Annotated in this window: 48 protein-coding genes and 7 tRNA genes (2 of these 55 cut by a window edge); 19 read left to right on the top strand and 36 right to left on the bottom strand. The window is 29.4% G+C overall.

Going from position 1 to position 57671, the window contains the following annotated elements:
• Positions 1–602 carry the 3' portion of a GTPase gene (locus HN587_00575; protein ID MBT7902327.1) on the top strand. The gene continues 133 nt to the left of window position 1, outside the view, so the window shows 602 of its 735 coding nt (coding positions 134–735); its start codon lies off the left edge, out of view; its stop codon occupies positions 600–602.
• A 3-nt stretch (positions 603–605) separates the two neighbouring features.
• Here HN587_00575 and HN587_00570 read toward each other — a convergent pair whose 3' ends face one another.
• On the bottom strand, positions 606–803 hold the full coding sequence (locus HN587_00570; protein MBT7902326.1) for a hypothetical protein: 198 nt from the start codon (positions 801–803) through the stop codon (positions 606–608).
• A gap of 113 nt (positions 804–916) precedes the next feature.
• On the opposite strand from HN587_00570, the gene HN587_00565 reads away from it, so the two are divergent.
• Entirely contained in the window at positions 917–1450 is a 534-nt protein-coding gene (locus HN587_00565; GenBank protein ID MBT7902325.1) for a hypothetical protein, read from the top strand.
• Between the two features lies 1 nt (position 1451).
• Here the strand turns inward: HN587_00565 and HN587_00560 are convergent, their stop codons facing one another.
• From HN587_00560 to HN587_00550, 3 genes are all read right to left on the bottom strand, one after another.
• The gene (locus HN587_00560) at positions 1452–2156 is read right to left on the bottom strand and encodes a hypothetical protein (GenBank protein ID MBT7902324.1); all 705 of its coding nucleotides are present in this window, start codon (positions 2154–2156) and stop codon (positions 1452–1454) included.
• Positions 2157–2214: 58 nt separating this feature from the next.
• Positions 2215–3222: a hypothetical protein gene (locus tag HN587_00555; GenBank protein MBT7902323.1), complete on the bottom strand. Its 1008-nt coding sequence runs from the start codon at positions 3220–3222 to the stop codon at positions 2215–2217.
• Positions 3223–3341: 119 nt separating this feature from the next.
• Positions 3342–3481: transfer RNA gene (locus HN587_00550), tRNA-Ser, on the bottom strand.
• A 352-nt stretch (positions 3482–3833) separates the two neighbouring features.
• Between HN587_00550 and HN587_00545 the strand changes: the two genes are divergently transcribed.
• Positions 3834–4763, top strand: a complete 930-nt coding sequence (locus HN587_00545) for a transcription initiation factor IIB (GenBank protein ID MBT7902322.1) — start codon at positions 3834–3836, stop codon at positions 4761–4763.
• Positions 4764–4818: 55 nt separating this feature from the next.
• Here HN587_00545 and HN587_00540 read toward each other — a convergent pair whose 3' ends face one another.
• Positions 4819–5751, bottom strand: coding sequence for an Lrp/AsnC family transcriptional regulator (locus tag HN587_00540; protein ID MBT7902321.1), 933 nt, complete (start codon positions 5749–5751; stop codon positions 4819–4821).
• A 147-nt stretch (positions 5752–5898) separates the two neighbouring features.
• On the opposite strand from HN587_00540, the gene HN587_00535 reads away from it, so the two are divergent.
• The gene (locus HN587_00535) at positions 5899–6363 is read left to right on the top strand and encodes a hypothetical protein (protein ID MBT7902320.1); all 465 of its coding nucleotides are present in this window, start codon (positions 5899–5901) and stop codon (positions 6361–6363) included.
• Positions 6364–6384: 21 nt separating this feature from the next.
• Positions 6385–7053, top strand: a complete 669-nt coding sequence (locus HN587_00530) for an HD domain-containing protein (GenBank protein ID MBT7902319.1) — start codon at positions 6385–6387, stop codon at positions 7051–7053.
• Positions 7054–7081: 28 nt separating this feature from the next.
• On the opposite strand, the gene HN587_00525 is transcribed toward HN587_00530, so the two are convergent.
• The 4 genes from HN587_00525 to HN587_00510 form a co-directional block, all read right to left on the bottom strand.
• On the bottom strand, positions 7082–8317 hold the full coding sequence (locus HN587_00525) for a methyltransferase domain-containing protein (protein ID MBT7902318.1): 1236 nt from the start codon (positions 8315–8317) through the stop codon (positions 7082–7084).
• 45 nt (positions 8318–8362) lie between these two features.
• Positions 8363–8821: an HD domain-containing protein gene (locus tag HN587_00520; GenBank protein MBT7902317.1), complete on the bottom strand. Its 459-nt coding sequence runs from the start codon at positions 8819–8821 to the stop codon at positions 8363–8365.
• A 91-nt stretch (positions 8822–8912) separates the two neighbouring features.
• Positions 8913–9374 (bottom strand): hypothetical protein, encoded by a 462-nt coding sequence (locus tag HN587_00515; GenBank protein ID MBT7902316.1) that lies wholly within the window; start codon positions 9372–9374, stop codon positions 8913–8915.
• Between the two features lie 280 nt (positions 9375–9654).
• Positions 9655–10179: a metal-dependent hydrolase gene (locus HN587_00510; GenBank protein MBT7902315.1), complete on the bottom strand. Its 525-nt coding sequence runs from the start codon at positions 10177–10179 to the stop codon at positions 9655–9657.
• A 159-nt stretch (positions 10180–10338) separates the two neighbouring features.
• On the opposite strand from HN587_00510, the gene HN587_00505 reads away from it, so the two are divergent.
• Positions 10339–10989 (top strand): hypothetical protein, encoded by a 651-nt coding sequence (locus HN587_00505; GenBank protein ID MBT7902314.1) that lies wholly within the window; start codon positions 10339–10341, stop codon positions 10987–10989.
• A gap of 74 nt (positions 10990–11063) precedes the next feature.
• Here the strand turns inward: HN587_00505 and HN587_00500 are convergent, their stop codons facing one another.
• The 10 genes from HN587_00500 to HN587_00455 form a co-directional block, all read right to left on the bottom strand.
• Positions 11064–12563: an AMP phosphorylase gene (locus tag HN587_00500; protein MBT7902313.1), complete on the bottom strand. Its 1500-nt coding sequence runs from the start codon at positions 12561–12563 to the stop codon at positions 11064–11066.
• 88 nt (positions 12564–12651) lie between these two features.
• On the bottom strand, positions 12652–13302 hold the full coding sequence (locus tag HN587_00495; GenBank protein ID MBT7902312.1) for a hypothetical protein: 651 nt from the start codon (positions 13300–13302) through the stop codon (positions 12652–12654).
• Between the two features lie 36 nt (positions 13303–13338).
• Positions 13339–13411 (bottom strand) — tRNA-Val (locus HN587_00490).
• A gap of 337 nt (positions 13412–13748) precedes the next feature.
• Positions 13749–15518 carry a hypothetical protein gene (locus HN587_00485; GenBank protein MBT7902311.1) on the bottom strand — a complete coding sequence of 590 codons (1770 nt, stop codon included), beginning with the start codon at positions 15516–15518 and terminating at the stop codon, positions 13749–13751.
• Positions 15519–23591 (bottom strand): PKD domain-containing protein, encoded by an 8073-nt coding sequence (locus tag HN587_00480; protein MBT7902310.1) that lies wholly within the window; start codon positions 23589–23591, stop codon positions 15519–15521.
• Positions 23592–23666: 75 nt separating this feature from the next.
• A complete protein-coding gene (locus HN587_00475; protein MBT7902309.1) occupies positions 23667–25997 on the bottom strand; it encodes a hypothetical protein in 2331 nt (776 codons plus the stop codon).
• A gap of 341 nt (positions 25998–26338) precedes the next feature.
• The gene (locus tag HN587_00470) at positions 26339–28060 is read right to left on the bottom strand and encodes a hypothetical protein (protein MBT7902308.1); all 1722 of its coding nucleotides are present in this window, start codon (positions 28058–28060) and stop codon (positions 26339–26341) included.
• Between the two features lie 273 nt (positions 28061–28333).
• Positions 28334–28406: transfer RNA gene (locus HN587_00465), tRNA-Thr, on the bottom strand.
• Between the two features lie 231 nt (positions 28407–28637).
• Positions 28638–28709: transfer RNA gene (locus HN587_00460), tRNA-Thr, on the bottom strand.
• Between the two features lie 103 nt (positions 28710–28812).
• Positions 28813–29553, bottom strand: coding sequence for a hypothetical protein (locus tag HN587_00455; protein MBT7902307.1), 741 nt, complete (start codon positions 29551–29553; stop codon positions 28813–28815).
• 56 nt (positions 29554–29609) lie between these two features.
• Between HN587_00455 and HN587_00450 the strand changes: the two genes are divergently transcribed.
• On the top strand, positions 29610–30329 hold the full coding sequence (locus tag HN587_00450) for a queuosine precursor transporter (protein ID MBT7902306.1): 720 nt from the start codon (positions 29610–29612) through the stop codon (positions 30327–30329).
• Between the two features lie 12 nt (positions 30330–30341).
• Here HN587_00450 and HN587_00445 read toward each other — a convergent pair whose 3' ends face one another.
• Positions 30342–31877 carry a HAMP domain-containing histidine kinase gene (locus tag HN587_00445; protein ID MBT7902305.1) on the bottom strand — a complete coding sequence of 512 codons (1536 nt, stop codon included), beginning with the start codon at positions 31875–31877 and terminating at the stop codon, positions 30342–30344.
• Positions 31878–32049: 172 nt separating this feature from the next.
• Positions 32050–32240, bottom strand: a tRNA-Leu gene (locus tag HN587_00440).
• Between the two features lie 240 nt (positions 32241–32480).
• Here HN587_00440 and HN587_00435 point away from each other — a divergent pair.
• Positions 32481–32852 carry a response regulator gene (locus HN587_00435; GenBank protein ID MBT7902304.1) on the top strand — a complete coding sequence of 124 codons (372 nt, stop codon included), beginning with the start codon at positions 32481–32483 and terminating at the stop codon, positions 32850–32852.
• A gap of 57 nt (positions 32853–32909) precedes the next feature.
• On the opposite strand, the gene HN587_00430 is transcribed toward HN587_00435, so the two are convergent.
• The 10 genes from HN587_00430 to HN587_00385 form a co-directional block, all read right to left on the bottom strand.
• Positions 32910–33422, bottom strand: a complete 513-nt coding sequence (locus HN587_00430; protein MBT7902303.1) for a hypothetical protein — start codon at positions 33420–33422, stop codon at positions 32910–32912.
• 118 nt (positions 33423–33540) lie between these two features.
• The gene (locus HN587_00425; protein ID MBT7902302.1) at positions 33541–34062 is read right to left on the bottom strand and encodes a hypothetical protein; all 522 of its coding nucleotides are present in this window, start codon (positions 34060–34062) and stop codon (positions 33541–33543) included.
• 163 nt (positions 34063–34225) lie between these two features.
• A complete protein-coding gene (locus HN587_00420) occupies positions 34226–34483 on the bottom strand; it encodes a 50S ribosomal protein L35ae (protein MBT7902301.1) in 258 nt (85 codons plus the stop codon).
• A 164-nt stretch (positions 34484–34647) separates the two neighbouring features.
• Entirely contained in the window at positions 34648–34809 is a 162-nt protein-coding gene (locus tag HN587_00415; GenBank protein ID MBT7902300.1) for a hypothetical protein, read from the bottom strand.
• A gap of 76 nt (positions 34810–34885) precedes the next feature.
• A complete protein-coding gene (locus HN587_00410) occupies positions 34886–36094 on the bottom strand; it encodes a hypothetical protein (GenBank protein ID MBT7902299.1) in 1209 nt (402 codons plus the stop codon).
• A gap of 105 nt (positions 36095–36199) precedes the next feature.
• Complete coding sequence (locus tag HN587_00405) at positions 36200–37174, bottom strand: Ldh family oxidoreductase (protein ID MBT7902298.1); 975 nt, start codon at positions 37172–37174, stop codon at positions 36200–36202.
• Positions 37175–37261: 87 nt separating this feature from the next.
• Positions 37262–37600, bottom strand: coding sequence for a cupin domain-containing protein (locus HN587_00400; protein ID MBT7902297.1), 339 nt, complete (start codon positions 37598–37600; stop codon positions 37262–37264).
• 182 nt (positions 37601–37782) lie between these two features.
• Positions 37783–39057: an ABC transporter permease gene (locus HN587_00395; GenBank protein ID MBT7902296.1), complete on the bottom strand. Its 1275-nt coding sequence runs from the start codon at positions 39055–39057 to the stop codon at positions 37783–37785.
• The gene (locus tag HN587_00390; GenBank protein ID MBT7902295.1) at positions 39054–40064 is read right to left on the bottom strand and encodes an ABC transporter ATP-binding protein; all 1011 of its coding nucleotides are present in this window, start codon (positions 40062–40064) and stop codon (positions 39054–39056) included. Before HN587_00390 ends, HN587_00395 begins: the two co-directional genes overlap by 4 nt.
• An 83-nt stretch (positions 40065–40147) precedes the next feature.
• A complete protein-coding gene (locus HN587_00385) occupies positions 40148–41143 on the bottom strand; it encodes an adenosine kinase (GenBank protein ID MBT7902294.1) in 996 nt (331 codons plus the stop codon).
• A 448-nt stretch (positions 41144–41591) separates the two neighbouring features.
• On the opposite strand from HN587_00385, the gene HN587_00380 reads away from it, so the two are divergent.
• The gene (locus HN587_00380; GenBank protein ID MBT7902293.1) at positions 41592–43040 is read left to right on the top strand and encodes a proline--tRNA ligase; all 1449 of its coding nucleotides are present in this window, start codon (positions 41592–41594) and stop codon (positions 43038–43040) included.
• A 33-nt stretch (positions 43041–43073) separates the two neighbouring features.
• Here HN587_00380 and HN587_00375 read toward each other — a convergent pair whose 3' ends face one another.
• Positions 43074–43796 carry a hypothetical protein gene (locus HN587_00375; protein MBT7902292.1) on the bottom strand — a complete coding sequence of 241 codons (723 nt, stop codon included), beginning with the start codon at positions 43794–43796 and terminating at the stop codon, positions 43074–43076.
• A 95-nt stretch (positions 43797–43891) separates the two neighbouring features.
• Here HN587_00375 and HN587_00370 point away from each other — a divergent pair, with 95 nt between their 5' ends.
• The 5 genes from HN587_00370 to HN587_00350 all read left to right on the top strand — a co-directional run bounded on the left by HN587_00370 (position 43892) and on the right by HN587_00350 (position 49062).
• Positions 43892–44197 carry a hypothetical protein gene (locus HN587_00370; GenBank protein ID MBT7902291.1) on the top strand — a complete coding sequence of 102 codons (306 nt, stop codon included), beginning with the start codon at positions 43892–43894 and terminating at the stop codon, positions 44195–44197.
• 162 nt (positions 44198–44359) lie between these two features.
• Complete coding sequence (locus tag HN587_00365) at positions 44360–45487, top strand: hypothetical protein (GenBank protein ID MBT7902290.1); 1128 nt, start codon at positions 44360–44362, stop codon at positions 45485–45487.
• Between the two features lie 330 nt (positions 45488–45817).
• Entirely contained in the window at positions 45818–46453 is a 636-nt protein-coding gene (locus HN587_00360; GenBank protein MBT7902289.1) for a proteasome subunit beta, read from the top strand.
• A 332-nt stretch (positions 46454–46785) separates the two neighbouring features.
• Positions 46786–48681, top strand: coding sequence for a beta-CASP ribonuclease aCPSF1 (locus HN587_00355; protein MBT7902288.1), 1896 nt, complete (start codon positions 46786–46788; stop codon positions 48679–48681).
• Between the two features lie 114 nt (positions 48682–48795).
• Positions 48796–49062, top strand: a complete 267-nt coding sequence (locus HN587_00350) for a hypothetical protein (protein MBT7902287.1) — start codon at positions 48796–48798, stop codon at positions 49060–49062.
• Positions 49063–49258: 196 nt separating this feature from the next.
• Here the strand turns inward: HN587_00350 and HN587_00345 are convergent, their stop codons facing one another.
• Together HN587_00345 and HN587_00340 are read right to left on the bottom strand one after the other, a co-directional pair.
• The gene (locus HN587_00345) at positions 49259–49462 is read right to left on the bottom strand and encodes a hypothetical protein (GenBank protein ID MBT7902286.1); all 204 of its coding nucleotides are present in this window, start codon (positions 49460–49462) and stop codon (positions 49259–49261) included.
• Between the two features lie 71 nt (positions 49463–49533).
• On the bottom strand, positions 49534–51708 hold the full coding sequence (locus HN587_00340; protein MBT7902285.1) for an ATP-binding protein: 2175 nt from the start codon (positions 51706–51708) through the stop codon (positions 49534–49536).
• Between the two features lie 111 nt (positions 51709–51819).
• On the opposite strand from HN587_00340, the gene HN587_00335 reads away from it, so the two are divergent.
• Complete coding sequence (locus HN587_00335) at positions 51820–52959, top strand: HAD-IA family hydrolase (protein ID MBT7902284.1); 1140 nt, start codon at positions 51820–51822, stop codon at positions 52957–52959.
• 32 nt (positions 52960–52991) lie between these two features.
• Here HN587_00335 and HN587_00330 read toward each other — a convergent pair whose 3' ends face one another.
• A complete protein-coding gene (locus tag HN587_00330; protein MBT7902283.1) occupies positions 52992–53960 on the bottom strand; it encodes an Lrp/AsnC family transcriptional regulator in 969 nt (322 codons plus the stop codon).
• 96 nt (positions 53961–54056) lie between these two features.
• Here HN587_00330 and HN587_00325 point away from each other — a divergent pair, with 96 nt between their 5' ends.
• Positions 54057–55136, top strand: coding sequence for a hypothetical protein (locus HN587_00325; protein MBT7902282.1), 1080 nt, complete (start codon positions 54057–54059; stop codon positions 55134–55136).
• Between the two features lie 107 nt (positions 55137–55243).
• Here the strand turns inward: HN587_00325 and HN587_00320 are convergent.
• Positions 55244–55431: transfer RNA gene (locus HN587_00320), tRNA-Ser, on the bottom strand.
• A 176-nt stretch (positions 55432–55607) separates the two neighbouring features.
• On the opposite strand from HN587_00320, the gene HN587_00315 reads away from it, so the two are divergent.
• From HN587_00315 to HN587_00305, 3 genes are all read left to right on the top strand, one after another.
• A tRNA-Met gene (locus tag HN587_00315) sits at positions 55608–55744 on the top strand.
• A gap of 128 nt (positions 55745–55872) precedes the next feature.
• The gene (locus tag HN587_00310; GenBank protein MBT7902281.1) at positions 55873–56517 is read left to right on the top strand and encodes a ribonuclease HII; all 645 of its coding nucleotides are present in this window, start codon (positions 55873–55875) and stop codon (positions 56515–56517) included.
• A 165-nt stretch (positions 56518–56682) separates the two neighbouring features.
• Positions 56683–57671, top strand: partial view of a PGF-pre-PGF domain-containing protein gene (locus HN587_00305; GenBank protein MBT7902280.1) — the 5' portion only. It continues 226 nt past the right edge of the window; only the first 989 of its 1215 coding nucleotides appear in the window; the start codon lies at positions 56683–56685; its stop codon lies beyond the right edge, outside the window.

The raw sequence follows: 57671 nt of genomic DNA, 5'->3' as shown, positions 1-57671 counted from the left end.
CATTAATTTATGTGATAAATAAATGTGACTTAGTTGATAAAGTAAAACTCGAAAAAGAAAAGAAAAAATTAAGACATAGTGTTTTTATTAGTTCTGTTCATCATTTAGGAACTGGAATGCTTCGAGAAAAAATAATGAGCATAAGTAAAGGTGAACAAGTAAAAGTGGGAGTTTTAGGATATCCTAATACTGGAAAAAGTAGTTTAATTAATGCATTAAAGGGAAGTGGTGCTGCAAAAACAAGTTCTGAAAGTGGTTATACAAAAGGACTTCAAAGAGTAAGGGCTAGTGGAAAAATTGTTTTTTTAGATACTCCCGGAGTAATTCCTTACAAAGAAGATACAGATAGAAAACATGTAAAAATTTCTGCAATTGATTATTCAAAAATTAAAGAACCAGATCTCGCCGCAATGCAATTAATAGATGAAACCGAAGGATTAATTCAAAAATTTTATGGAGTTTTAGGAAAAGACTCTGAAGAAATTTTAGAAAATATTGCAATCAAATATAAAAAGTTAAAAAAAGGTGGCACGCCAAATATGGAAGTTACTGGTAGAATGATTCTTCGCGATTGGCAAATTGGAAAAATTAAACATATCTAAAATTTAAATATATTTAATTCTCATAAAATCATATGGTGGTTCAAAAGGTTTATTGCAAGAATGAGATCCATCTTGATTTAATTGGCAATAATCACAAGAACTTACTTGTCTCGTACATTGATCTTCTTGGGCAAATAATGTAAATGGTACTGGAAGATTTTCACAAGCAGTTGTTAATATTACTTCAAGTTGAATTATCATGTTTTGAATTATTTTGATTTTCTTTTATTTTTAAATTTTTATAATTGCTAAAGGGGGAATAATTTTGAAAGCTTTAGAAACTCATATAAACGTAAACTAATTTGTAAATTGATATGAAATACAAAATTATAATTTTAGGAATTTTACTGCTGTTTTTAGTTGGTTGTGTTACTCAAAAAAACCTACCAACTGTTTCCTCAAAACCAATTGCGGGTGACTTAGAAGATAATTCAGATCAAAAAACGTTTTCAGAACTTATTTTTTTTAAATCTTCAGATTCGATGAATGCGCGAAATTTTACATTTCATAATTGTGATTATTTAGATAAACAAACCAGTTTTACTGGAATTGTTAAATTTGAAGAATGTGGGAAAAATGGACTTGGAGGATATCCTAGTTCAGGATCATATCATTGTTATTATGGAATTGAATTAAATGATGGTTGCGTTGTTTATTACAAAAGTCAATTAATTTCAACATTTAATATGTCTGATGTTAAAACTCATGTAAAATTTTCTAAAGATCAACAAGTGACAATTCAAGGAGAACCTCAACCACATTATTCTCATTATTGTGGAGATTACTCAATTGAAGAAGAACCAGAATGTTTGTATGTTGTGGTGGGACCTAAATGGTTACAAAAATAATTTAATTATTTTTTAATATTTTTTTAATTGCATCATATGCAGTTGTTGCAGCTGCAAGATCATTTTTGATTCCTGCTTCTCGAGCTTTAATTGCTAACTCATCAATTTTTTGAACTTTTTTTGGATTTGATGCAGCCATCGTAATTGAAGTTGGATCATAAAATTCTGAATATGTTTTAAACGAATCTTCCCTGCACATTGCAGTAAATGTTTGCCAGCCAACCCTTGTTGTTGGATTGAGTCCGAACGCATTTAAGTAATCTGGATTTGTTCCTGTGTTATGAGTAGATTCATATTCTACACAATCAAAATCTCCAAGTTTATCATTTGCATAAATAACATAATTCGCAACAGAACTTGTTATTGTTTCATCACAGTGATTTTTAAAAAATCCTTTGCTGAATTCTTTGTTTGCAAAACCAGGTAATTTTTGAAGAAGGGTAAAATAGGTATCAAGAAGATTAACTCCTTTTTCTATATCTTGTAAATCTGATAAAATTTCAGATTCAGAATCATTTTCAAGATCTATAACTTCTAAGATTAAAAATATGGTGCAAATATTATTGTTTACGTGTGTGTATTGTGAAATCATATCAATATCTTCAAAATCTACTCCTTTAGAACTGGGAAAATTTGTTCTTAAATGTTCTAATTGAGCAGTCTCAGTTTTTAATTCTTCAAGACGTTGTTCTAGGTCAGATCTCATAAGTTAGATTTTGGGATGTTGTTTTAAAAAGATTTGGGTTGTTGAGTTTTTAGAATTTTTAAATTTGAGAAAGTTTAGTTAAAACTTCTGGAATGTGGTGTTCAGGAACTACTGATAGTAAATACGAAATTTTTAATGTTCTATTTTCAAGAGAATCAGTTTGTTCATAAGCAGCCTTAGTTCTTGCCCATAGATCATTTAGTTTATCTATTTTAGCTTTTTTTTCTTCTTTTTCTTCACTCGCATCAGAAAAAAATATTTTAGCGTGTGATTCAATTCTTTTAACTTCTCTTTCTAAATCTCTTTTAAATCCGTTTTTTGGAGTTCTATCTGCGAACAAATCTGCAGCGGTTTCAGTAAATTGACTTCTGTGATAAAGCAAAAGATCAATAACATGTCGCATTTCATGTCTTTGAATTGATAAATATTGATCTTGTAAGTAGGTATCTTCAATCATTGGTGCTCCAAATAATGCTGCGAGAAGTTTGTCTTTTTCATGAGGTTCTTGTATTTTTAAAAATTTTTCATAAGTTGGCATGACATAACTCATAGCCATAAAATTAGTTTTTAAATCTCGTTCAATTCTTCTTGCAGTTCTTGTAAGATCGAATTGTAATGGATCAATAACTATTCCTCTGGCAATACCTAAAGTTCCTTTTTCATCGTTTCTACGTTGATAATCTGGAACTCTTATTCCTACTAACACATTATGAGTTATTATTTCTAAACCTTCTTGAGGAATATATCTTCTTAGTTCTTTGTATAGTCCTTCAGGTTTTGCGATTAAAGTTTCAGCACCTAGTGGCGATGACTCATTTGATTGTTTGATTCCGTATTTATTTTCTAGAAGTTTAATGAGTGCTCTTGCTCTTACAACTCTTCCAACTAAGTTATGTAAATATTCTTTTGAGTCTGAGCTTAGTTTGGCTGCGCTTATTTGTCTTAGTGTTCTGTCTCTATATTCGAATGGGTTTGAAATATTTAGTGAATCATCAACTAATTGAACTACAAATGAACTAACTCTATCTATTTCAGTTCCTGATTTCAAAACTAATTTTTTATACATCACTATTGAGTAGTTGATACTTGATACTTAAATATTGTGTATATATTTTCACTCAAAATAAGAAATGAATAGAACTTGGTCTTTTGTGGTGTGGGGGTTGTTTATGTGAAAAAAATGAACGCCACGGCCCGGATTCGAACCGGGATATCCCGAAGGAAACTGGCTTACTCGCAAAATGAATTTTGTACGCAAGTAGCAGTTTTTTAAAACCTTGCGCGGGTCTCAAGGCCAGCGCAGTACCAGGTTGTGCCACCGTGGCAGGTGTATTCGTTTGAGAATTTAATTCGTTTATAAAATTTTGTAATTTTTTTATTTGTTTGTTATAAATTGAAATTATTAACTATTGATCAGGATAATAACATTTAAAAAGCTTCTTTGGCATGATTTAAAAAGCTTTCTAAAAAAAGGGGTTAAAACCGTAAGCTTTATATAGTGGTACTCCTTTTTAGTATATAAATCTGTTGTAATGACTATCTTATTAAAACTTTTATTTTAAAAACTTATCGGTGTTAAAAAGGGTTGTGGTGAGTAAAAAAAACAACTTAGACGTGTCTAGGTCTTAAAAATTGACGATGATTATTATTAACTAACCTATTGTAGGGTGATATATTATGTCTGATATGGTAAAAAAATGTCCAGAATGTGGGGGGATCAACCTCTTCTTAAATAAAGATAAGGGTGAAGTCATCTGTAAAGATTGCGGTTTAGTAGTCGAAGATAAAATGGTAGATTTTACTCAAGAATGGCGCGAATTTGATGACGATAATGCTGAAAAAAGAAGAAGAACTGGCGCACCTATGACTTATACTCAATACGATCAAGGATTGGGAACTGAAGTTGGACAAAAAACTGATTTGTACAAACTTGGTGGAAAAGTAAAAAACAAATTTTTCCGATTAAGAAAATGGCAATACAGGATATCCACTGCAATTGAAAGAAATTTAAAACTGGCACTCGCAGAATTAAAAAGAGTAAGTTCTTACTTAAAACTTCCAAAAAGTGTTGAAGAAGAAGCTGCAAGAATTTATACTCAAGCAGTACAACGTGGACTTGTTCGTGGAAGAAGTATGGAAAGTGTTGTAGCTGGAAGTTTATATGCGGCATGTAGAAGACATGAAGTACCAAGAACATTAGATGAACTTAGTGAAGCTAGTGGAATTGAGAAAAAAGAAGTCGGAAGAACATACAGATTCGTAACTCGTGAACTGGGAATTACAATTTTACCAAGTAATCCTGCAGATTATATTGCAAGATTTGCAAGTAGTCTAAAATTAAGTGCAGAAACTCAATCAAAAGCAGTAGAAATACTTGAGAGTGCACAAAAAGCAGAATTGACTAGTGGTAGAGGCCCAACAGGAATTGCAGCAGCAGCTCTTTATGTCAGTGCTTTGATTCATGGTGAAAAAAGAACACAAAGAGAAGTTGCGGATGTTGCGGGAGTGACAGAAGTTACTATTAGAAATCGTTATAAAGAATTACTTGACAAACTTGATTTAGAAAAAGATATCAAAAAAGTTAAGAAAAAGAAAAGACGAGACTAAATTTTTTAAAATTTTTTATTTTATTACTTTCTATTTTTTTGTTTAGTTATTTTTGTTAGATGTCTTTTGCGATTAGTGTGCTTACTTTTTCTATAAACTCAAATTTATTTCTTATGTCCTCTATAATTTTGTAAAATTCATTGACGTTAATGACATCAAATGTTACATCAACATCATATTTTCCAATTTGGTGAACTAAATAATGGATTCCTGGAGTTAATTGACAGTATGTAATAAATTTTGATAAATCTTGTTTCGTGTGGGGTCCTAGAGTAAGTAATGCAATGCATGGTTGATAATTTAATTTTGCAACATTAATTTTTGTTTTAAAACCAGTTATTATTTTTTGCTTTTGGAGTTTTTTAATTTTGGTAATTATGCTTGCGCTACTCATTTTTAGTTTTTTTGCAATATCTATAATTTGTGTTCGAGAGTTTTCTTTTAAACAGTTAATTAATTTTAATTCTTGTTCTGATATTATTTCAGGGGTTACTTCACAATCATATGTTTGAAATATTTTGCTTTTCTTTTTTTCTGTGAATGGTTTACTAAGTTCAAAAGCACTTAGGACTAGAGATACATCTTTTTCTAGTATGTGTTTTGAAATTTTGTTAAGGGTTTGGTTCATATCTTTTTTTTGATATTCATCAGATATTTTAAAACTGAGTAAGAGATCATATTCGCCTTCACAAAAACGGTACCAGACGTTTGTTTTTGAGGATTTAAGAATTGATTTTATTTCTTGAATTGTTTTTTTAGTGACTTTCTTAAGTTTTAGGTGAATTGGATATAATTTAAATCCTATTTTAGAATAATTTATTTTATTACTGAACTTGATAATTATTTTATTAGTTTGTAATCTATTAATTATTTTTATAACTCCTTCGGGGGACAGTCTTGATTGTTTAGCAATTTGATTTGAAGATAATCTACAATTTTGTTCGAGTAGTTCTAAAACTTTTTTTTCTGATTGTGTTAAGTTTCTCATAATGGTTAGTGGGGGTTGTTTATATATAAAAGTTATGTTTTTTATTAAATTTTTAATAATTATTTTTATTATTTCAACTTTTTATTGAATAAAGTTGATATATTTGAAGGTTGTTTTAATATTCATTGATTTTGAAGGGGGATTTTAATGGTGGTTGAGATAAGTAAATTGGAACGAACGGTTAATGCTACTGTATCAAATAAACAAGAACAAATTGCAGCTGAGTGCGAAAGAGAAAAAGGAATAAAACAGTTTATTGATTGTGGTAGGCAATACGAGATAGAATTTGATACTTATTATGATATGGTTGAAAATTTGGAAATTGCAAAAACTAATTTGTTAGATTGGTTGGTTGGAAAAGAAATAAATGATTCTGAAGGGTACATAAATACTGGACCGAGGTTTTATGATTGGTTAGTTTTTGGAGCTAAGGAAACATATGTGAGTTTAAGAAGAAAAAGTATTGGCACTTTTGAAGCATTGGATAAATCAACTGAAAGATTGTGTTGGTGGTTTGAGAAGAGTGTTTCGGGGAATTTTGAAAATGGGGTTGTTTATGTTAATTATCCTACTTCAACATTGCGCAGGTTAAGAAAATTGGCAGAGTATTAATATTTTGGAGTGTTTGTTAAAATGAATGAAAAACTAAAAGAAAAATTAATTTTAGAAGCCAGACAAAGAATTAGTTGTGATGATCCATCTCATGATTTTTTTCATGCTCTGCGTGTTTTGAAAAATGTTGAATTAATTAGTGAAGTTGAAGGAGGAGACATGGAAGTTTTATTGCCTGCAGCATTATTTCATGATGTCATTAATTATCCTAAAGATGATGCTCGTTCAAAATTGTCTGCAGAACATAGCGCAAATGTTTCCAAAATTATTCTTGAAGAATTATCTATGTATCCAAAAGAAAAAATTAAGTTGGTTGTTAGGGCAATAAGTGAACATAGTTTTTCAAAAGGAATTAAATCAGATTTAAAAGAATCACAAATTTTACAAGATGCAGATAGACTAGAATGTGCGGGTGCAATTGCTATAATGAGAACATTTTGTTCAGGAGGGCAAATGAAAAAGAAGTTTTATGATTGTATTGATCCATTTTGTGCTGGAAGAGAACCAGATCCAATGCGATATGCGATTGATTTGTTTTATGCTAGACTGTTGAAAACAATAAATATATTGAATACAAAAACTGCAGTTGACCTTGCAGAAAAAAGAGTGATGTTTTTACATACATTTTTGTTTCAGTTAGAAGATGAATTGAGGGAAAGTGGTTTTATTGGTTTGGATTCTGTTGTTTAGATTTGTGAATTGTTTTGAATACTTTTTTTTATTTTATTTCTTTTAGTATTTTTTCAAATGTTTTTCTTGAATAAGTTGGTTTGTATTCTTTAGCAAGTTCTCTTATTTTTTCTGTGTTGACTTTTATGTTTTTTCTTTCAAAAAGTTTGAGAAGAATTCCTGCAGATACAAATTGGCAAAATTGAGTTACATTTTGAGGTGTAGGATTTGGTTTACAACGTTCAAAATCAATGAGTATTGCTTTTGGTTCTTTAAGTGGTGCGTTTTGCTCTTTGAGTTGTATTTTTTGTTTGGAGTTATTAGTTGTTGTAATTAACATATTTTTTACTGGGTGGTGCATTTCTTCTTTATTGAGTTTAAGTGTATCAAGTGTGAACATTTGTTCAAATAAGTCAAAAATTATTTTTTTAATTGTTGATTTATTTGATTTTTCAAAAAAATCAAGAGGAAAAATTCCTTCAATGTATTCATAAACAAAATAATTATTATCAGAAAATAAAATTGTTGGACCAAGATTGTATTTATTAAGTTTTTTTAGAACTGATGATTCATTGTTAACTGTTCCTTTAGCATCAATATCAGTTCTTTGAATTTTGATTGTGACTTTTTTCTTTTTGTAGTCTCCAGTAAAAATCCACCCTCTGTGGCCTTGAGTAAGTTTTTTGATGTTAGAAATATTTTTATGTTCTAAAATTTGAAGAAATTTATTTTTTGTAATTAAATATACGAATAAGTTCTCAAAACAAATCTTTTTTTCAGCAATAATAACATGTTTTAAAAAATTGTGATTTAAAAATTCATTAACTCTAATTTGTTTTGTTAATGATGAAAATAAAAGAAGAATTTTACCATTAGGTTTTAGATAAAAATTTACTTGATTGAGAAATTTTTGAATAAGTTCATAACCTTTTTTTCCACCACACGTTGCTAATGCGCAATTTTTAGGTTCATTAGGGTCATGAGGAAGATAAGGTGGATTAAAAATAATTAAATCAAATGAATGTTTGGTTGATTTTGGTAGTTTGGAGAATAAGTTTGATTCTATAAATTTAATATTATTAATTTTATTTTTTAATTTTTCTTTTTTACAATATTTAATAGCTTCAGGATTTATATCAATTGCCGTGACTGATTTTGCTTTTTTTGAAGCAACAAATGAGAGAATTCCTGAACCAGTACCCATTTCTAAAACATTAAATTCTTTTTTGCAATACTTTTTAATTGGGTCGAGTATTAAATAAGAATCATCTTCTGGTTCGTAAATCATATTATAAATAAAAAATAAATGAATTATTTAAATCTTTGGTGCTTATTTTACTTGTTTAATTAATATTAATGTTTCGGGTAAGTAAAATCTGAGTTTATATTTTTCAAATCCTTCTTTTGATAAAGCACAACGAAATTTATCAGAATCATAAATTATTTTACCTTCAATAAAATCTGCGTCTCCAAATTTTCTTCTATGAGGGCCTGAATGCGAAAAAATTGTTTTTATAACTTTGTCTATTTTGTTATCGGGATATTTTAATTTTTTTAATAGTTTTTTTGCAAAGTCTGCTGAATTATCCACATGAGTTTTATATTTTGTATAAATTACATCATGTAGCATTATTGATATTTTAAGAATTTCTAAATCTGTTTTAGGATAATATTTTGCAAGAGTGAGGCCAGTATTCATAACTTCAGTTACATGATTCCACTGATGATTTGAATCATGTTTTTCGTATTCTTGTTTTGCTATAATTTCAATTTGTTCTATTATGTGCATATCAATTGTTTGGGTTGAATGTATATATAAATTATTCTTTAATATGATTAGGGGTGTAATTTATTCTTTTTAGGATATTGTGTTTTTTTTTTTAAAAATGTTCATCTACTTTTTTGTAATAATCTTTTACTCGAGTCACGACTGATTGAAGAAGATATTGTTCAATTTTTTGATCGAAAATAACTGAAACATCATCAAATTCAGTGATTCTATAATTATTTTTCATTTTTTCAACCAAATAAATATCTCTTAGGCGTTTTATCTGTCGTCTTATATTTGATGAAGCAATACCCACCATTGGAAGATTTGCCGCTTTTCTTATGTTGATTACGTTATCTTTAATAAGTTCTGAACTTAGTTCTAGATGGTCTTTTTTGGCTATTAAAAGAACTTGAAGAACATCTACAATGACATCTCTGGAATCGCCTGGTTGAAGAAGACCACAACTTAAACAGAGTTTTTTTACTAAATCTCTTTTTTCTAATTTATATGGTTTTTCATATCGTCTCAGAGTAAGTTCTGAGATTGGAATATCTTTTGAAACTTTAGGCATTTTTTTCACCTCGATTATTTTAAAATCAAATTTTTTTAATTTGCATTTTTTTTTTGAGTATATTACATTAATTGGGTTTAACTTGTTTAAATAGCTCATTTCAAGAAGTCTAGTGTCCAATGGATAGGAGAATTAGCTTGAATTTGATGTTTTTGGCTTGTTTACTAGTAGTTTGAGCTTGTATTTGTGTTGTCCAATGGTGCTGATAATATCTAGTCAGAATTAATTAGTTTTAGTTTGTGATTACAGGTTTTAGTTAACTGTGTTAGTAATAATTTTGTTAAATAAAATCAGTAATCTTATGTTTAATTTCTTCATGATATAGCCAAGCTAAAAGAATTATGGCATCTAGTGCTGCAGGAATATCTGCAAGATTAAAATAACTAATTAAGTGAATGCTCCATGCTTGCGTGGAAATTGGATACAGCCACATGATTCCTTCAGCAGCACCGCCACCAATTAAAAAATCAAGAAAAATATGTAAAAATATTCCGAATGCTAATACAAAAGAATATGCTGCAAACTTTTGTTTTTTTTCAACCCATAAAATTAATCCAGGAATTAAAAAAAGAATTGCAAAAAAAGGTGTGTGAGTAATTCCTCCATGTTGTAAAAATTGAGGAATCGTCCAGTTAAATAAATTAAATATGAGTTTTATTGGAATATCAATATCAGGAAGTAATCCTCCAATACCTGCTATGAAAATAGTGTGAAGTGTGAAGAATTTTTTATGGTTAGTAATATAATCTCTATATAGGTCTGTAAGAATTATGCTTGATAAAATATGAGTTACTGCTAAAGGCATTTTTACAATAGAGTTATTGGTTATAAATGTTTTGTGAAAAATTTAATAAAAAAAGTAGGAGATTAAAATTTTAGTTTTTAGTTTGTTTGATTTTTTATTGACTAATTTGGTTGATATAAACAGTAAACTTTAATAGTTAAAAGTTTATTTTATTTGATAATGGCTTTTTATAATTCAATGTGGAGTGCTTTTTTAGAAATTATTAAAGCACCATTTAATGATTTGAGTGCGTTATGGGTACTTGCACCAATAGTTTTATTGTGGATTGTTTTAATAATGTATTTTGATACTCACAAAAAAGAAGAACTTGGATGGAATACTGCACTTGGAAATGGAATTAGTTTATTTTGGATAAATATAGATTTAATGAGATATATGTTCTCAAATCATTTTGAAAAATTTGCTTGGTCAAAATTTGGAGTTGTATTATTTGTGCTTGCATATGCAGGATTTATTACTTACATTTCATTTGCACATAAGTTTTCACCAAAAATAACTTACGCACTAGCGTATCCTACTCCAATTTATTATTTAGCGTTTATAGCTATACTTTGGACGTATGGGGGACTTAGTTTTGGGATGTGGGTAATTATTGACTTGATATTAATTTATGGAGTTTTAGAATTAGTTGGCCTTTTGTTGAAAAAATTACTTCCAGAAAGTCCTAAAGATGATGCTGAGTCTGAATCAAGTAGTTCGAGCGGAAGTGATTTTGGAGATTTAGGTAGTTCAAGTTCATCTAGTTCTGATTCATCAAAATCAGACTTTGGAGACTCGGGTGGAAGTGATTTTGGAGATTTAAAGTTATAATTTATTTTTTTTTAGATTTATTTTTGAATTATATTTTTATTCATTCTTTATTTTATTTTTTAAATTTGTTTTAATTAATGTATAATAAAACTAGTAAGATTTTTGTTAAAATGTTTAGCATAATCCATTTTAGTTTTACTTTCAGCATAAATCGTGTACAAATTATCGCCTGTTAATACATGATCTCCAACATGCTTATGTAACAGCATTCCCGCTGCATTATCATTTGGGGCTCCTGCAACTCGTGCAATTTTAGCAATTGCTTTGTTATCAATTTCTTTAATAATTCCTGATTTTGTTGCTTTTACATTAAATTTAAGTTTAGCAAATGCAATTTTATCTGGATTAATAATTTTTTTACCTTGAGCATTAATGACATCCAGCATTTTATGCCAAGCCATTCCCGTATCAAGTATTTCTTTTGCTTTTTCAAAATAAACTTTTCTGCTTTTTTTACCTTTTTCTACAAAATACATCATTTCTGCAGCTAAATGTAGTGCTTTACTTCGAAGATCTTGAGGTGCACGATCATCATTTTGTAATACATATAAAATATCTCTTGCTTCAAGTGAAGGACCTACGCCATTGCCTATAGGTTGACTACCATCAGTAATTGTTACTAGAATTTTCATACCTAACTTTGAACCTAATTTGATGAATGCTTTTTTCAAATGCTGTGCATGTTTTGCACTTTTTAATTTTGCAGTTTTTCCAATTGGAATATCAATTAAAACGTGAGATGCGGAAACACTGCCTTTTTTAGCAAGAATTGAGGATAACAAATTTCCTTCTGCATCAATTGATAGTGGATGTTCTACTGTGATAATTTTATCATCTGCGGGAGCCAAATTAACTGCGCCACCCCAAACCATGCACCCTCCTGTTTTGTGTACTACTTTTTTAATTTGTGATAAATTAAGTGAAACATTTGTTAAAACTTCCATTGTGTCTGCAGTTCCTGCCGGAGATGTAATTGATCTAGAAGAAGTTTTTGGCATTGTATAACCTGCTGCTAAAAGAATTGGAACAACAACGCTCGTAGTTCTATTGCCTGGAATTCCTCCAATACAATGTTTGTCCAGGACTGGAGTTGTTTTAATTTCTAATTTATCTCCAGTTTCAATAAGTGCTTTTGTTAAATAGGTGGTTTCTTTAAGATTTAGTCCTTGAGTAAAACAACCTGAAATAAAATAAGTTAGTTCAATATGGCTTAATCTATTATCAACAATATCTTGAGTGATTGCAAAAATTTCTTTTTCATTTAAAATTTTACCTTCGAGTTTTGCTCGAATAAATCTTAATGACTCTGGAAGTTTTTCAAGTTTAATTTTTATTTCAGTACCGGTTTTTGCTCTAATTTCCGCTAATACTTCATCAAATAATCCGATTTTTCCTGTTGGAACGATTTTTGAGGAATCTGTAATGTCTAAAATTGCAGTAGCACTTTTTTTACCATTGCTTAAGTGAATACGATCTCCAATATGTAAATCTAGATTTTTTGCATCTATTTTGTTAAGAATTGCGATTAATTTTTTTCCTGAAGAGATATTCATATTTTTAGCTTTGAGTTTCAATTTATTCACCTCGATTAACAATAATTTTATTTGTTTAACTTTGTTTTAGTTGGTTAAGCTTTTGTTTAATTATGATTTTTTTTTTTTTTTATTGATTATTTGTTGGAATTGGAGTGTTACTTGGAAAGGGTGCAGGTGTTTGAGTTGAGGGTTGTTTTGCTTGAGTGTTAGTTTGTGGATTTGATTGGGTCGCAGTTTGTTGTGTATTCTTATAATTTGGTTGTTGAGACTGCTTATTGAGTGGTTGTTTATTGTCATGAAATGGTTTGAATCCTTGATATGATGAACGACTTTTTTGAAAATAAGTAATTAATTGATTCAAATAACCTTCAATTTGTTTAATGTTAGAAATATGATCTATTTTAAAATTAGGTTCTAAAAGTATATTTCCTGTTCCAAATAGTTTATCTAAGAAATCTTGTTTGATATTTATGCTTTTAAAATCTGTAAATAAAAATGTTAGTGGTTTTTCACCTTCAAATTCAATTCTATTTGTGAAAAAAACATATTTGAATTTTCCAAATTTAACTTTGTATAAAATTGTTTGAATAATGACTAATGCCAATAGAACTAATCCAATTATTGGATGAATGAAACTGGGAATTTCCATTTTTAATGAAAGTTTCATTGCTAGTATGATTCCTGTATAAAAAAGAGTTGATAAAACTAGAAGTTTAATGATCCAAGGAGTAACCATTCTAAATGTATTTGGTTTAAGCGTATATTGTGGAAGTTCCATAAAAAATTTAACACCTCTTTTTTAAAATTATTTTTATGGGCCCGCCCGGACTCGAACCGGGGACCCCCGCCTTGTCGAGGCGATATCATAGCCACTAGACAACGGGCCCAAATATTGAGTTATAATCTATATTATGTTTATTTTAGTATTCTTTTTTATAAATGTTTGGGTGAAATATCTCTTAATTTTTATTCTAATATATTATTATAGTGTATTATTATAATTATTTTTAGAAGATGATAATTATTTTTAGAGAATGTGAGTTTTATATTAAATAAATGACATGTTTAAATTTAAAAAGAATTTGCGTATTTTTGATATGTGAAGTTGATATTGGTTTTAATGCTAAATGGGAGAAAAATAAATAATAAAATAAATAATAATAAAATAAATTAAATAATGAAATAAATTAAATAATAAATTAAATCAAAAAATAATTATTTACTTTATTCTTTTTTTCTACTAATAACAAAATAAATTCCTAGTCCTAACACAATAATTGCTAATGATAAAGCAATTCCTCCAAAAACAGGTGCTTTTGATCTAACTGAAAAAGTTTCAATAAAACTCAAAATTCCTTCGGAAAAAGATTCTTTAACATCTGTTTTCGCTTCCTTTAATTGTGATTCGTCAGGTTTATCTGACTCTGTAGTATTTACTTCTGAATCAACTTTTTTTGAAGTCATAGGAATTATGTTCGGAGTTATTTTTTTTGCAGATAATAATTCGAATTTAATATTTGCTTTACCTGTATTAATTTCTTCCATGGTTATTCCAATATCTTCAGTTCCATTTTTATTAATATCTACATTTAAAGTTTGATCTTCATCCAACATTTTTACTGTATCTGGTCCTGGAAGTCTAAGTGTAATTCTTCCTTTGTTAGCATATAATTTATCAAAATTAAGATAATATGGTTTGTCTTCAAAAATAAGTTTTACAGTATCGCTTTTGTAAACAATAACTGTTACACTGGGAAGATCTTCTGATAATTCAATTTTAATTGTATTCCCTGAACCACTTGGACTACCACCATTTCCAGAAGGGATAGTTGGTTCATCAGGCGTACATGAACTACTACAACTACCGCCACAGTCAGTTCCGGTTTCATCACCGTTTTTAATTTTATCTGAACAAGTTCCACCAACAATGTTTGTAACTTCAAATTCAATTTCATTATTCTTTGAACTACACTCATTTAATGATTCTATGCTTGCTTTTAATGTGTGATTTCCTGCATGAAAACTATCTCCTGATAAACTAATTGTGTGTTCTGATTGATTATTTGCAACTAACAAATTAATTGATTTTGAACCTAGTAATGATTCATTTTTGTAAAAATTAACAATTATGTCTGATGCATTAATATTTTTTAAATTTTCAATGGTGAAATTTACTTCAAAATTTTCACCTTCTTTGAAATTGTTTTCTGCACTGATTGTTGTAAATGCAATATCTGATCCGGTAACTGAGTATGTTGCTTCTTTTAAAACTGGGACCATTAATTCGCTATTTTCATTTTTGTAGTTATTAACTAAAATAGTTAATGTATCAGTTCCACATTGAGTTGGAGTTATCATATACGAATCTGTTTTTGAAGTATTAGGTTCTAAATTAAAATTACTAAATGAATCAGGGATAATTGCGCTGTTTGTAGCAGTTGATAAAATACCACTAATTTCAGTAGCATTGCCAAGTCCAGTATTATTAAGAGTTACATTAAATTCATGACTGGTTCCAAGAGTTAACTCTGGAATTTCGCTTAAATTAATTTCAATATTTGGATCTTCTACTTGATTAATAATTTTAATAGTAAAATTTTTTTCACATAAACCAATTATTTTTACATTACTAAGTAAATTTCCAGTTGCTGAACTATTAACAGTCCATGAATTAGTTGTAAAAGGAATTCCTGCTTGAGGATTTGTATCAAGTGTTGCTAAATTTGGTGAAAGAGTTAAATTAACATCCATTCCATTACTTGTTGCTTCTGCATTGAAGAAATTAATATCGAATTGTTCGCCCACATATAATGACTTAGTAGGTGCACTTAAAGTTCCACTACATTCAGCACCAAATGCAATTCCTGAGGCTGAAATAAGTATGATACAAAATAACATGCAAAACATGAATGCTTTATTTATTTTTTTTCCAATACTTGATTTTATTTTGTGATTTTTAATATCATCCATTTTGTGATTTTTAATTGTATTCATTTAGATCACCTCCACTTGCTTGGAAGCAATAATGATTTCATTATTACCTAAATTTGCGCCAATATCAAATGTGCCTGTCGTATTTGATTCTAAATTCCAAGTAAGAACTTTAAATTCTCCTTCATTAAAGTCAACTAATTGGATTGCATCGGGATTTGACGTGAAACTTTCATTATCAAAAACTAACTCAGCCATTAAATCTTTAAATGCATAATCCTCTGCATTCCAATCATTTTGAAGTGGCAGATGAACTGTAAATGATTCTCCATTATTAATTGAAGTTTCATTAAAAAATAATTCTCTTGTTGCTTGACTAATAATGTCATCAACACTCCAAACTAATGCATTGTAAGATAATTGTTGATTAGCAAAATTAGTTTCACCTGGAAGAGTTTTTACTCTTACCTTAAGATTTTGATAACCTAATTCTCCTGCACTAAAGTTAAATAAAATTTGTTTAGTTGCGCCATTTCCTGCAAGGATTATTAATGTTGATTCTTCAACCACATTGTTGATTAAAAATTCAATTTCTATTTCTTCTTCAGAATTGCCATTATTAATTATTGTCGCGTCAATTTCAACTGTATCATTAAGATAGGTTGTTGAATCAAATTTAGGATAATTCAAATTAATAACCCCTACATCTCTTTCTAAAGATGATACTATAATCTCTTTTGTTAGGTTACTTGTTTGACCTGAATCATCAGTAACACTTAGGAATGCAGTATAAGTTCCTGGTAGATTGTAAATATGTAATTGTTGTTGATTTGTTGACTCAACAGAGATATCTTGATTATCATAACTGAAATCCCATTTAAACGAATAAGGGGCGGTACCATTAGTTACATTTGCAAAAAAGTTAACTTGTAATGGATTTAAACCTGAATTTGGTAATGCTATTAAATCAAATTCTAATGTTTCAGGAAGTTCTCCAATTGCAAAAACTTTAACTTCAGTAGATGATTCACTATTATCTTCATTTGCGTCAGTAATTGTGCAAACTCCTGTGTAATTTCCAGATTCATTAAAATTATGTGTTGCTTCAAAATATGTTTCTACTGAATTATTTAATTCAGTAAAATTTCCATCCCCAAAATTTAATGTATAATTAAACGGCGCAGTGCCATTTTCAACACTACAATTAAACGTAACATCAAGTGGTGCTTCGCCAAATACTATGTCAGTTGTAAGAGTTGCTACTGGCGGTGGAATTTCTTCTGGACCTAATCCTTCACATTTAGGAATGTCATAAATTATTTTTTCAAAATTTGTGAAACAAGCATTCCAAACCATTCCATAAACTGAACATTGTTCTTCTTCAAATATGAAGTTGCCATTTTCTGCATATTTTGAGGGCAATAAATAATATGCATTATTGAAATCTTGTTTTAAGAAATTACAAGTAAAATTATTCATAGATTCTTGAAATTCATCAATACTTTGGTAACGGAAATTATAATCTTCAGATTCATTACCATCACAAAATTCTTGATCTAAGTTAATATTCCAATTATTATTTTCATTTTCTAATTCTGCGTTATAAGAGTGCAGTCCTGATTCTTCACTAAAAACTTCAAAACATAAATATGAATTGTTGTTAATTGCTTGTCCTAAACTACTATCCTCTAAAGAAGTTTCAAGCAAGTTCATTAACTGTTGATTGCTTGGTTCAATATTATAATCTAAACAAAATTCAGAAGATTTAATTCCACCAATAAATGGTTGGTATAAAATTTCTAACGGAGTTATTTCTCCATTATTTGATAAAGTAAATGTTTCTTGAGTAGTTAATAATTCTGTTTGTTCTCCATTTACATTAAAGTTTGCTTGAAATTCTGTAACTTCATCAAGAGTAACTGAGATGATTTCTCCATTCATTAAATAGTTTTTTTCTTCACCTTCTGCTATTAGGTTATTTATTTCACCATTACAAACTGGAAATCCTTCTCCTTCGTTACTGTGAGAAATATCTGTTAAACAAACAATTGCTTCATGATCTCCAAAGACAGTTGGTTGATAATTAGTGGTTGTTGCATAAATTTCATTTCCATCGTTTAAAGTGAAATATTGATTTGTGTTTAAGAGTGGAGTAATTTCTCCATTGATTTGAAATTTAACTTTTTGTTCATTAACATACAATAAATTAATTTCATAATCTATTCCATCTAAGTTAATAAGTTGAGCTCCCTCATTTTGACTTACTATGGTGCAAATTTCATCACCTATTCCTTCAACTATGAATTCAGTATGTTCGGAATCATTAACTGAGTTAACTACATTATTTGCAATAACTTGAACATCATAAATTCCGCTTGTAATCGGTTGATAAAGTGCAGCCCATCTATTTTCGCTTGCACCTTTAACATCAAGTAAAGTCATTTTTATGCCATTAAAATTGATTAATTCTCCAATTTCCATTTCTTCAAAATAAGCTTCTGCATTTCCTTGATCTATTTCAAAATCACATGTTTTTTCAACGTCATCAACCCAATCAACATCAAAGTCAAATCCGTTAATTTCTAAACCTTGACCATAACTATCAATCCAACCAGTTTTGGTTTCCCCTTGATATTCTGATTCAAATAAACAAAATCCTCTTGGGCCCCAAGGATCATATACTTCAGATACACTAATATTGATTCCGTTAATTAGTTCTGATTCGTCTTTTTTTACGTCTTGATCATCCCAAATCCAATCATTATTATTATCATAATATCCGATTTCAATGTAACAAAAGTTATTCCAAATAGATTCAACTTCTAAATCATATGTTTGGCCCTCGAATTCAAATTGGATGATTTCATCTTCGTTTAATGTAAATTCTTGGCTAATATTTTCTACTGTGAATGTGCAAGTCTCTTCTTGAATTGGACTTGCAAAAAGAGTATTCATTTGATTGCCTAAATTTAAATTAGTAATTTCATATCGTACATTATCAATTGCATAATTATCATCATTAACATTTGATATGATAAGTGTGTTTATATCACTGCCATAAATTAAATTTGAAGGTAATGCATTAACTGAGTTAACGTTTGGAGGAGTTAGATTTGTTTCATAAACTTCAATTTCTTTAGTGATTGATGTTTCATCTAAGTCTGCATCTGAAACAGTCATGTTAACTGTGTATGTTCCTGGAGCATCAAACACATAAACTTCCTCTAATCCAAAATCATCTATGATCCCATCATTGTTAAAATCCCACATAACTGTTGAGGGAGAATCATATGAGTTAAATTCTGAACTAAAATACACGTAAGCATTTTGAGGTACTGGTTCATTTAGTAAATCCATAGCATAAACCGACCAATTAAAATTAAGATTAGTTGGGATTGAATCATTAACAATTATATTTGCCTCTTTTGAATTGCTATAATCATTCGCATCTGAAATGGAACAAGTTAAATCGAATACTTCGCTGTTTAAATCTTCAGATAAATTATATTCATGAGTTTTTATTATGCTAAATTCTTCAATTAATCCTTGAGTGTTAGTTGTATTAAACAAATCGGAGTTATCACCATATTCAATATCATATGTTATTGGCCCGATTGCATTTTTGATTGTGCAATTAACGTTTACTGTTAAGGGTTCATAACCTTCGAGAGGAGTTACTTCTAAACTCATTAAAACTGGCAGAGTATCTAGGGTTGTAAAATTAAGTTGATCTGATTCTGAACAAATATTATCGCTGTTACACGCTTCAATTGTAAAATTATAATTTGTTTCTGCAGTTAAATTAATTAATTTAACAGAATTGTTTAATTCAGGACTAAGTTCTACATCAATAGTATTTTCATCAATATTTAAAATTCCATAATTAATTACATTTGCTGCAATTTCATCAGTAGTCCAAGAAATGATAACACTTTGATTAGTAAGTTCTGTTATTGTTATATTAGTAATTTCAGGTGCAGTTTCATCAATTGGAACAATTATATCTTTTTTTATTGTTTTTTCACTTCCATCACTATCAGTAACAGTAAGTGTTAGTGGATAAATATCTCCATGATTAAAAACAAATTTCATAATTTCGTCAGTAATTGTTAGTGCAGGGTAGTTTTCAAAACTCCATTCATAAGTAAATGGAGAATCATAACCTTCTACTGTTGGTGTGAAAATTACTTCTTGATATGAATTAATAACTTCAGGTTCAAAAGTAAAATTAATTATTGGAATTGAATCTTGCACTTCGATACTTACTATATCGGTTGCTTTATCTCCATCAAAATCAGTTGCAGAACAATTAATTTCGTATGTTCCTTCTTCGTAAATTTGATTGGTTTCAATTGGTGATCCAATACTTAAAAAAGTATTTGAAGTTGAATTAAATTCATTGAGTCCGAAATTTAATAAATAGTTAATTGGATCATTTCCTCCAATACTATTGCAAATAAAAGAAACATTTACTGGTTCGATACCTGAGTTTGGATCTGCAATTAATGTTACTATTGGGGCATCATCTGTAACTTCAATAGTTTTTGTGATATCATCTTGATCTCCATCAGGTTCAGTGATTGTTAAAGTTATTTCATAAGTTCCCTCGGTAAATTGGTAACTCGCATTTTGTGTTGAATTAAAATCTAAACTTGTATTGTTATTATTGGTATTATTAATATTCCAATTCCATGAGGTGATTTGATCAACAGTAATTGATTCATCAGTAAATTGTACTAAAACAAGTTCTGCAGGAATTTCCGGATTAAAACTAAAATCGGCAATAGGATCTACATCTGAAACATTAATTGAAATATTTTCTGAAGTACTAGTGTCTCCATCAAAATCCGTAATGTTACAAAAGGCATTAAACTCTTGGAAATCTGATCCTGCGAGATCATTAGTTGTATTGTAAACATGCGTGAATATTTCTGAATCTAACTCGCTATTAATTTGTTCAAAATTTCCATCTCCAAAATTTAAATTATAATTTAGTGATGGGGAGGTTGTATCTTGAGTAGGTTCACAAGTAAATTCAACAGTTAAAGGTTCAATTCCTTCTACAACATCTGAAATAAGATTTGCTCCAGGAATATTATTTGAAATTTCAATTTGAGTATAAATTACTTCTTTACTTCCATCATTATCAAAAACAGTTAACGAAACATTGTAAGAATCATTATGTGTAACTGTAAATTCGGGATTTTGTTCAGTGCTATCTTCTACACCATCTTCATTAAAATCCCAACTCCAAATTAGTGGTAGATCATAAGCATTAGCATTTCCAATAAAATTAACTTCTTCTCCTTCAACAGGATTTTCTGGATTAAAATTTATTGAAAGATCGGTTGGAGTTGAATCAGTAATATTAACTTGAGTTGAAGTTGTAACAAAATCTCCGTCAACATCAGTTATTGTACAACTTAAATTAAAACTTCCATTATCATATGTGTGTTCTAAATTAACTTGTATTTCATCTGTAACTATTTCTTGAGGGTCTTCAGTTGTTCCAAATTTTATATTATAAGTGTATGGTGTATTTCCTGCACCAACTTCAGTTTCACAACTGATTTGAGTTGTTATTGGTTCAAGTCCAGTTGTTGGTTCAACACTTAACGCTATTGTTGGAACATTATCTAAAACTTCAATTATTTCAATTGTTGAAGTCTTGCTACCATCAAAATCAGTAACTGTCAAATTAACTATAAAAATTCCACTTTGAGTAAAAACATATTCTGGATTTTGTTCTGCGCTGTCTTCTATGCCATCCTCATTAAAATCCCAACTCCAAGATAATGGAAGATCGTATGCATCAGCAGTTCCTGAAAATAAAACTGAATCCATTTCTTCAATGAATTCAAGATCATAATTAATATCTACATTTGTTGGAACACTATCAGTTACATCAACATCAAAATTTTTTTGTGTTGTGTCTCCATCAATATCAGTTACTGCGCAAGTTAGCGCATAAATTCCTTCTTGATTATAAGTATAACTTCCAATATTTTCAACTGATTGAGCAAGATTATCGTCGAATAAAATTAAATAAGATAATTCTCCATTTCCGCCAATTCCGTCACAAGTATATTCAACTGTTAAAGGTTCAATACCTTGATTAGGAGTTACATTAAGAGAAACTTCTGGAGCATTATTTTGTACACTAATATCTGCTAAATCTGAATTGGTATCTCCATCTTTATCTGTAATAGTACAAGTAGCTGTGTATTCGCCACCAAAATAATTGTGAGTAAATTCAATAACTGATTCCTCTGTTTGACCAACTTCTTCTGTAGTATCCCCATAGGTCATGACATAACTAAAAGGTGCGTTACCTTCGCTAATATCACAAGTAAAGTCTACAACTAATTCTTCTTCTCCTTCATTAGGATTTGCATTAAGAGAAACAATTGGTGAATTGGTAATAACAGTAATGTCAACTATATCTGAATCAGTATCGTCATCCATATCTGTTGTAGTACATGTAGCTTGATAATCTCCATCTTCTTCATAAGTGTGAATTGTTTGAATTGTTTGTTCATCTGTTTGACCATTATCTGAATTTCCATCACCATATGATATAACATAATCATAAGGGATATTTCCGTCAGTAATTTCGCATTCAAATTCAACTGTTAATTCTTCAACACCTTCAGTCACATCAGAATTAAATGCAACTGTTGGAGGATTATTTGAAACAGTAATTAATTGTTGAATTGTATCTTGACTATTATCGCTATCAGTAACAGTTAAACTAATAGTCCAAGTTCCATCAGTAAATTCGTGAGTAGGATTTTGTTCTTGAGAAATATCTCCATCACCAAAATTCCAATCCCAATTAGTAATTGGATCATAACCTTCAATTGACATATCAGTAAATTCAACGGTTGCATGTTCTAATGGGTTATTTGGTTGATAAGAAAAACTTGCTTGAGGATCTGTATCTCCAATAACAACAAAACAATTATCTTCAACAAAACCATCTTCATCATGAACTAATACTGAGACAGTAGTTGCACTGCTGCTCGTAAATTCGTGAGTTGCTTCATTTAAATTTTGACCTTCTTGAGTTTGAGTATTATCTCCAAAGTCCCAAACATAATTTGAAATTAAATCTTTATCTGATCCTGAAATTGCTTGAACACTAAATTCAGCAGTTTCTCCTTCAGTAATTGAAATAGGACAAGTTAATGAGATGATTGTTGGTTGAACATCTAATACAGTTAGATCAAAAGTATCAGTAATTTCATCACCATCTAAATCAGCAACAGTTGCAGAAATTGTATAAACTCCTTGATCATCATAACTGTGATGTGATTGAGTATTTCCAAATTCGGAAGTTTGATCTCCATAATCCCAAAAAACCGAACTAATTCCATCATAAGCATTGGCATTAGCCTCTAAAATTGCAGTAAATCCTTCATCAATTACAGGATATGTGTTTAAGTTAATTGTTGGTGCGCTATCAATTATTGTAACTACCCAACCTTTAACTGTAACTCCTCCATTATTATCTAATGCTCTTGCAACTAAAATAAATGATTCATTATCGTCAACATTTTCAGAAATTGTGTATGAATTTGTATTTGCACCATTAATTTTTGATGGGCCTTTATACCATTCAAAAGTTATAGGATCATTTTCTTGATCTGATGCAGTTATTGTAAATTTTTGTGATTCTTGTTCGGGTAATTCTACTATTACATTTTCTGGTGAATAACTAGTAATTATTGGTGGATTATTAATTCCTTCAAAACTGATTTGGATAGTTTCAGAAGTTGTGCTTTGACCTGAGTTATCAATCGCAACTCCATAATAAGCATGATTACTTGAACTAGTGTGCACAATTGTTTTTGTAAAAACACAAGTTGATACGCCATAGCAAGATTTAGTATTTAATAAATTTCCATCTTCATAAATTCGCATAGTATTAATTCCTGCATTTGCTAAAACATCTGTTGCAGTAATTGTGATTACTGCAGTTGTTATAACTTCGTTACTATTTGGCATTATGTTGCAAATAGGTGGAAGATCTTGCAATCCAGAAACATTAGCTGGAATCATACTTACTACAAAAAGTAAGATGATGAGATGCGTTGCCACAAAGTGGAGTTTTTGAGATTTTTTATTTGAATTCATTTTATAACCTTTGAATTTATGATTTTTAAGTTTGAGATTAATTTTTTTTTAAAAGATTAAATAAAAAATTTAAATTTAAAATGTGTAACCCAAGTTTAGACTTGCATCAAATGATTTTTTTTTCTCGGATAAATTTCCAGTTCCAACTTCTAATTGTAATGGAACGTGCGGAATTGCATTTATGTTTAGTAGTAGTCCAAGTCTTTGGCCTGTATGATCATACATTAATGCGCCTCCTGCATATTCTGGATGATTAAATCCTGCCCAACCAAAACCTCCAAATTCTGTATCTGTGTCATCAGAACCTGTAAGTAATGCGCGGTCATTAGGAGTTGTTGCTGCAGTAAATCTTCCGCCTAAAAATAATCCATTAAGTTGTGTTGTCAATAATTTTAATGAGTCTTGACTATATTGTCTGACTAGAGTTGGATCTAATGCAATTTGTTCTAAACCTAATAATCCGTCATAAGTTTGAGAAATTTTTTCAAATCTAGAATCATCGATGCCTGTAAAAAGCATGAATTGTCCTGAATAAGTATTTCCTGTTTTATTAACACTTAACAAAGGAGTTATTCCGCTGAAATTCTGAGCCCATAATGCATAACCGCTTAATGGAAGTCCTTTTGTCCCGTTATCATAACTTAATTTAAGACTAAATAATCCATCATCATATGGAACTAAAATTCTTGCACCAATAGCAAAACTTGTTTGAGAATCAGAAATTCTTACTGGAGTTCCAGCATCATCTAATGGACTGCTTGAAGTAATGTCTTGAGTATCAATTAATTCGTCATTAATTTGTGTTCTAACAACCCCTTGTGTTTGACTAAGTCCTGCAATTTGCGTTAATGAAGAAACAGTAGTTTCGGCTAGCGCAAAATTTCCAAATAAACTATAAATTTGACCCTTTCCAGTATAACCTAGGAGGCCTTCTAAAAAATATAGTTGAGTGTCAACATCAGTTCTTGTTGTAGTTGTAAGATCTGTTTGAGTTCCAATATCAGTTGATACTAAAACAGTTCCGTTTGCTTCACTAATTTCAGATTGAGTTGTATCTGTTTGAGCGATTGAAGTATCATTATCTTGACTTGTTTCTAAATTTCCGAAACCAAAATAAATTCCTGCAATTAAATGATTCCAAGCAGTAAATTCTCCTCCTAAGGTCATATAAAATTCAGATAAATTAAGTGAATCTTCTAAACTTTCATGTCCTGTTGTTTGTGAAGTTTCACCATTAATAATTAATGGTTGAGTATCAAGAGATGTTGTTCTTGATGTTGATAAGCCACTTTGATTTCCAGATAACATTAATAAAATTCTATGTCGATCAGATAATTTTAATTCAAGAAGTCCACCTCCAATAAAATCAGTTGTTACTTGAGTTGGGAACGGTTTTAACATAAATCCATATGCGCTTAGATCAAATGATTCATTACCTAATTTTAAACCTAAACTTCCACCATACGCATTTGGGCCATCTCCTTCTAATGGAGTTGATATAGTGCCACCAAGTCTTGCAATTCCTCGAGGTAGTTTGGCTTGATGATCATCATATGTTTGAGAATAAGTAGTGAGTTTTGTTGTTAGCGCTTGTTGTTTAGCACTAATTAATTGTTCTTCTTTAGGTTTTTCTTTTCCACCAAATTCTTCTGAATGAATTCCTTCTAATTCAGTTTGAATGTATTGTGCAATATTTGATGGTTCTGTCCAGGTTTGCATTAATTTTCCTGCTTGAGTGTCAAGAGTGCCCAGTTTTAATTCCAATGAAGAATATCTTTTTTCAACTTGTTGTTGTTTTAATTCTAATTGTTTTTGTTCTAATTCAGTTTGTTTTTTGGAATCTAATGAAGGAAGTCCAATTGCTGCTCTGTACATATCAATTACAACTTCATCTGGAATTTTTAATTTTGTTTTTGTTAAGAGTTTTTGATCAAAAGATCTGTGTCCTTGCGTGGTCAAATAATCGTATAGAATTTTTTTTGCAGTGCCTGTTTGGCTTTTATCTGCTGATTTGAATACGGGATGGCTTGTGAAAAGATGATCAATTCCTTCATTTATTGAGTATCCATCATTGCATTCTAGACTTACTGGTTTTATTTGTGCAATTGAGCAAAGTGTTGAAATATCAAAATCAGGAACATCATTGTTTTCACTTAGAATTGTTGAAATTGTACCAACTTCAGTTGGTGTTAAATCTTGGCCTGCGTTGGTTATTTTACAGTCTGATTGAGCTGCTATTGTTTGTGCTTTAACATCATAATCTATTTCTTGTGCATTTGCAGAACTAGGTGTTCCAGACATAATAGCTAATGTTGCTAATGTTGCGATACTTCCTATAGCCGCAGCTCCTGCGGATGAAGATCGACTTTGAGCAGTATTATTGGATAGATCTAGATTTTTTGCCATTTTTATACTCTTTAAACTATTATAATAGATATTTACGTTAAAATAACGAAGATTCAGCTCTTTTTTAGTTTAAAATCAATATTTGAGTTTTCAAAACCCCCTAAAACTCTTAACTACTCTTTGGGTGTACTAATATATAAAGATTCTGCTTTTTAGTATTGGTTCGTAGTAAATTTTAATTGGCTTTTGTGGGTTGATTTGGTGGTTAAGTTAGAATTTGATTATATTTGTTATAAAATTGTTATTATCCTGTGTTGGATAATTATGTATGAATTATGTGTGGGATTGATGTTTAGAAAATTGATGAATAAAAATTTAAGAAAAAATAAAAAATTTAACTCTTAGTATGTATATGAGTCTGTACCGAATCTACTTGGAACGTTCATAACTGGTGGTTCGGTCACGATTTTTTTTGGCGTGACTTTTTTTGTTGTTGTAGTTGGTTTAGATCGTCTATGTCTGCTTGTAGGTTGTTGTAATCCAGCTATGGTTGCATCTTTTCCTGCGATTGTTGTCGCTTGTGTTTTAATAGTTGCTTGAGCACCTTCATAATCTAATTGAAGTTGTCCGTTTGTTGCAGTTAGTGTATCATATTTTGTTTTCCAATCAACTGATTCTGGAGTGGGAGTTTTTTGATGTTGGTCCCATTGTTGTGCGCCTAACATGTGTTGAGTGTAGGCATCAACAATATTTCTTATATTTTCATTTCTGTTTGCTCCAGGAACTAAACCATCTTTAAATGGTGCATATTGTGAATCTGCAGCTTGCAATGTTGTAATTAATTGAGATAATACTAAATCCACATTTGCTATTTTGGATGGATCCATATCTGCAAGACCTCGAGCAATATCTTGATAAACTCGTTCTTTTGCTTGTGCAAGTTGGATTGGTTGACGTTTTGCAAGTGATTCAAGATCTGCATCACATTCTCCAGTTTCAATTCCTAGCATTTGACAAACTCCTCTTGCATTGATGTATGAAGCTAATTCTGTTGACTGAAGGAGTGATAAATTGAAGTTATCTGGTGAGCCTTTCAGACCTTTACTTGTTAATAAATCTTCAAAAGAATTATTTGCTACATCATAATCGCTAATAAGTGCTCTTGCAGTTGTTAATCTTTGAGTTAAACTTGAATTGCTAAATCTTTCAAAAAAGTCAGGAGTCATATGTGTTGTTGCGATTAATTCTGCTTGGTAAGGGGATATTAATCCTTTTTTTGTTGCTTTTCCTATTTCTGCACTTAAATTTCTTTGATACTCAGAAACATTTCCAGAACTTAAATAATGCAGTCCAAATCCTGCGCCTGTTAAGCCTAGAGCAGTAATAACTCCTGCAGTCCATAAAACTGTTTTTAATGTTGATCCTTTGTGTTGTGGAACATCTGAGCGAATTGGTTCTGGTATTAGAACTGCAACTGGAGCGGGTTCTTGTATTTCTAAATCTATTGGTTCTGCTTCTTTTGCAGGCTCTACTTTTGGTTCTTTTACTGGATCTACTTTTGGTTCTTTTACTTCTGGAAATTTGATTTCAAGTCCATGATAATTTCCGAATGCAGTTGCAATTTTATTAGATTCAGTAGTTTTGATATCTAGATGTGATGTTCTAAGATTTGGATCAGTAACTTCTGCTGCATCTTTTTTTGCAGGGGTATTTAGATCTGCTACTAATTCATCGCTATGATTATATGCTGAAACTACTGCTTTAAAAGTTGCTACTTGGGTTAGTCTTTTCATTAAAACTATTCCTTCTTTTGCGTCATTTCCCCATTCATATTTTTTATCTGGATCTAATAATAGGGGGGTTTTTACTCCTTCAAAATTTGCTTCTGTAACTATTCCTAGTAATTCGGATTTTTTTGGAAGGTTTCCCATTGCTGTTGCAAGTGTTGTGCTATCATTAAAATAGTGAATTTCTGCTTGATTGCCATAGGTTTCTTTGAACCATGCAAATTGCGAAGCTAACTCTTCTGGAACTGCATCTGCAGGAATTGGTAAATTTTCTGGAGCTTGATCTACAAATCTTCCTCCAACAAAAAGTAATTTTTTTTCTAATGTTTCAGCCATATTTTATCCCCCTAAGAATAATTGAATTATATTCAATTTATAAAAATAAATTTTGTTATGGTGTTTGGAGAAATAACAAATATTTAAACATTTCGATATTGTGAGTATGATAAAGTGGTTACAGGGTTGTGGTGAATTTGGATTAAATATGCGGTCAAGTGAGTTTTTTGATTTAAATTTGGTGTTTGTGTTTTATTTAGAATGAGTTTTGGTTTAATTTGATTTTAGATTTATATTAATAAAAAAGAGAAATTTGTAATGGTTAATAATAAAAGCCTCCGCCGAGACTTGAACTCGGGACCTGCTGCTTACTAGGCAGCCGCTATAGCCACTAAGCCACGGAGGCAGTTAATATGTGAATTTTAAGGGTATTAATAAATGCGTGTATTGTGCTAGTTATTGACTAAATATTTATTAATTGGTTTTTAGATTTAATTTAAAAACTGTTTATTGTTGGTTAATTGTGGATTGATTTTAGGTTTGTATTTTTTATTTTAAGATTAAATTTTATAAACTTTTTTTGTTATAAATTTTTTTGAGTTATGGTTGTCTTAAACTAATATAAATAAAAAATGAAAGCCTCGGGTGGGAGTTGAACCCACGACCTCGCGCTTACCAAGCGCGCGCTATACGACTAAGCCACCAAGGCAATGTTTTTAATGAATTATTGTGGTTAATATCAACCAAATTTTTCAGATTTCATATTTAAATATTTGGGTTTGATGGATGTTTTAATCTTTTTTTTGTTTGAATTATGGGGATTGGGCTATGCTCCATAGGAAATTGAAGTAGCTTTTAAAACCATCTGCAACTTCTTGGTTTTGGATAAAAAATGCATAAGGTTTGTCCCCCCAAATGAAGATGCATATTTTGTCTTCGCAAATGTCTATTGCGCAAGGGCTAACATAACCGGGGGGCATGTATTTGGTGGTTGTATTTTTTTGGTAATGTTTCATGTTTTTTATTGGGCTATCGTGATCTGCAAGAACTCTTATTTTCATTTTTTTTAGAATTAATTTGTTATTTATTCTGCGAAGAATATCTATTAAATCTTGTCCTTTGTATGCAATATTTGGGAAAGCGATGATGTCGATTTGACTTTTATTTTTGCATTCTAGAAATTTGGTTAGTGCAGTGTTGAATCCATTTAATCCTTCATATACTTCTGTTTTTGTGGTTGAGTGTTTTTGATTTTGTAGTTCTTTAAGTTGGGGGACTAGTGTTTCAATTTCTTTTTTTCTATCTTCAACTAATTGATTTAACATTTCGGGATTTACTGCGCTGAATAATCTTCCTGTTGAGACTTTTTCATAGGTTACTAATCCTTTTCCTATTAGTGTGTCTATTGATGAATATACTCTTGAGTTTGAGATGTTGGTTGATCTTTTGATTAATGCTCCGGTTGCTTTTGAATTTTTGAGTAGTGCTATGTATACATCTGTTTCGTTGCTTGTGAGTCCAAGAAATTTTAATTTTTCTTTAAAGTCTTTCATAGTATTCCTATTTGGGAGGACTCATATTTATATTTTGTGGTGACTATTGGGTAGTTATGACAAGCATAATTTTGATAATAATATGGATGTTAGCAACATTGGTTCTTACATCTTTTGCAGGAATATTGAGCAAGAAGTTTGGTGTGGAGTTCTTAATAGGAACCATGGCTGCAATGGCAGTTATTGCAAATGTTTTGGCTGCAAAAATAGTTCAATTTGGTCCATTCACTGTAGCGGGAGGAATCATAGCTTTTTCTGTTACTTTTTTAGTCACAGATATTATTTCCGAAAAATGGGGTAAAAAAGAAGCACGAAAAGCAGTTTGGTGTGGACTATTTGCAAATGTATTATTTGTGGTGTCTATATTTATTGCAATCTCGTGGGATTCAGCACCTTTTGCAATGGAGTTGGGAAATATGTTTAATTCAGTGTTAGGATTAACTCCGAGAATTGCCATTGCAAGTATGATTGCATATACAATAAGTCAGTCACATGATGTGTGGGCATTTCATTTTTGGAAAAAACTAACTAAAGGTAAACACATGTGGGTTAGAAATAATGCATCAACTGTGGTTAGTCAAGCAATTGATACTGCGTTGTTTACTATGTTAGCGTTTTATGGTGTTTTTCCAAATAATCAACTTTCTTTCATAATTTTAGGTGGTTGGTTGGCAAAAGTGGTTGTAGCAATATTGGATACGCCATTTATGTATTTGGTAATTTGGATAATGGATTGTATCCCTTCAAAGAAATATGGAATTCAGAAAAGAATTTGAGTTTTATTTTTTTTATTTTTTCCTTTTTATTTTTTCTTTTTTTCTTTTTATTTTTGTGGGAAATGATAATATGAAACAACTTCCTTTATCAATATCTGATTCAACTTGGATTGTGCCTTGATGAAGATCCACTATTTGTTTCACAATTGCAAGGCCTAAACCAAATCCTCCTGCTTTTCGAGTCATGTGATTATTTAATTGAGAAAATTTATCAAAAATTTTATTTAATTTTTCTTTATTCATTCCAGCACCATTATCTGAAATGATAAATTGCCATTGTTTGTTATTTTGTAATTTTCTAGCATCAATTATTATGCTCCCATATTTTGGAGTAAATTTAATTGAATTGCTAAATAAATTTATGAACACTTGTTTGATTTTATCTTGGTCAGCATTTACAAAAAAGTTTTTAGGAACATTATTTTCAAATTTAATTTTTTTCTTTTTAACAAGAGTTGTATAAAGTCCATCATCCACTATGTCAAACAAATCAAACTTAGAAATATCCAGTTTTGATTGATTAGCTTCCATTTTTGATAAATCTAGAATATCATTAATCAATTTGGCTAAGCGATCATTTTCATTTTTAATAATTCCAATTGCATCTTTTTGTTTTTTATTCATTCTACCAAATTTTCCACTTTCCATGAGGGAGGAATACAATTTCATGGATGTTAGGGGAGTTCGAAGTTCGTGAGATACTACTGATACAAATTCATCTTTCATTTTACTTACTTTTTTTTCGTACTCTAGTTTTTGATTTGATAATTTAATTTTGTTAATCAAATATGCTTTGTTAACAAGTTTAGTATAAACTGCTAAAGATAAAAGAACAATTCCGACAAAGGGGAAGGGAGTTGTTGCCACGAGAAGTTTAGGATTATATCCATTAAAAAAAATAATTTGTATGTATTCAAATAAAGGAGCTATAAGAAAACAAATAAATGCGAGAGATATGCTATTTCTGTTAAATGTATGTTTAGAAGAATAAATTAGTGTGAAATATGCAAAATAACCTAATATTACTATGTCCACACAAACAAAAATAGTTCTAGTAAAAAAATTGGTAAACCCGACCCCTAGTAAATCTAATGAGGATGCCGTAAATAAAATAAAAATGATTGAAATGCTACTTACCAAAATAACTTTGTTTTTTATGAATTTGTTTGTTTTTTCTTTTAGTTCTTTAATGATTGGATAAATGAATGCAATTCCTGTTAAAAAAAATGCAATTAATCCTAACAATCTATTAAATAAAGGAAATAGTACAAAATCAATTTCGAAATGTCCAAAAATATAAAGAAATAAAAATAGGAATGTGATTAAATGTTGGAATGCAAATAAACTAAATGCTATGAGTAAATGTTTAAGTTCAGTTTTTCGATTTTTGTTATATTCAAAAAAAACCATATAACTAAACAGGCCAATAATTACCAGGCCAATTCCATTTTTAAACCATAATCCTTCAACAGAACTTAAAAAACCGAAAAAATGTCTAACTGCTAAAACAAAATTACTTAAAAATTCTAATAATAATTCACCATGCATTTTTTTTCTAGTTTTATTGGGTAGTTTGAAGTTTAAAAAAATATGCTTAAGTAAAATATGAATGTTCTAGAATAAATAATGAAGATTAATGTTTAATAAACAATGAAGATCTCGGTTTATGTAATTAAATTAAATTATGTATGCTTAATTGGATTTGTTGAGAAAAAAATGATGTGGGGGATGGGACAATCGTTAAACATCATATTTTTAGATCATCCGTAAACTTTGGAGATTTATGTTTTTGATGTTTAATTTCGAACCCACGAACCCACTAAGGGACAGGATTTCAAAGCCCTAGTTCGATACTAAGGTGTCCTTGGGCACTTAAGTCCTGCGCATTTGACCAGACTTTGCTACCCCCACATATTTGGAGTACAGATTTTTCGTTTAATATGCGTATATTCTGTATCTTATTTTGCTTATATGTTTGATATATGAGCATTCTGAGAAATAAACAGGGTATTTATAAAGTTTACTTTATTTTACTTAATTTTAGATAATTTTAAATATTTTTATTTAGCTTAGAATATATAACACAATAATAATTGAACAGAATTTAATTAATCTGATTATAAGTTGATTTAAATTTAAGGGTGTAAGTTAATGGCAAAGAAAAAAATAGCACTAATAATAGAAGATGAAAAACATATTGCAGAAGCAGAAAAAATAATTCTTCAAGATAGATTTGAAGTTCATCAAGCATTTGATGGTGAGACTGGTTTGCAAATTGCCAAACAAATTAAACCTGATATAATTGTACTTGATCTTATGTTGCCTAATCGAGGTGGCTATGAAGTTTGTTTTAGCATAAGACAAATTGAAGAAATTAAAGATACAAAAATTTTAATGGTTACTGCACTTAATCAACAAATTGATGCAGAAAAAGGAGTATTGGTTGGAACTGATCATTATTTAACAAAACCTTTTGAACCTGATGAATTATTAAATGCAGTAGATAAAGTTCTTAAGTCATAAGAAAAAGATTGTTTTATTTGTTTTTTTTATCTTATTTGAATTATGTTTTCTTTTTTTTTAAAGTCTTTGTTTAAATTTTTGAAGATTTAAAAATCCTTCTAGCTGATCTTTAATTAAGTTAACATCTTCTTTAATTTCTGCAGAAAAATTATCTGTATCTGATCTGTAAATATATTTATCATAAACTTTTTTTAAGAAATAATAAATTGGTCTGGTTTCCCATCTTCCTTCCCAATCAGTTTCGAGAATTCCTGATAACATAATTTTTAATGTTCCTTTATTTAATTTTACTTTCAAATCATCAATTTCCGTTTCTACTTCTTTTACGTTACGAGCTATAATTTCTATCTTTAAATGTTTTTTAACATAATCGCTGTGCCATTTTGCTGGAACGAGAATTAAATGGATATGTTTTCCTTCTTCACTAACTTGCTCTCCACTTTTTTTTTCAAACTTATCATAATCTTTGTCTTTAAGAAATCTATCAATAAGGCCATACAATTCAACGAAGTCAAATAACCCTTCGTAATCGATAGTTGCTTCATCAACAATAATCTTTTTTTCAGACATGATACCCTCTTATGTGTTTTGTTTGTTTATAAATTTTTTTAAGTTTGTTTAATTTATGTGTTTGTTGTTAGTGTTTTTGATTTTTTGCATTGAATGATTATTATTTTGTTTATTTTTTTTAATAAACTGTTTGAGTATCGCTCATTTCTAAAAATTGTTTAACATCGTTGTGTAATCCGAGCATAGTATAGTAAAGTGGATCTGCATGAGCTGATAAAATTTCTTTTTTCATAATATATTCATGCATGAACGTTCTTAATTTTTTCATGAATTCGCTTGTTCCAAATTTATCTTGATAATCTGCTTCAACTTTAAAACTTAAACTTAATTCAATTCGAGCTCTCCAGAATTTTCTTTTTTTTCCATTTTTAACAACTTCAACTGGAAATGCATCCCATAAATGCAGTTGTAATCCTGCATGGTATTTATAATATTCAGAAACTTTGCGCCAATTATTCCATTCTCTTTCCATTTCATGGCCTAGGCCACTTTTTTTGTATTTAACAACCTTTTCATGAAAAAACCATTTACGTTTTGTAAACCATCCATGAAGAAAAGTAATTAAACCATCATAATCAAAAACTCCGTCATATTGAATAACTGAAATTCTACCTTCTGCTTCTTTGATTATGTGCCCCATACAATTGTTTAAACAAATTTTTATTTATAAAGGTTTCTGTGAAATGGAGATTTTATTTGTAAAATTTAAGATATTTTTTTTAGTTTAATTATTTTTAGAAATAAATTTAGTTTTTATTTGATATAAGTTGTGTGTTAATAAATTTTAGAATAAAATTAAAAATTTAGTTGATTTTAACTTTTTGACCAATTGATTGTCCAGGCATTCCTGTTTCAAAAAGAACTCTTATTGCACCACTATTTCCGTGAGCAGATCTTACTTCGCCTTTAAGTTCTTTTCCTGCAACTGAGGTCCATACTACTGACTTTCCAACAAGTTTTGCTGCTTCGTCTCTAGAATCCACTTCAGGAACTACTATAATCATCTGATTATGAACTTGTGTCTTGTGACTTCCTTTAAAATTGCTTATTGTGCCTTCCATATTAATCAGTTCTTAGAATTTGGAGGTAGTTTATAAAGCTTACGAATGGTTTAAGCTGATTTGTGGTGTGTTGAGTCATTTTACTCTTGTTTATGGTGTATTATGGGAATATTTTTATTTTGATTTAAAAAGGTCCTCATTTGAGTTGGATATCTGTTTATTATTCATAATTGTCCAGTTTCGTTAAATTTTTTAATGAGTCTTTCCACAAGAACATTAGGTGCATAACCTTTTTTACTGCTATTTCTTACAAAGTCATCATAAATTTTTTTGTCAATATTATAATCAAGTTTAACTTTTTGTGCTTTTTTTGGAGTTGCTGCCATTTTTTTTTACCTCGTGAGTATTGTGAATTTAAGATTCTATTTTATCAAATTATTCTTTACTTAATAAGTTGATGTGTTATAATATCAGAAATAACGTTATCGGAAGTAAAAGACACCCCATTGAATGATGTCGTGGCGTATTTAGTTTTGGTGGGAGAATCCCAATAAAAGTTGAAATTATAAGAATAATTAATCCTGAAAAACTAGTTAGTGCAAAGACTAAACAAGTAATTAATGTAATGACTATAATTACTAAATCTTGATAATTTACTTTTGAAATAATTTTTGCAAATATTTTTGAAATTTTAAGAGTTAGAATTGTTGCAATTCCTCCAATTAGTAAAGTTGAAGCTAAAAAGAGTATTAAAATTTGAATTGTTAGTTTTGGTAAAAAATTAGATACTGCAATTACTGCTCCATTTCTTGCTTTGTTAAGAATTAAAAAAGTAATTAAAGAAAGAACAAAATTTACTGTATTTATTCCTCCAACTAAAATCATAAAACCATAATCTCCAATATTTTTTGTAAATTGAGAAGCTAGCACTGCTCCTTGAGCAGGACCCATTCCTGGAAAAAAACTTGTAAGAAACCCTGCAACCGTTCCTCCAGAAATTGCTTGAATGATTGATTTATATTTTATTTCTAATGTTTCTTTAAATGATTGAATTGGGATATTATTTGTTTCAGTCAAACTAATAATTAATGTTGATGTTCCAAATAATCCTGATAGCATGGGAAAAAGAGGATCTTTGAAATTACTAGTTAAAATAATTAATCCAAGAGTTCCTGAGAGAGTGAATATAAAAATATTTTTTAGAATTTTTTTAAGGGTTTTATCTTTTAAAATCATAAATAAAATAAGTATTGCAAGTAAGTATCCAATGTAATTTTTTATTAGAGGGTGAAGATAAGTTACTATTGGGATAAAAATTGGTACTAAAAGAATTGAAGTTATGAGGCAAAGTAAACTTCCAATAACAGTTAATTTAACTGCTTCTACTCCTTTTCCTTGGAGAAATAATTTGTGTCCAGGTAAAACATTTAATGCTTGATCTGCATCAGGTGCTCCAAGAAAAATACTTGGAATTGCGTCGAGAAAAGAATGAGTTGTTGAAAGCGCTATGATTAGGATTGAGAGCACAATTGGATTTGTATAAGATAACAAAATTGGAGATAAAGTTATTAATAAAATGCTGATGAGATTAACATGAATTCCAGGGATTAAGCCTGTTATTATTCCAAGAAAAACTCCAATAAAAATTGCGATGAAAATCTGGATGAACATATGTTTTGTTTATTTTATTGGTTTATTATTTTTGGCAGTGATAATTTGGAAATTTTTCAGTTTTGTTGAAAGTTTTTCTATTGGGGTTTAATGGGTATTAAATATTTATAATAATTTTTTAATGTCTTCAAAAATCTTTTTTTCAATTTCTATTTCGCCGCTTTGGGTGTGTGCAGTTATATTTGATTCTGCATGTTCGTTTGGGATAAATATTTCCTCAACATTTTTTTGGGTTTTTGAATGTTTTATTTCATTCAATAATTCTCCTGTTTCTTTCTTAAATGTGTTTAATCCGACAAATATTTGTGGATTGATGACTATGAATAGAAAACCTCTATCGAGACTGTTTTGAATTTTACTTCCCATTTTTGCTCGTACGAGTGAACCTGCTAACATTTCAATTGCAAGGTTTAATGCATATCCTTTGTAAGTTCCAAATGAGTTTAAAGAATTAACTTCATCAGGATTTCTTGTGGGATTTCCATTTTTATCCATTGCCATTCCTTTAGGAACTTCTTTGCCAAGTTTTTTTGCAAGTCTTACTTCGCCCATAGCTCTAACAGAGGTTGCCATATCAAGATTATAGTTTATATTTCCTGTGGGGATACCAAGCCCTAGGGGATTAGTTCCTAATTTTGGTTCGATTCCTCCGTGGGGTGCAACTCTTGATTTTGCATTGTCTACTACAATTCCAATCATGTTATTATCAGAAGCAAGTTTAGAATAATATCCAGGCATCAAATATGATTGCATATGGTGTATGCCGATAATTGCGATACCTGTTTTTGATGCTTTTTTTATTGCAAGTTCCATTGCAAATTTACCAACTAATTGTCCTATATTTCCATTTCCATTTATTAGTGCATAACTTGCGTCTTCTTTTTCAATTTCCCATTTAAGAATATTTTTATTAGTTTTTTTCACAATTCCTGGAAATGCACTAAGTCCGTGAGACTTTTTCCCCGATAATTCACCATACATATATTCTGCAATTATAGTTTCAGCATCTTCTTGGTTATATCCAAGTTTATTCAATACTTGTATGCACAATGATTTTATTTCTTCAATTTGGATTTTCATTCTTTATACTCTCATTTCATTAATTTACTGGGGCAATTATTGTTGGGTTATTGTGGCTATTATTTTTATTTTAACCTTTGTCACGAGTTAAATTAATGTGCTTTTACCTAAATCTACAACGTTATTTAATATTAAAATAAAAGTAGTATTTTCTTTTGCGCTTAACGAATGTTTAGCATTTGCTTTCATAAATATTAATACTCCTGGTTTCATATGAATTTCTTCACCTTCAAGAGTGAATATTCCGGCTCCTTCAACAACATAGACATAACCTGCTTTTGTAGATGTATGTTCTCCAATTTCAGTTTCTTTTGACATATTAAAAAGAGTAACATCTCCAATATCATTTTTTTCAACTACTTTACTTATTATTCCTCCTTTAGAATAATCAATCATTTCTTTTACATCTTTCCATTTGTTTTCCATTTTATTTTCCTCATAAAAATAAATTATATCTTAATATTAACTCTTTCTTCATTTTCTTTTTTTGACTGACTAGAATTAGGTTCTTGATTTTTTGAACTTAATGGATTATTGGATTGCATATCTGCTTCATATTATTAAATATATTTAAATTTTTGTGATTTGAAGGTATTTATGTTAATGTATTATTTCTTTTTTTCAATTAGGAAAAGACATACGATGAAGAGAATTAAAGGTATTGCAAAATAATTTATGTTAATTATTCCTCCAAACAGTAATGCTTTTTTCATAAATAATATTTCTAAATTAAGAGGCATTATTTTCGCAAATAACTGAATAAATTTAGGCATAAGTTCAAAAGGGAAAAACATGCCGGATAAAAACATTAAAGGTAAGGAAATTATTAAAGAAATTAATACTGCAACTCCTTCACTATCGCTGATTAGTCCGATGATAAATCCCATCAAAGTATTAGTAAGTGCAATGAACAATAATGCTTTGAGTAATAATCCTGACGATATTGTAAAATTTGCTCCAAATAGTAAAAAAACAAAGTATAAAATTAAAAATTGAATGATTGTGATTGCTAAAAAGAAAATAAGTTTAGATATTACATAACTAATCATTATGCTGTTACTTACTCTAATTCGAGAAAACAATAAAGACTTTCTATCATACATGACTCCTGTTGAACATAACATTAAGATTAAAAACATACAAAGTACTGCAAACAATGGTGCTAAACCAATATCAATTATGTTTAGTTTATTATAAATTCCTTTAGGTGTTGTAATAATTGGGCTTGATACAAATTCAGAATCTAAATTGCTAATTTTATATAAACTATCTTGAACTGAATAAATTTTATCATGTACTTGAGTTTTTGGAGTGATGAAGTCAAAATATTCAATAACTAAATCAACATTATCTTTAGCAAGTTTTGCTTCTGATTTAAGATTTGTAGAAAATTTTGTTGAAATTTGTTTTTTGAATGGATTAAGTGCAACGTCAACTTTCCAAGATGCGATACTTGATATTGCGGGATCTGAATTATCATAATAAATAATAATATTTCCTTGTTTTAGAGTTTCAATATTATTTGTAAATCCTTGATTAATTATTAGGCCAAAGAGATTATCTCTTGATCTTACTGATTCAATCATTGTAGTTTCACAATCTTTTTGAGTATGATAATTAATGTTGAATCCGTCAATGTTTGAAAACGCTTCTTGAGTAGTGGTTGTATTGTCAAAATCACAAACAAAAACATTTACTCCTTGAGTTGATGCAGTGAGAGAAAAAACATATATTAATCCTAGTAATAGAGGGAATAATAAAGATAAATACAAATATTTCTTCTTTCTAGTTATTAAAATAAATTCTTTTTGTAAAAACCCATAAATGCTTAAGGGAATGATCCACAATTTTTTTGTAATTTGTTTAATTGTTTCTAAACTCATTTTCCCACCTTAAGAAATAGTTCATCTAAATTGGGTTCTCTAAAAGAAAGTTCTTCATATCCAGTATTTATTTTTTCTAGAAACTTGAATAAATAATTTCTTTGTCCTGCATTTTTTACAGAAAACATAAAATAGTTTTTGTAATGATCAAGAATTGAAATTGTATGATTATAACAATATTTGTTAAGTAGTTCAAAATTTTTCTTATTTATTTGTTCTATTTTTACTTCAACAATAAATTTAGTTTTTAATTTTTTAAGAATATCATTAAATTTTCCTTTAGCAAAAACTTTTCCATCTTTAAGTAAGACAATTTTATCCGAATTGTGTTCTGCTTCAACTAACATGTGAGTTGTTAAAATGATTGTTTTTCTCAAATTCTTTTGAGCTTCTAAAAAATGCCATAACATTTTACGATTATAATAATCAAGTCCAACAAATGGTTCATCAAGAATTATAACATTCGGGTCATGAAGTAAAGATAAAAGAATATTTAATCGAACTTTTTGACCTCCTGAAATTTCTGAAGGAAGGCGATCTAATCCCAGATCAAGTTTTAATGTTTCCATTAATTTTTTCCCTGCAGCTATTGCAATTTTCTTATTTAATCCATTGATTGATCCAAAAAATACAATATTTTCTTTAATTGACATGTCTGGAATAAATGCAATATCTTGAGGAACAAATCCAATATCTTCTTTAGAAAAAAGTCTAGTCTTATTCATAATTTTTATTTTTCCAGAATAATTAGAAGTTAGTGCTCCTGAAATTAAATTTAAAAAAGTAGATTTGCCACTTCCTGATTTTCCAACAATTGCCATAATTTGACTTGTTTTAACATCAAGATTAAGATTTTGTAAAACCTTTTTACCTGAATAGCCAAATTCTATTTTTTTTGCACTTAATGGAATTTTTTTTATTTTAGGATTAAATAATGATTTTAGTTTATCTATTAAAATGTCTTTTTTTCTAGGTTTATTTGAGGTTTTACGTCTGGTTTTGCTCATTTATTTAAATATGAATTATTAGAACTATATAAACATCATTATTCTAAAAAAGATATGAATGAGACATAAAAATCAATTAGTAATTAATAGAATTGTTTAATTTCTTCTTGTAGATTTCTATTTAACCTGGCACTAGGGGATGCGACCACTTGAGCTGCGGCAAAACTTGCAATATTTCCTGCAACTTGAGGGGATATATTTTTTGCGATTGAAAATAAAAATCCTCCTGCAAACATATCTCCTGCGCCATTAGTATTGATTATTTGAGTTTTATGAGGGGGAATTATGATAATTTCTGGTGATTCTTTTGTTTTAATTAAACTACCGTTTTTTCCAATTTTAACAATTGCAATATCACAAAATTCTGAAAGTGCGATTAATGATTCTTGTTCATCTGATTTGTTTGTAAATGCTTGTGCTTCGGTTTCATTAGCGAAAATAATATTTGCATATTTTTTTGTTAAGTTTTTTAGATCTTCTAAATTTCTTTTGATAAGTCCTGCGTCCGCTAAATCAATTGAAATTAAAGTATTATGTTTTTTTGCAAATTCCATCGCATGAATTGAAGTTTCTTTTAAACTACTATCTTCTAATTGAAATCCTTCAATATGTAGAATTTTACTTTTTTGAATATCAGGTTCAAAAATATCTTCTTTTGTTAATTTAAGTGCTGCACCTAAATGAGTTGCAAAAGTTCTTTCTTTATCTGGAGTTATGAATGTAATTGCAGTTCCTGTAGGTATTGAACTGTGTTTTGATAATCTTGATTCTGTTTTATGTTTGATTGTTATTTGTTCATAAATTTCTCCGTTTGAATCAGTTCCAATTTTTCCAATAAGGATACTTGAGCCGCCGAAATTACAAACTCCTGAAAGCGTATTTGCAGTACTGCCTCCTGCAGATGTTTCCGGATTAAGAGTTTGAATTGAATTTAGAATTGAATTACTTTTTTGAGAATCTACTAAATGCATTCCACCTTTTGGAAGATTTAGTGTTTCTAGTAAATTATCGTTTGTGTTAATTGTTAAATCTAATAATGGATTTCCAATTCCAATAACATCAATAGTTTTTTCTGTCATAGTTACTTCATTTTTGTGTCAAATTTTAGTTTATATAAATGTTTATTTTTGATGTTTATTTTTGGGATTTGGCTGAAGTTTGATTTTAGTAACGTTTATAAATGATGGGTGCGTAATATGCAGTATGATAAAAACCAAGAGTGTAGGTGGTTGTATTCCTTGTTTTAGGATTTGATTTAATTAGTTCTACTTGTTTTTATAATTTTAAATTTGGAGTTGTTTACTATTTAGATTTCTATTATCGTTTGTTTTTGTATTCGATTGTGCCCAGAATTAACTGATTGTGTTCAATTATAAATTTATATTTGAGGATAAATTTTTACTAAAGCACAAAAATATTTATAAGTAAAGTTAAATAAGTGTAAAATAAGCTTAAAAGCGGTTTATATTCAATTAAAATAAATGCTTAATTTTACAATGCAGACATTAATACAAGGCGGACATAAAAATGAAAGAAGAAAAAAAAGAAATTGGACTTACTGTAAAAAAATCAGAGAATATGCCTGAATGGTATAGTCAAGTGGTACAAAAAAGTGAACTGGCAGAACATGCTCCTGCAAAAGGATGTTATGTAATTAGACCATTAGGCTATTTTATTTGGGAATGTATTCAACAAAAATTTGACAAAAGAATAAAGGAATTAGGCGTTGATAACACTTATTTTCCTATGTTTATTCCCGAATCATTTTTCCAAAAAGAAGCAGCCCATTTTGATGGATTTACTCCTGAGCTTGCATGGGTGGCAAATAGAGATGAAGGATGTGATAGGTTAGCTTTGCGACCAACATCAGAAGCAATTATGTGTGATTCATTTTCTAAATGGGTTAGAAGCTGGAGAGATTTACCTCTTCGAATTAATCAATGGTGCAATGTTGTAAGATGGGAGACTAAAGCTACTAAGCTATTTTTGCGATCTCGTGAATTTTTATGGCAAGAAGGACACTGTGTTTATGCAACCGAAGATGAATGTGATAGAGAAGTTTTAATGATGCTTGAAGAGTATGATAAACTTTGCAAAGACTTACTTGCGTTACCTGTTATGTGTGGAAGAAAAACCGAAAAAGAAAAATTTGCAGGTGCTAAAGCAACATTTAGTATAGAAGCATTTTTGCCTGATGGGAAAGCAATACAAGCAGGAACATCGCATAATCTAGGACAAGGATTTATGAAAGCATTTGATGTGAGTTTTTTAGGTCAGGATGGAGAAAAACATACTCCGTTTCATAGTAGTTGGGGAATTTCAACAAGACTTATCGGAACTGCAGTTATGATGCATGGAGATGACAAAGGACTTGTACTACCTCCAAGAATTGCAAGAAATCAAGTTGTTATAATTCCAATAATATTTGAAAAAACTCGAGATCAAGTTATTCAAAAAGCAGAAGAAATCTATTCGCAACTAAAAGAATTTAGACCTGTTCTTGATGATCGAGAAGAAGCTACACCTGGCGCAAAATATCATGAATGGGAATTGAAAGGAGTTCCTATTAGAATTGAGATTGGACCTCGCGATTTAGCAGAAGAACAAGTAGTTTTGGTTAGACGAGATAACTCTGAAAAACAATTTATAAAAATCAAAGACTTAAAAGAAGTTGTAGCACAAGAACTTGATATGATTCATGACTCTATGTATAAAAAAGCAATGGAACATTTAACAGAGAGTCAAGTTGAAGCTAATGATTGGGATTCCTTTGTGAGTTGTATTAATGCACGTAAGTTAGTTAAAGTAAATTACTGCGAAGAACCAGCTTGCGAAGATATGATCAAAGAAAAAACAGGCGGTGCAAGTTCGCGAAATATACAATTTGGTGAAGTTGGTGCTCCTCAAGAAGGAAGCACATGTTTTCACTGTGGAAAACCTGCAACTTGTAGATTGTTTTTTAGTAAAAGCTATTAACTATTTTTTTTATTCTTTTTTTTTTTTTTAGGATTAATTATTTTTTTTTAACCAATTAAAAATTGTTTTTAATTGTTCTGCGATTTCTTTATTTTTTATTATGATTCCTGCGGGATCTTCAGTGGTTGTAATAAAAGAAACTTTGTCATCATAAATGAATATGTCTGACTTAGCATTGTCAAGTTCTTTTTTATAAATAAATTTGGATAGTTTTTCAGCTTTGGCGTCTGTGATGAATTTATCTGGTTTGTCTTCATTTGCTAAAATTCCATTAACTTTAATTTTTTGCTCTACTCGTCTTCTCACAAAATTATCTGGATAATGTTTTAGGGGAATTTTTGACATTTTCCTTGATCCAATAAAAATTAATTCTTTTGGTTTTTGATCGAGAATGTCATTTAATACTGTTATGACTCCTTTTTTTCCTTCAAAAAAGGTAACTCCTGTTTTTTCTTTTTTGGTTTCTTGCATTGCTTGAAGTTTTGGAATGATTTGTTCTATTCTTTTTTTCTTTTCTTCTGCTAAATAAACTAGTTTTTTTGGATCTGCAGCTTCAAAGTTTTGTACATTGTTTTTTGTGGATGATGAAACAACTCCTTTTGTGATGAGTGCGTGTAATGTATCATAAGTTGTGCTTCTTTTCATTCCTGAAATTGAAGCTACTCTATTGGCTGAAGTTATTCCTGTTTTTAGTAGAGTTAAATAAACAGTTATTTCATTGTTTGTTAATCCAAATTCTCTTAATTCTTGTTCCATTGTTTAATTTATTTATTGAGCTTATTTAAAGTTGTCGGTTTGCGACGGCTTAATTTAATATGTCTGCTAAAAAATCCTACTTTTAGGTGGTAATTATGGCTGAATTTGATGGGTTGAGATCAAAATTATACTCTGAAGCAATTAGAGAATATCCTTTTGTAAGAGCAGAAGATGTTGAATTAATGGTTAAATATCTTAATCCTTGTAGGAATGAAACAATTTTAGGAGTTGGTGAAGGAAATGGTTTTTTTGCACCTTTTGTTAAACGAGCAATTGGCGCAAAGGGAACTTATGTGGTTACAGACCCATCAAAAGATCAACTTTTTGATTTGTCTCAAGATTTGGCAGGTTGTGTTAATGGTGTTTGCGCAGCAGTTGAGAAAAAAGCACAAATTTGGTAAATTTGATTAAATTATTTTTTATTGCGATAACCTTTTTAAAGGGAAATTCTGTACTTATAGTATGACAACACAACTTATTTAATATACTGGCATATATCAATTATGTTACTCTTAAATGATAAAGAGGTAAATCTATTAATTAAGAGTTGGGGTGGGTTAACAATGAAAAAATTATATTCCTATTTAACGATTTTATTTGTATTAATTCTTTGTTTAAGTAGCTTAGCGATGGCTTCAGATTTGCAAGTAGTAGATATTGAAGTTGACGTTGATGGCGATGAAGATAAAGGAGTTTCAAATGATGGTGGGACTGTGGATATTTTTCCTGGAGCAAAACTTGAAATTAAACTTAAACTTGAAAATGTTGGAGATCAAGAAATAAGTAATATTGATCTTAATGCAATAATTGAAGAAATTGATGATGGTGATGATTTAGAAACTGATGTTGATTATGGTGATCTAAAAACTGGTAAAGAAAATACTGAAAAATTTTATTTTCAGCTTCCATTAATTATTGATCAAGATGATACTTATCAAATAATCATTACTGCTGATGGAAAAAATGAAGATAAAGAAGTTCAAGAATTAGAAGTTATAATTGATTTAGAAGTGGATAAAGAATCCCATGAAGTAGTTTTTGATGGGGCATCTTTAAGTTCTGCGGAAGTTACTTGCGGTGCTAAACCTCAATTAGACTTAAGAGTTGTAAATATCGGCGAGGGAGATGAAGAAGTACAAGTAAAAATATTTACTGATGATTCTGATTTATTCTTTGAAGAGTTTACAATGGATTCTGATGTTAGTGATCCTGACAATATTTATGAAAAAAATCTTGCGATTGATACAACTGATTGGAAAGAAGGAACTTACAAAATTAAATCTTATGTTTTTTTTAACAAAGAAAGAGATTTAGTAAAATCAGAAATTGATTTATCTGTAAAATGTCCTGTTAAAAAAATTCCAGTAGATACAACTGATGATTCTGATGATGATAATTTTGGTTCAGATAATTCTGATAAACCAAATACATCAACAGATGATGATGGTGATTCTTTAGATAATTCTAAGGTTGATTCAACAATCGCGGTAACTACTCCACCAACAAGTTCTGGCAATGTTGTTGTAAAAAGCAGTGCGAATATTGTAAGTGCTGCAGATTCTTCTAAATCAACAGGTTTTTTTGAGAAAAATAAAACTTTAACAATTATTATTATAACTGAAATTTTAGTTATTTTAATTGTTGTTTTGTTAATTTTACTTGTATTAAGACATAGAAGAGGACGTAAATAAAGGTTAATTGGTGAGTTTGTTTAATTATGAACTTAACTTTTTGACTTTTTTTCTTTTTTTTCTTTTTTTTCTCTTATTCTTTATTTTGGAGGTGTTTATAGTCTTTATAGTCTTTTATAATCAATTTTTGTGGGAGTTTAGTTACTTCCTTATTCTTTTAGAGTTTATTTGCGGTTTAAATTCAGTTTAAACGAGTATTAAATCATATTTTAAAAAAGAAACTTTTAAATATTAGGTGGCATATTTTTAGTGTATTCTTCTGAGTTATAGAAAATGATTCTAAAAAATAAATTAAATCTTGAATCTATGAATTAAAGGCAGGTGTAAATTATGGACTCTACTAATACTAGAAAAACTGGAACAACAACAATCGGAATGAAATTTAAAGATGGAATTTTACTTGCAGCAGATAAACGTGCAACTGCAGGAAATTTAATTGCTAATAAAGAAATACAAAAAGTATTTCCAATAAATGATAATCTTGCATTAACTACTGCTGGAAGTGTATCTGATGTTCAATTACAAATGAAACTTCTTAAAGCTGAATTAAATCTTAAACAAATAAGATGCAGTAGAGAAGTTACTGTAAAAGAAGGCGCAAATTTATTGGCTGGAATGGTATATGAAAATATAAGAAAATTTAGTTCAATGCAAGGCATATCTCACTTTTTATTTGCGGGAAAAGATGAAACGGGATTTCATTTATACGATATTTATCCTGATGGTTCAATATCTGAAGCAGATGATTATATTTCAAGTGGAAGTGGAAGTGTTTTTTCATTAGGTGTTTTAGAAGCACTGTATAAACCTAACTTATCTATGGAAGATGCAAAATCATTGGCGATTAAATGTTTAAATGCATCGCTTCAAAGAGATTCCGCATCTGGAAATGGATTTGATATGTTAACAATAACTTCAAAAGGGATTAGTGCATTACAGACAAAAATCCTGAATAATAAATTATAATTTTTGTATAATTTACTGCGATTTTATTTTGATATTTTTTAATTTTTTATTTTTTTAAATTGTATTTTTTTATCTTCATAAATTTTTAATTATCATAATTTTTAGTTATTGTACTTTTTTAATTAAACGGTTGATGTGTAAATTAAGCGTTAAAACAATTCTTAAAATTTTTTTAGTAATTTTGGTAGCTTTTATTCAAATGAGGGAAATAAAAATTTTTTAAATTATGCCCATGAGACAATAATTAGTTCTCAATTTTTATAAAAAAATAAAATAAAAATTAAATTTTAAATAAATTTAATATATGTATATAATATGGAAGGTGTTAAACTTTGACAACAATATTGAAAGAAATTCTAAAGCAATTACCTGCAGGTAAAATTAGCGATGCAGGATTTGAAGGCGCAAATATAGTCCTTTATACAAAAGATAAAGACTTCTTCTTAGACAATAAAGGAACAATCAAAAAAGTAGTTGATGATATAAAAAAACGAATAGAGCTTCGACCAGACCCAAGCGTTGCAATGGAACTTGAAAAAGCAGAAAAATTAATTCGTGAATTAATTCCTGATGAAGCTGGACTTACTGATGTAATATTTGATCACCAAAGATCAAGAGTGGTAATTCATGCAGAAAAACCAGGACTGGTTATAGGAAAACAAGGAGAAATTTTAAGAGGAATTCGAGAAAAAACAATGTGGGTTCCAATAATTAAAAGAACTCCTCCAATTAGAAGTAAGTTAATTGAAGGAATTAGAAATGTTTTATATGAAAATTCTGATTATCGAAGAAAATTCTTAAACAAAACAGGTCATAGGATTTATGATGGCTGGATTCGAGGAAAGAAAAATGAATGGGTGCGAATTTCATACTTAGGTGGTGGACGCCAAGTAGGAAGAAGTTGTATTCTATTACAAACTCCCGAATCACGAGTACTTTTAGATTGTGGAATTAATGTTGCAGATGAATCTAACGCATATCCTTTACTTGAAGCACCGGAATTTAAACTTGATGAATTAGATGCAGTAATAATTAGTCATTCACATTTAGATCATACTGGTTTTTTACCTTACTTATTCAAATTTGGATATAGGGGTCCAGTATATTGTACTGCGCCTACAAGAGATGTTATGTCTTTACTTCAATTAGATCTTGTAAAAATTATGAGAAATGAAGGTAAAGATCCAATTTATACATCTGATGAAGTCAAAGAAATGGTAAAACACACTATTTGCTTAGATTATGAAGAAGTAACAGATATCACTCCTGATGTTAGATTAACATTATACAATGCAGGACATATTTTAGGAAGTAGTTTAGTTCATCTGCATATCGGAAATGGACTTCATAATTTAGTTTATACTGCTGATTTGAAATATGGTAAGACAATGTTGCTTGAACCTGCAGCAACCAAGTTTCCTCGTCTAGAAACATTAATGATTGAAAGTACTTATGGTGCTAAAGATAATGTGCTTCCATCTGCTAGAGAACAAGACAATGAATTAAAAGACATTGTAATGAATACAATTAAACGAGGCGGAAAAATTCTTATGCCAACTCTTGGTTCTGGAAGAGCACAAGAAGTAATGATTTTAGTTGAAAGTTTAGTTCGTGAAGGACTTATTGATCCAATTCCAGTTTATGTTGATGGGATGGTTTGGGATATCACTGCAATTCACACTGCGTATCCTGAATTTTTGAATAGATCAATAAGAAAACAAATATTTCACAAGGACAACAATCCGTTTTTGTCACCGATTTTTAAAGAAGTAGGATCAAATAAAGAACGACAAAGAATAATTGAAGAGGGAGGTCCATGTTTAATTATTGCAACTAGCGGTATGCTTGTTGGCGGACCATCTGTTGAATATTTGAAAGCGTTAGCAGGAGATAAAAAACACAGTTTAGTTTTTAGTTGTTATCAAGCAGAAGGATCCCTCGGAAATAAAATTAAACGAGGACAACGAGAAATTATTTTAGGATATAATCAATCTGGAAGACCTGACACGTTAAATATTAACATGGAAGTTTTTAGAATTGAAATCTCAGGACATAGTGATCGAAAAGAATTAATTAATTATGTTCAAAGATGCAGTCCAAGACCTAAAAAAGTTGTTGTTAATCACGGTGAGAATTCTAGATGCTTAGATCTTGCGAGTAGTATTCATAGACAGTTTAGAATAGAAACTCAAGCTCCAAGAAATTTAGAAAGTATTCGTGTGAAATAATTTTTAAATTTTTTTATGGTCTTTTTTTAATCTTTTTTCTTATTTTTTTGTTTTTTAATCTTTTTTCTTTTTAATTTGGAAATATTTATAAGTTTGATTTGGATTTATTAATTTATGAAACACAATAAATATTGGTTTAGAAAAAGACGAGGACTTTTTACAAGCGATCTTGGATGGGGATATACTCCTATTACCTGGGAAGGTTGGGGTAATTTAGCAATTTTTGTATTATTAGTATTTTCTTTTGTTTCTTATTTTGGAGTTTTTGAAAAACCTGTTGAAACAAGTAATATGATTGAATTTCTTGTTTGTTTGTTTATTTTAATTGTATTGTTTGCTTTATTTGCAGATCGTAAAACAAATAAAAAAAAGAATAAGTAATATGATGAAATTAATTGAGTCATTATTTAATTTCATTTAAGTTTTGGTTTAAAATAATGGGTTTCATTGCTTCAATTTCATCTGTGTAACTCATTTTGGGAATTGGATTTAATAAAAAAATCTTTTTATCAAGTGCGAATGCAAATGCCATTTCAATTAAACTATTTCCCCCAATATAATTAGGTATTTCATTTTTTTATTTATTGATGATCAGAATTGCATCTGTTTGTTTTATTTCTTCAAAATAATTTTTAATTACATTTAACTCTAATTTTTCTGCTTTGTTATCTACTGTATTGTTTGGATTAAGATGTCTATGTATTTCTGCAGGAGCAGTTACATTGTGACTTTGGTTAGTTAGAATCTCTTTTAATTCGCTCATTTCCTGAGCAAAAGTCATGCTTCCGCAAATTGTTATTTTCAGGGTGGTAGTTAGAATTGATTTATTTTATTTAAATTTTGTTAAAATAGTTATTCTTTTGTTTTTTCTTCTTCAGTCTCTTCTTTTGATTCTTCCTTGTAATTAATTTTATTCCAAATAATAAAACATTCTTTTGATTCAATTACTTTGGTCAGGGGTGAAACTTTTGCTAAAATTGTGTCTTGAGTTATTGTTGGTTCAATTTTTGTGTCATATTTTGTATTTCCATATTCTACTCGACCAATAAAACTAACTTTTTCTAAATTTAATGCTAATTTGTTGTTAAGTGAATATTTTTGATTTTCGCAAGTAATAAGTTCTTTACCCATAAGATCTTTTAACATGTTTTGAGAATGATGAAACTCTAAACCTTTTCCGATTAAATGTGCCATTCCAAATTCTTTAAGCTCTAGTGCGATTGATAAAATATTTAATTGATTGGGACTTAGTTGTGCGATATCAGGAAGTTCAAACGCATTATTTGCGTCAATGTCTTTTATCACTTTACCCTGAACTAAATCAACTAATATATTAAATGAATCACAATTAATAAATAATGCAGGAATTAGATAAGTTTCTATTTTTTCAATTGGACTTTCTGACATCAATCTTAATTCTTCGACTGAAATACGTGGTTTAATTAATGGAATTAAATTTTCAAATTTTTTAGATTCTTCAACAAAATTTTGATTTGAGTTATTGGGTTTATTTGTTTGTGAATTATTGTTTTCAGTTGTTGGTTTTTTAATATCTGTGTTTTTGTTATTTATTGAGTCTTGGGAGTTATTATTATTCTTATTATTTGAGTTATTTGAATTGCTTATTGTTGGTTGGTCTTGAATTAGTTTTTTTGCTTCTCCGCCGTGTTTACTTTTTCTTGGTCGAATTTGAACTAGCAAAGGAATATCAACAACTCCAGTTACAAGTGCAGTTCCTATGCTTAAATTTTTTATTTCATCTTGACTTTCCGCAGTAATTCCTTCGACTGATTGAGAAATTGCTTTTAGGTCATTAGGGTTTGTAGATTTTAAAATAATTTGTGTTGAGAGTTGAGACAGAACTGATTTATCTACTCGTGCAGGTCTTTGACTAACAACGCACAATCCTAAGCCAAATTTTCGTCCTTCACTTGCAATAGTTCTTAGAATTTTTGTTGATCTTGCTTCTGAAAAAACTTTTTCTGGACAAAATAAATGGGCTTCTTCAATTACTGCAAAAAATGGAGGAATAGATTCTCTTTTTCTTGCTTCAAATAAATCTTTCATAAGTTTATGAACTATTAGTTCTGCAGCTTCAGGTTCTATTCCTTTAAGATTAATAATTGTGCATTTGTTAGGGCAAATAAGTTCATTAAGTTGCGTTGGTGTTGGCGAAAATAAATCAAGAGTTTTGTAATAATCGAGTACATCAATTAAAGTCCATTTAGCATTATTATCTTGCAATCCTAATTCATAAATTAATGAATCAAAATTCATAGTTTCTAAATTTTTAACTGCTGAATAAATGCAAGCTAATTGAGATGCATTAGGTTTAGAGGGAAATAGATTAATTAATTCTTGAGTATCAAATTTTTCAGATAGCCTAAGAGGTTTTACATCTGGGTTAATTTTATGATCTCCAAATTCTTGAACTTGATGAATAAATCCTTTGGGCTCTGTGTTAAATCTTTCAAACAATTGTTTGTCTGCAGTCGTGTTTGGAAATTTTAAACTATTATATTCTCCATGAGGATCAATAATTATCAAGGGAACTCCTTTTTCAATAATTTCTTCTAATAAAACTCCTACAGTATAACTTTTTCCAGAACCACTTTTAGCTAAAACAGCACAATGTTTGGTAATTAATTTGTTAAGATCCAAATAAACTGGGATGTTTTTGTTTAAAATTTTTCCAATGTATGCGCCTGCACTTGAATCAAGTTTAATGATGTCATTTATTAGCTCATCTTCTGCTTTTAAAACTTCACAACCTGGTTCTAGAGGTGATCTTAAACTTTGTGTTCTTTGATTATTTCTAAATCCAATCACGCTACAATAAGCAAGAGTCTTTTCAGAATCGCGAACAAGCTCTAAAATTTGAGCAAGAACTGAAATTGGTTCATCAGAAATGGACTGATCAGTATGAAACACTTGAATATATTCAAACTTTTTTGCATTCAATGGATTTTCTACGATAAAACTAAATTTAGTTGTTGTTGTTTTACCTATAATTTTTCCAAGGATCATGATTATTTAAGAAAAAAGTATTGTTTATTAAGTTTTAGTATGTTAACTAGAGATTCAAATCAGCAATATTTAAATAGATATTTTAAGTTTAATTTAGCAAGAGGTGTTTTTATGGTTAATCAATTAAATCAATCAAAAGTTTTACCAATTAAATATTCATTTAATTCCTATGGGCATGAAAATTTACTTGCTATGCATCGTAATACTTTAGAACTCACTAAAGATTCTGAACTTTCAAAACAGGGTGATTGTATTGTTGGAATTAAAACTGATTTTAAGCTTAACAAAATAAAGAAATTACTTAAATATCCTTTATTAAAATTAACTTTGAAATCTGGTCGAGAAAAAGAAGAAATTTTGTTTAAAACTAATCCTAAATTTAGTAGTAATTCTGAGATTGTGATTCGTATTACTGATTTTGAATCAGAAAGAACGCTTGGTGTTCGAGCAGATAAAAGTTCGAAATTGATGAATCGAAAACTTGTTAAGAAATTGCAGAAAAATAATGTTAAATTTGATTGTGATTTAGAGCCACAAATTAAATGTATAATAACTGATCTTGATGATACTATTGAAGATTTTCAAATAGCAAAAAATTACATGACAAAAGAACTTGCAAAAATAATGTGTGAAAAATATGGGATTTATGAAGATACTGCAATAAGATTGTTAAATGAAGTGGATTATTTTTTCTCTCATGATGGTATGGCGGGAGATCCTCAAAAATTTAATAGAATTCCTTGGTTTAAAAAATTATTTGATGATGTTGGAATAAAATGGACTAAAAAAGATATTGATTTTATGGTAAAAACATACTGGGAATTGTTTGAATCAAAAGTAAAACTCATGCCTGGTGCTTTGAGCGTTATTACAAAATTGAAAAAAAAGTATAAACTAGTAATTATGACTGATAGTGATGGTGAACGAAAAATAAAAATTCGAAGAATTAAACTGTTAGGCATATATGATTTGTTTGATTTAATAGTAACTGCTGATGATATTGGCCAAAATAAACCAAATACTAAATTTTATAATTATATTTTTAAGAAAATGGGAGTTAAAGCATCTGAATGTGTGATGATGGGTGATAAACCTGAAGTTGATTTAGAACTTGCAAAAAAAATGGGACTTCGAACAATTTGGGCCAAACATGGTTCTTGGGCAGAACAAGAAGAAAATAAAAATTTTCATTATGTTGATTGTCAAATATCTGGATTTAAGAAATTCTTTGAAGATGTAGATTGGTTGTGATTGTTTTAAAAAGGTAGTTTATCATAAAGAAGTTAGATAAATCCTTCGGGTATAAACACTTCTTTATGATTTGTTAAACTCATTTGAAATTCATAATTTCTAATTTCTTCTGAGAATGAAGTCCGAAGATTTTGTAATAATTCTTTAAAATGAGTTCTGTTTTTTACTTCTATTGCTAACATAAGATTGTATTTTCCAGATGTTCTGACACAAAATGTTATGTATGGATTTTGGTTAACGTAATGTTTTATTTTTGTGATTGTTTTTTTGTTCATTTTTTCCATTTGGATTCCAACTTGATAGCTTTCATATCCAAGAGACGCGGGATTTAATAATATTGTGTAACCTCTAATAACTCCTATTTTTTCCAATCGCTTTATTTTAATTCTTACCGCATCTTCACTTATTTTTGCAAGACTGCTAAGAATGTTATTTTTAATTCTACAATTTTTTGCAAGTTCTCGTAAAATGATTAAATCTTCTTTACTTAGATTTATGCTTTGACTTTTTGAAAATTCAGTTTCAGTTTGAGTTGGGGTTGAATTTTCTGTTATGAGTCCAATTCTATTGAATTTAATTTCTCCAATATACATTGATAACTGGTGATCTTGTAAATTTTTTCCTGCAATGTTTGTTATTTCACTTATTATATCGCTTAGATCATCAAGATTTTGGTATAAAATAGTACACATTAAATCAACAGTTCCGCAAAGTTCAGAAATCCAATTAATTTTTTTGTGATGTTTAAGTTGTTGGATAATTTCGTGATGTTTATTAGAATCAAAGTTTATTAATTTTAGAGTTAAATTTGCCACGCCTGCACAAAAGTAAGGTTGGTGGATTCGGGCAATAAATGATTTGATAAATCCTAGTTCTATTAATTTGGGAATTCTATGTCTGACAATTTCTCGAGTCAATCTAGGAATTTTAGCTATTTTTGAAATAGGTGCTTTTGAGTTTTTCATTAGTTCAATTAGTATTTTTTTGTCAATCGCATCCATATAACTATTAATCTATTTTTGATATATAAATTTATCGATAATTAGTTATTTTTTAATGGAATCTTAATTAAATGTTGAATTTATTTCTTTGAAGTGATGAATAAAAACTCTTTGTTTGGCGTTGTTGGCGAATTATATGATCGATCTCTTGAAGATGTGATTATAGTTGGTTGCCAACATTTTTTAGAAGGGCAGTACTTGTTGTTTAGTCAGTTATTTAGTTGCGGGTTATTGCCAGAAAATACATATCTTATTGGTAAAAGTTATTCGTTTAATAACTCTGTGCAACGAGATTTAAGTGCGTTAGGTGTATCAGTTTATTCATATGAATTTAATAGTCACTTAAGTTTTGATGATCAATTTTCTAAGCATATATTGCAATTTATTCAATTGGTAAAAAATAAAGCAAATCTTAAAGATAAACATGTTGTTGTGATTGATGATGGGGGTGCACTTCTTAGTGTCGCTTCAAATTATTTTTGTGAAAACTTATCTGGAGTGGAGCAAACAAGTTCGGGGTATTCAATAATTAAAAATAATGTTTCGTTTCCTATAGTTAATGTGGCAAGATCTAAAACAAAACTTATTATGGAAACTCCTCATATAGTTGATTGTTTTTTAAATAAATTGAATTTTTATTTGGATAAGTATGGTTTGGTGCCTCAACGTGCGTTAATTTTGGGTGGGGGCCCAATAGGTGTGGAAGTTCAAAAACAATTAAATTTCGAAACTTGTATTTTTGATACTGATCTACAAAAAAGAACTATTAATCAAAATGATTTGCATGAATTTCTTTGTAATTTTGATTTAATTGTAGGTGCATCTGGAAATATGAGCTTGAGAATGAATGACTATTCTTATTTGCGAGAGGGAACTGTGCTTGCAAGTATTTCAAGTTCTGACAGGGAGTTTGATTCTGTGAAGTTTAGAGTTAAATTTCCAAAAACGTCCAACCCTCATCAAGATTATCATATTGGGGGGATTTATTTGCTAAATTCAGGTTTTCCTTTAACTTTTGATGGTTCGAGAGTTGCAGTTCCAACAGAAAATATTATTTTAACGCAGTCGCTTATGTTTGCGGGAGTGTATGAATCATTAAACCATAAAACCTGTGGGCTATATGATTTATCTTCTGTTGTGCAACGAAATCTTGTTGAAGTTTACCAAGAAAATTAAATATTTGATTTTGTAGTTAATTGAAATTAATAAAATAATAAAAAAAGAAAAAACGCCTTAGGAATCATTAAAAAAGCATAGTATTTCTTAAGCTTCCGTTTGGCAAACGCCACGGGAGGGACTTTCGTAAATTCTTGCAGTTAATGTTAATTTGCAAAAATTTGTTTCGAACCCTCGTGTCCAGAGGACAGAGGATCTTTGCAGATCCAACCCCTTTATGGTTGATGACCACTGTAGGTATTATGGCTACAGGCTGTAGCAATCCTCCGCAATGGCCAGACTATGCGACCGCGGCATAACTACAGTGAGAAAAACAAGTCCTTTTTAAACATTTCTGAAAATGATCTTTAGTATTGATTTGTTTTGATTTGTTCTGTGTTGTTTCGATTAGTTTTATTTATAAATGAACTATTTCTTGAACCATATGCTTTATAAACCAGCACTATTTCCTTAAGATTATTCCTGTAAAATAGCGAGGTAGGGCAGTCAGGAGTGCCCGTCGGGCTCATATCGGCTTTTGTCGAAAGAAACCCGGAGGTCGGTGGTTCAAATTAAATATTGATAATATTTGTCACATATTAATATTTGTGAAAGTCCACCCCTCGCTATGTTTTATTATTTTTCTTATTTGTTTATTAAGCATATTTGATTTTTTTCTAAACTTATTATATTAAACTCTTATTTGTTTAATCAGTTTCCAACAAATTAATAAATCCCAAAAAATCTTTCTTGAAAAATGGCAATGATTTGTGGTATTGATGAAGCTGGAAGAGGGCCTCTTCTTGGACCTTTAGTTGTTTGTGGATTTATGATTGAAGAAAAAAACTTGTCTGAGTTAGAAAAGTTAGGTGTGACTGATTCAAAATTAATATCTCCTAAAAAAAGAAAAGCAATGTTTGAGCATCTTACAAAATATTCTCATCATGTAGTTATTTCATCACCTCAAGAAATTGATTTTGCATTGACTGATCCTAATTTAAATCTTAATTGGTTAGAAGCGTTAAGTTCTGCAAAAATAATTAATAATCTAGCACCTAAAAAAGTATTTGTTGATTGTCCTAGTACTAATATTCCGGATTATAGAAAATATATTAAAGAGCATTTGAATGTTGATTGTGAAGTTGTTTGTGAACATAAAGCTGATTTGAAATATTTGGTTGCGGGAGCTGCGTCAATAATTGCGAAAGTTACTCGTGACGACGAAATTGAAAAATTAAAAGAAATTTATGGGGATCTTGGCAGTGGTTATCCGTCTGATCCTAAAACCAAATTATTCTTAGAACAAAATTATGATAAATGTCCTGAAATATTTAGAAAAAGTTGGCAATGTTATAAAAATATTATTGAACAAAAAACTCAAAAAAGTCTGGGTGATTTTTAAATAATATAGGTAGATTATTTTATTGCTTGTTGTTTGATTATTTTTTAGTTTATTGTTAAATTAGGTATTGCATTGTTATTGGCAATATATTATAAATATTATTAATATTATATTTTAAAGAAAAGTTTATATATAGAGTATATTTCTTTAAATCGGGGTGTTTACATGATTAAAAAGCGGTGCTTAACTCAATTAATATTATTTTCATTAATACTAATATTGCTATCAGGATTTGTGGTTGCACAAACTGGTTTTTCTCAAGCTGAATTAAAAAATCCAGAATTTAATCCTCAAGAAGGACTTGGGTGGGTTTTACTTGAAGAAGGAGTTAGTGAAACAATGGATATAGAATCTGATGATATTTCTATTAGATCTGTAACATTTAGTTTTGAAAAAAATATTTCTCAAGGAGTTTTAACTGTTTATAAAATGTTAAATATTCCTGATAAACTCCCTGAATTAATTGGCACTCCTTACGAAATTAATCAATTTAAATATTCTGCATTTACGTATAAAGATTTTGATAAGTTAACAATCAAATTTAGAGTTTCTAAAGAATTTTTAAATAATTTAAATTTAACTAAACATGATATTGCACTTTATGTGCATAAAGGATATGGTGATGAAGAGTGGGATAGAATAGATTATTTATCTCTTAATGGGGAAGATGATAATTATTTCCATTATACTTCAAAATTAATTCCTAGTAATTATTTATTAATTACTGCAATGAAAATAACTAATCAAAAACTTGTTGATTCGTCAGTTGTTGAGTCTTCTGTTGATGAAGTTTTGGACGTGAACTTAGAATCTCAAGTAAATACTCAAAATAAAGATCCAGTAGTAACTTTAGAAGTTGGTGAAACTGTTTCAGGTGATCCTATATTTTCTGTTGAAGAACCAATTGTTAGTTCTACTGATTCAAAAGATTTGGGTGTTGACAAATCTGAATTAGATACGCCCTCTATTATTTCGCAAGTTAAGAACTCTGCAGTTGTAGAGAAGATAAACCAGGTAGTAGATGATTATAACGCTGATAATGAGGCAGTATTAGAATCTATTGAAATTCCAAAATTAACTGAATTTCCTGCGGAATCAAAATCACCCGAAGAAATTGCAGAAATTCAAAATGGTATTTATTGGATAATTGGTTT

The sequence above is a fragment of the Candidatus Woesearchaeota archaeon genome, assembly GCA_018675335.1.
Classification (GTDB): Archaea; Nanobdellota; Nanobdellia; order Woesearchaeales; family UBA11576; genus JABJCP01.
Note: the sequence above shows the minus strand (reverse complement) of the source record. Positions and strands in the feature narration are given on the sequence as shown.

Coding starts and splice junctions, on each gene's coding strand:
- HN587_00570 (MBT7902326.1), bottom strand. CDS start 803: ATGATAATTCAACTTGAAGTAATATTAACAACTGCTTGTGAAAATCTT.
- HN587_00565 (MBT7902325.1), top strand. CDS start 917: ATGAAATACAAAATTATAATTTTAGGAATTTTACTGCTGTTTTTAGTT.
- HN587_00560 (MBT7902324.1), bottom strand. CDS start 2,156: ATGAGATCTGACCTAGAACAACGTCTTGAAGAATTAAAAACTGAGACT.
- HN587_00555 (MBT7902323.1), bottom strand. CDS start 3,222: ATGTATAAAAAATTAGTTTTGAAATCAGGAACTGAAATAGATAGAGTT.
- HN587_00545 (MBT7902322.1), top strand. CDS start 3,834: ATGTCTGATATGGTAAAAAAATGTCCAGAATGTGGGGGGATCAACCTC.
- HN587_00540 (MBT7902321.1), bottom strand. CDS start 5,751: ATGAGAAACTTAACACAATCAGAAAAAAAAGTTTTAGAACTACTCGAA.
- HN587_00535 (MBT7902320.1), top strand. CDS start 5,899: ATGGTGGTTGAGATAAGTAAATTGGAACGAACGGTTAATGCTACTGTA.
- HN587_00530 (MBT7902319.1), top strand. CDS start 6,385: ATGAATGAAAAACTAAAAGAAAAATTAATTTTAGAAGCCAGACAAAGA.
- HN587_00520 (MBT7902317.1), bottom strand. CDS start 8,821: ATGCACATAATAGAACAAATTGAAATTATAGCAAAACAAGAATACGAA.
- HN587_00515 (MBT7902316.1), bottom strand. CDS start 9,374: ATGCCTAAAGTTTCAAAAGATATTCCAATCTCAGAACTTACTCTGAGA.
- HN587_00510 (MBT7902315.1), bottom strand. CDS start 10,179: ATGCCTTTAGCAGTAACTCATATTTTATCAAGCATAATTCTTACAGAC.
- HN587_00505 (MBT7902314.1), top strand. CDS start 10,339: ATGGCTTTTTATAATTCAATGTGGAGTGCTTTTTTAGAAATTATTAAA.
- HN587_00495 (MBT7902312.1), bottom strand. CDS start 13,302: ATGGAACTTCCACAATATACGCTTAAACCAAATACATTTAGAATGGTT.
- HN587_00485 (MBT7902311.1), bottom strand. CDS start 15,518: ATGAATACAATTAAAAATCACAAAATGGATGATATTAAAAATCACAAA.
- HN587_00480 (MBT7902310.1), bottom strand. CDS start 23,591: ATGAATTCAAATAAAAAATCTCAAAAACTCCACTTTGTGGCAACGCAT.
- HN587_00475 (MBT7902309.1), bottom strand. CDS start 25,997: ATGGCAAAAAATCTAGATCTATCCAATAATACTGCTCAAAGTCGATCT.
- HN587_00470 (MBT7902308.1), bottom strand. CDS start 28,060: ATGGCTGAAACATTAGAAAAAAAATTACTTTTTGTTGGAGGAAGATTT.
- HN587_00455 (MBT7902307.1), bottom strand. CDS start 29,553: ATGAAAGACTTTAAAGAAAAATTAAAATTTCTTGGACTCACAAGCAAC.
- HN587_00450 (MBT7902306.1), top strand. CDS start 29,610: ATGACAAGCATAATTTTGATAATAATATGGATGTTAGCAACATTGGTT.
- HN587_00445 (MBT7902305.1), bottom strand. CDS start 31,877: ATGCATGGTGAATTATTATTAGAATTTTTAAGTAATTTTGTTTTAGCA.
- HN587_00435 (MBT7902304.1), top strand. CDS start 32,481: ATGGCAAAGAAAAAAATAGCACTAATAATAGAAGATGAAAAACATATT.
- HN587_00430 (MBT7902303.1), bottom strand. CDS start 33,422: ATGTCTGAAAAAAAGATTATTGTTGATGAAGCAACTATCGATTACGAA.
- HN587_00425 (MBT7902302.1), bottom strand. CDS start 34,062: ATGGGGCACATAATCAAAGAAGCAGAAGGTAGAATTTCAGTTATTCAA.
- HN587_00420 (MBT7902301.1), bottom strand. CDS start 34,483: ATGGAAGGCACAATAAGCAATTTTAAAGGAAGTCACAAGACACAAGTT.
- HN587_00415 (MBT7902300.1), bottom strand. CDS start 34,809: ATGGCAGCAACTCCAAAAAAAGCACAAAAAGTTAAACTTGATTATAAT.
- HN587_00410 (MBT7902299.1), bottom strand. CDS start 36,094: ATGTTCATCCAGATTTTCATCGCAATTTTTATTGGAGTTTTTCTTGGA.
- HN587_00405 (MBT7902298.1), bottom strand. CDS start 37,174: ATGAAAATCCAAATTGAAGAAATAAAATCATTGTGCATACAAGTATTG.
- HN587_00400 (MBT7902297.1), bottom strand. CDS start 37,600: ATGGAAAACAAATGGAAAGATGTAAAAGAAATGATTGATTATTCTAAA.
- HN587_00395 (MBT7902296.1), bottom strand. CDS start 39,057: ATGAGTTTAGAAACAATTAAACAAATTACAAAAAAATTGTGGATCATT.
- HN587_00390 (MBT7902295.1), bottom strand. CDS start 40,064: ATGAGCAAAACCAGACGTAAAACCTCAAATAAACCTAGAAAAAAAGAC.
- HN587_00385 (MBT7902294.1), bottom strand. CDS start 41,143: ATGACAGAAAAAACTATTGATGTTATTGGAATTGGAAATCCATTATTA.
- HN587_00380 (MBT7902293.1), top strand. CDS start 41,592: ATGAAAGAAGAAAAAAAAGAAATTGGACTTACTGTAAAAAAATCAGAG.
- HN587_00375 (MBT7902292.1), bottom strand. CDS start 43,796: ATGGAACAAGAATTAAGAGAATTTGGATTAACAAACAATGAAATAACT.
- HN587_00370 (MBT7902291.1), top strand. CDS start 43,892: ATGGCTGAATTTGATGGGTTGAGATCAAAATTATACTCTGAAGCAATT.
- HN587_00365 (MBT7902290.1), top strand. CDS start 44,360: ATGAAAAAATTATATTCCTATTTAACGATTTTATTTGTATTAATTCTT.
- HN587_00360 (MBT7902289.1), top strand. CDS start 45,818: ATGGACTCTACTAATACTAGAAAAACTGGAACAACAACAATCGGAATG.
- HN587_00350 (MBT7902287.1), top strand. CDS start 48,796: ATGAAACACAATAAATATTGGTTTAGAAAAAGACGAGGACTTTTTACA.
- HN587_00345 (MBT7902286.1), bottom strand. CDS start 49,462: ATGACTTTTGCTCAGGAAATGAGCGAATTAAAAGAGATTCTAACTAAC.
- HN587_00340 (MBT7902285.1), bottom strand. CDS start 51,708: ATGATCCTTGGAAAAATTATAGGTAAAACAACAACAACTAAATTTAGT.
- HN587_00335 (MBT7902284.1), top strand. CDS start 51,820: ATGGTTAATCAATTAAATCAATCAAAAGTTTTACCAATTAAATATTCA.
- HN587_00330 (MBT7902283.1), bottom strand. CDS start 53,960: ATGGATGCGATTGACAAAAAAATACTAATTGAACTAATGAAAAACTCA.
- HN587_00325 (MBT7902282.1), top strand. CDS start 54,057: ATGAATAAAAACTCTTTGTTTGGCGTTGTTGGCGAATTATATGATCGA.
- HN587_00310 (MBT7902281.1), top strand. CDS start 55,873: ATGGCAATGATTTGTGGTATTGATGAAGCTGGAAGAGGGCCTCTTCTT.